Here is a 56,986-nt window from a genome sequence, read left to right as displayed (position 1 = left end):
GGAAGGCACCCGGCCTAAAGCGCGTCGCGATCTTTCAGATTCGCTCCGTGCGCTTTGGGTTTTTCATTTTACGCATGTCTTTGTCCCGAAACCGGTTCCCACTTTCGGGAGACATGCTTTAATTTAAGCCGGGTGCCGTTCACTTCACATGACAAGCCCCTTGGTCAGCTCGAGCGCCTGGCGCTCGAACAGCCGCCGATAGATGCCGCCATTCAGCCGGATCAGCTCGTCATGCGAGCCTTCCTCGATGATGCGGCCGCGGTCGAAGACCAGCAGCCGGTCGAGCGCACGCACGGTAGAAAGCCGGTGCGCGATGACCAATGTCGTGCGCCCGACCATCAACCGCTCCATCGCCTTCTGGATGAGCACCTCCGATTCGGAATCGAGGCTCGAGGTCGCCTCGTCGAGGATCAGGATGCGCGCATCGGCTAGGAAGGCGCGCGCGATCGCCACGCGCTGGCGCTCGCCGCCCGACAGCTTCACGCCGCGCTCGCCGACCAGGGTTCCGTAGCCCTTGGGCAGATTGACGATGAAGTCGTGCGCGCTGGCGAGCTTCGCCGCATGCTCGATCTCGGCCTGGTTGGCGCCAGGCCTGGCATAGGCGATGTTCTCGGCCAGCGACCGGTGGAACAGGATCGGCTCCTGCTGCACGATGGCGATCTGGCTGCGCAGCGATGCCTGCTCAACCTGCGCAATGTCCTGGCCGTCGATCAGGATCCGGCCCGCATTCACGTCATAGAGGCGCTGGATCAGCTTGACGAAGGTCGTCTTGCCAGATCCCGAATGCCCGACCAGTCCGATGCGCTCGCCCGCCGCTATCTCGACCGAGAAGTCGCGATAGAGCGGCAGCCGATGATTGCCGTAGTGGAACGTCACCCTGTCGAAGGCGATACGGCCATCGGTGATCCTGATCGGCCTGGCGCCTCGCCGATCCTCGATGCCGAGCGGTTCGGACTGGAAGTCGACCAGTTCCTCCATGTCGTTGATCGAGCGCTGCAGGTTGCGGATATGCGTGCCGATATCGCGCAGATAGCCCTGCAGGACGAAGAACGACGTCAGCACGAAGGCGATGTCGCCGGCACTTGCCTCGCCCCACGTCCAAAGCATGAGCGCCAGGCCGATCACCGCGGCCCGCATCAAGAGCAGCATCGCCCCTTGCGTGGTGCCGTTGAGCGTGCCGCGCATCCAAGTGCGGCCGGTGCGCAGGCGCCATTTGGCCACGACCGTGGCAAGGCGTGCCTCCTCGCGGGTCTCGGCGCCGAAACCCTTGACCACCGCGTTGCAGCTCACTGCGTCGGCCAGCGCGCCGCCGAGGCGCGTGTCCCAGCTGTTGGCAAGACGTGCCGCCGGCGCGACATAGCCTAGCGACAGCATCGCGGTGACGGCAATGAAAAGCACCGAGCCGATGGCGACCACCAATCCCATCATCGGCCAGAACCAGCCGAGCAGCAGCGTCGATCCGACCAGCATGACAACCGACGGAAGCAGCGCGATCAGGATCGTGTCGTTGAGCAGGTCGAGCGCCCACATGCCGCGCGTGATCTTGCGCACGGTCGAGCCGGCGAAGCTGTTGGCATGCCAATCGGTCGAAAAGCGCTGCACGCGGTGGAAGGCGTCGGCGGCGATGTCCGACATCATCTTCAACGTCAGTTCGACGATCCCTAGGAAGGCGGCGTTGCGCAGCACGACGCTGGCCAGCGCCAGCGCGATCAGGATGGAGAACGCCGTCATTGCGGCTTGCCAGGCGACCTCATCGGCGCCGGCGCTGCTGGCGACCGCGTCGACCAGCCGCCCCGAGTAGAGCGGTGTCAGCACGTCGGCGAGCGTCGACAGCAGGAATGCGCCCATGATGAGCGACAGCCGCCACGGCTGCCGGCGCCAGTGGCCGAACGTAAAGCCGAGCACGCTGCGAAAGGCGCTGGCGCGCAGATCGATCTTGAAACGAGCCATGATATCATCCGGGCGCGAACGTGCCCGGTCCCGGCAAGGTCAAATTGGAAAAACCCGCGTAGCGCCACGGCGCCAAGAGAATGCGGAGGTTCAGTATGGCTGGCCGCTCCCCTTCAGGCGGCGACCTGCAGCGGCAAAAGCCTCGCCTACGTCCTGCCTTGCTCCGAAAGGCCTTCGGAGTGGCGCAGACCTAGGCTTCGCGGCCTCGCATAACGATGTCAAATCCTGCCATACGGTCCTCCCGATAGGGAATCGCGGAGAGGCTCTTATAGAGGTGGCCCACTACCTCGCCAAGGCAGGCTGTCCCCAAAACAACATCTGGTCCAAGCACTGGTACTATTTGCAACAACGGCGGGTTGTGGCGATCCTGCACATTCAGGCTGCGGGATTGCGCTCCAGTCGCATATAGCGCCCGTCGGTCTCGAACCCGAACTTCTGATAGAGGCTGTGGGCGTCGTTGGTCGAGAGGCTCCAGTGAGACACGGTCTTCAGGTCTGGATGGTCGATGAGCGCCTGCACGAGCCGCCTGCCGATGCCTCGTCCGCGATGCTCCGGCCAGATGATGACGTCGGCGAGGTAGGCAAAGACCGTATAGTCGGTGATCGCGCGGGCGAAGCCGACCTGCTTTCTATCGATATAGGCGCCGACGCAAAGCGAGTTGGCGAAGGCCCGATGATGCGCCTCATCGCTGCGCGGGCTCCCCCAATAGCTCGCCATCAAACGGTCGGAAGTCGCCCGGAAATCGATCCGCGACTGGTCGAAACTGATTTCAACGTCAGGCATGGCTAAGCTGATGGCTGGGGTCCGCTAGCCGCGATCCCGAAACCGGTTGGTGATCGGGTAGCGGCGGTCGCGGCCGAAATTCTTCCTGGTGATCTTCACGCCGGGTGCCGCCTGCCGGCGCTTGTACTCGGCGATGTAGAGCAGATGCTCGACACGGTTGACCGTTGCACGGTCATGGCCGCGCGCGACGATATCGTCGACGCTCATCTCGTTCTCGACCAGGCATTCGAGGATGTCGTCCAACACCGGATAGGGCGGCAGCGAATCCTGGTCGGTCTGGTTCTCGCGCAGTTCGGCCGACGGCGCCTTGTCGATGATGTTCTTCGGGATCACCTCGCCCGACGGGCCGAGCGCGCCGGGCGGCACATGGCTGTTGCGCCATCGCGAGAGCGTATAGACTTGCATCTTGTAGAGGTCCTTGATCGGATTGAAGCCGCCGTTCATGTCGCCATAGAGCGTGGCGTAGCCGACCGACATCTCGCTCTTGTTGCCTGTCGTGACCACCATCGAGCCGAATTTGTTGGAGATCGCCATCAGGATCGTGCCGCGCGCCCGGCTCTGCAGGTTCTCCTCGGTGATGCCTTCTTGGGTGCCTTCGAAAAGCTGGGTGAGCGCATGCCTGAAACCTTCGACCGGCTCGAAGATCGGCACGATATCGTAGCGGCAGCCGAGCGCCCGGGCGCAGTCCTCGGCATCCTTCAGCGAGTCTTTCGACGTATACCGATAGGGCATCATGACCGTGCGCAGCCGCTCCTCGCCGAGCGCGTCGACGGCCAATGCGGCGCAGATGGCGGAGTCGATGCCGCCGGAGAGGCCGAGCACCACGTTCTTGAAGCCGTTCTTGTTGACGTAGTCGCGCAGGCCGAGCATGCAGGCGCGGTAGTCGGCCTCTTCCCGCTCGGGGATTTTCGACATCGGCCCTTCCGAGCAGACCCAGTGATCGGAATTATTTGCATTTTGCGCGCCTGCGGCGACTCGGCTTCTCTTCCAGGTGGTGACGGCGACCGCGTCCTCGAACTGGCTCATCTGGAATGCGAGCGTCTTGTCGGCGCCGATGGCAAACGAGGCGCCGTCGAAGATCAGCTCATCCTGGCCGCCGAGCTGGTTGGCATAGATCATCGGCAAACCGGTTTCGATGACCTGGCGAATGACGACCTGGTGACGGACGTCGATTTTGGCGCGATAGTAGGGCGAGCCGTTCGGCACCAATAGGATCTCTGCGCCGCTTTCGGCCAGCGTCTCGCAGACGGCGATGTCGCCCCAGATGTCCTCGCAGATCGGAATGCCCAGCCGCACGCCGCGGAAATTGACCGGCCCCTGCAGTTCCGGCCCGGCCTGGAAGACGCGCTTCTCGTCGAACTCGCCATAGTTCGGCAAGTCGAGCTTGTAACGCTCGGCGATGATCTTGCCGCCATCGGCGAAGACGATCGAATTATGCGTGCCGCTCTTGCGCTTGAGCGGTGTGCCGATGATGACGCCCGGACCGCCATCGGCCGTGTCCTTGGCAATATCTTGCGCTGCCTTTTCGCAGGCTTTCAGGAAGGCCGGCTTGAGCACCAGGTCTTCCGGCGGATAGCCGGCAAGGAAGAGCTCGGTATAGAGCACGAGGTCGGCGCCTTGACGGGCCGCATCGGCCCTCGCCTCGCGCGCCTTGGCGAGATTGCCGGCGACATCACCGACCGTCGGATTGAGCTGGGCGACGGCGATGCGCAGGATGTCTGGAGCGGTCTGGGTCATGAAGTGGATTTAGCGTGGCGGAAATCGCCCCGCAATGGCGAACGCTTGTGCCAATAGGATCGATCGCAGATCGTATCCCGATCGATCGCAGATCGCATCCCGATCGATCGGGATCGTATCACCGCCGATCGCGCTCACCGGCCGCTCAGGCCTAGTCGTTCATATATTCGCTTAGGGCTTCGACCGATCGGTTCTCGCCGATCGACATCGCCAGTATGCGCGAGATGTGCCGACGCGGCAGCCCCGTCTCCGCCGACCATTGGTTGATCTGGGCCTGGATCTTGTCGAGATCCCGCTTCGAGGTCGGGCTTTCGGCGATGTCGAGGCCGGCGTCGCGCAACGCGGCCGCCATGTCGGCCGAGACGACAAACGTGTCCCACTCCAGCCAGCGCAGGAAATACTGGCCGGTATTGCCGCCCAGCCGGCTGCCATGCTTGGCGAGGTAGGCGGTCAGCCCGACCTGATCGTCGGCAGGCCACTTGGCGACGAATTTGCCGAAGCTGCCGTGCTCCTTCGACACCCGATCGACGAAGCCGGCATTGTCGCGCACGGATTTGATCTTCTGCGGATTGCGCACGATGCGCTTGTCGGAGGCGAGCTCGTGCCAGAAATCGTCCGGCTGGAACAGGAGCCGCTTCGGCTCGAAGCCGAGGAACGCCTCCTCGAAGCCCGGCCATTTCTGCTCGATGACGCGCCAGACGAAGCCGGCGGCAAAGATCCGCTCGGCCATGGTGGACAGGATGCGGTCGTCGGGGATTTCCGCCACGGCCTGATTGTCGGGCATCGGTCCAAGCAGCGACGCCAGAGCCTCTTCACCGCCCTTGCGCTTTGCCGCCCGGGCACGAATCTTCTGGAAATCGGCCATCCCTGTCCCCGCCTGTTCCGGCCAATCTATCACTTCCCGTCCGGACCGGTAGCCTCTACCTCTATGAGCAATTCCAGGAAAAGTGCGTCGCGGTTTTCCGTCCGGAATTGTGTGGAAACAAATATGCGGACCTGACGGATGGAGGGATCATGAACAAGACGATCGACGATCTGGCGAATCGCTGGCTGAAGCGGAAACCCGACGGTCTCACGGCCTTGGAGAGCCGCGTTCTGCAAAGCGCGCTCGACCGCACCACGGTTACGCGGGACACCAACAAGGCCGTTGCCTTCCACCAGACCTATGGCGATCGCATCGCCGACTCCATCGCCCGGATCGGCGGCTCATGGTCCTTCATCCTAGGCTTCATCGCCTTTCTGGTCCTGTGGACCTCCGGCAATGTCTGGCTTCTCACGCGCGACGCCTTCGACCCGTATCCCTTTATCTTCCTGAACCTCGTGCTCTCCATGGTCGCCGCCCTGCAGGCCCCAGTGATCATGATGTCGCAGAACCGCCAGACCGAGCGCGACCGCATCGACGCCGCGCACGACTACGAGGTCAACCTGAAGGCGGAGATCGAGATCATGGCCCTGCATGAGAAGCTCGATGAGCTGCGCCACAGCGAGATCATCGGCATGCGCGACGAGATCCTGCGCATGGCCGAGCAGATCAGACGGATCGACGAGAAGCTGTCGGCACGGTCGGCAGACTGATGACCGAGGCCATCCACCGTCTCATCGAGCAATACGGGCTGGTCGCGGTCTTCCTGGGCTGCGTCGCCGAGGGCGAAAGCGCCGCCATCCTTGGCGGCTTCTTCGCGCATCAGCAGATATTCGTGCTCTGGCAGGCTTTCGTGGCAGCCTTTCTCGGCGCCTTCGCCGGCGACACGTTCTTCTTCACCCTCGGCCGCAGTTTTGCCGATCACCCCTATGTCGTCAGGCTGCGCAAGCGGCCCGGTTTCCGGCGCGCCTACCGGCTGCTGAACACCCATCCCAACATCTTCGTGCTGACCAACCGCTACGTCTACGGGATGCGCCTTGTCGGCGGCATCGCCGCCGGGCTGTCGACCGTTTCGGTGTCGCGCTTTGTCATCCTGAACGCCATCTCGTCGGCGGTCTGGGCGGCCCTGTTCGGCACCGTCGGCTACGTCTTCGGATTGGGCGCGGAGCGCATGGTCGGCCAGGCGTTCGCCCGTCACGAGCGCCTGCTGATTGCGCTGGCCGTTGGTCTCGGGGTGGCGATCCTTGCCTTGCTGGTCGCCCACCACTTTGCCCGAAGGGAACGCGTCAAGGACGCGAGCAATAATCAGGCAAATCGCTGATCAGAGGGCAGCGCCTATGATCAGATCGGCACCCCTGCGATGCGCTCGATGACAGCGATGACCCATACACCGGCGGCAATCAGGATCGAAATCAGCACGGCGAGCGAGCCGCAGTCCTTGGCGAGCTGTATGTCGATATGGAACTCGCGGGAGATGGCGTCGCACGCCGCCTCGAGGCCGGTGTTGATCACCTCGACCACGATCAGGAGCAGAACCGCGCCGATCAGCAAGGCATAGCCGCGCCAGGATACCGAGATGAACCAGCCGGCCGGCAGGGCGAGCGCCAGGAGCATCAGCTCCTGCTGAAATGCTGTTTCGCTGGCCGCCAGCCTGCGGAAGGCCCGCACTGAATTGATAAAAGCGTCGATCAGCCGCTGCATGCCCAGCCCCGTTTCGAATCACAGTCAGGGGGGATATCGCAACGTCCAGATCAAGGGAATAAGACAGCCGCCGCAAAAATCATTCGTCCGCGACCTTTATCGATGGCGTCGACTTCTCGAACTGCGGCAATCCGTCGTCGATCGCGTAGTAATCTCCCTTGTCGCCGACAAATATATGGCTCTCGGCCGACAGACCGCTCGGCCTGTCGAACGAACCTGCCATGATCGAGATGGTATCCAGTTCGTTGTGCTTCCAGAACAGCACCGAGCCGCAACTGCGGCAGAAGCCACGTTTCGCAACGTCGGAGGCACCATACCAGGTGAGCGCATCGGCTCCGTCTATGTCGATATCGGCATCCTTCGAGGACGTCGCGGCAACGAAATGGCCGGTCTGCTTGCGGCATTGCGAGCAATGGCAATAGACCACACCGCGCAAAGGACCCCTCGTCCTGAAGCGCACAGCTCCGCACAGGCACGATCCACTGTGATTTCCATCCATCCCAGCCTCCTCTGACATCCCTTGTCTCGATCGTTGCCGGACAGAATTCCAGCTTTCCGGTCGCCGGGCGCAGGCAAATGCGACACCGAAAAGCCGCGTTTCAAAAGCCATGTCCGCTCCGGATTGCAGCCTGTGGTAGCAGAGAGGATGAGGAAATGCAGGCCATTAAGGAAACTTTAGCGCAACTGCATCTATGATTCCTGCAAGCGAAGGTCGTGTTGGGGACACGCCCTCGCATCATGATTCCGATTCAATCCCCGCGTGGGCGACTCCCGGTGGTGGCAGGTCTCCGGTCGCACTGAAGGGTAGTGAACAGACTATGCAGCCGGCAGCCGTCCCGACCGACAGGAATAGCGACATCGCCAGCGCCGTTGTGGCGACCATGCGCCAGCTTGGCGTGCTCGGGCTGCCGCGCAACTACGAGATCTTCTACGAGGCGCTGAGCGGCAGCAATCACGAGCTCAGCCTTGCCGTCGTCTCGCTGAGCAACCGGCCGACGCAGGAGGACCTCGACCACATCGGGCGCACTTTCTTCCCGCAGAACCACGGTCCTGCCATCGTCGAGCACGCCCGCGAGATGGTCGCCAAGGAGCTCGAGGACATCGCCGCGCTGTTGCGCAGCGAGCGCACGCATATCGAGAAATACGGCCGCATCCTTGACGAGACGTCGAGCGGCTTGAGCAATCGCAGCCTGCTTTCCCAGGACCTGCTCCAGAAGATTGCCGGCGCCATGTCGGTCGCTACCAGCTCGACACTGGATCACAACCGCCAGGTTGCCGGCACGCTCAGCGAAAAGACGGCCGAGCTCGAGAGCGTCAAGTCGAAGCTCGAGGAATACAAGCGGCTCGCCGATACCGATCCGCTGACGCAGATCTGGAATCGCCGCGCCTTCGACAAGGAAATCACCCGCATCTACAACAGCAACCGCGGTATCCTGTTCAATGCGCTGATCCTTGCTGACATCGATCGCTTCAAGGACATCAACGACCGTTACGGCCACCCGGTCGGCGATAGGATCATCCAGATCGTCGCCGAGATCTTTCAAACCAGCATCCGCGCCGACATGTTCGTGGCCCGTACCGGCGGCGAGGAGTTCGCGCTCATCGTCGAAGGCGCCAGCGAGGACGCCACTTACCAGGTCGCCGAGCGCATCCGCGTGCTGATCGAACAGACCCCGTTCACCAGCAGCCAAACCGGCATGAACTACGGCACGGTGACCGTGTCCATGGGCATCTGCATGGCCTCCGAGGCCGACAGCCCCGAAGACCTCTACACCAAGGCCGACCGCGCGCTCTACCGCTCCAAAGTCAGCGGCCGCAACCGCGTGACCAGGCATTCCACCATGGCCGGCCGTGCCGGCAAGGGTTGGCTGCTCTACAAGAAAGACTGATCTCCCTGCCCCTTTCCAAATGAATTTTTGTGGCCTATATTTTCTACAGAAATGAAAGAAGGGTGCGCTAAATGCAACGTCCGGTCGCTGCCGCGCCGGCGGCGGAGAATGCCGTCATCACCAAGGCCACGCTGCGCGCGGCCGACCTGCTCGACATCACAGCGAGAACGCTGGCGCTGGTCATCGGCGTCTCGGAAGCGACCGTCTCGCGCATGCGCAAGCAGGAATTCCTGCTCGAGCGCGGCACCAAGCCGTTCGAGCTTGCGGTGCTGTTCGTCCGGCTGTTCCGGTCGCTCGACGCCATCGTCGGCGGCGACGAGACCGTCGCCCGGGCATGGCTGAAGAACCCGAACACGGCGCTCGACGGCATGCCGCTCGAAAAGATCCTGACCATTGCCGGACTTGTCGATGTCATCGCCTACCTGGACTCCCGACGCGCTCTCGTCTGAGGCCGTCAGGCTCGAAGGCAAGTATTGGCGGATGGTCGAGGCGCAACACCGCGTCTCGACGCTGAAGCTTGTCGACACGCTCGACGAGCAGGGCCTGCTGGAGGACCTCATCGAGGAGACCAAGCCGCGGATCCCGCTCGAATGCCGACATCTTCATTATCTGCTGGCGACGCCCTTCCGCTATGGTTCTATCTATCCGTACGGCTCGCGCTTTCGCCGCGCGGGCAAGACGAAAGGCGTCTACTACGCCGCCGAGACGGTGCTGACGGCGGTGACGGAAATGGCCTTCTACCGCCTGCTGTTCTTCGCTGAATCGCCGCAGACGCAATGGCCGAACGACGCGGCCGAATATACCGCCTTTGCCGCGGCGATCAAATGCGAGAAGGCTGTCGACCTCACCCGGCCACCGCTCGACCGCGAAGAGAAGGCGTGGACGCATCCGACCGACTATGCCGCATGCCAGGCCATTGCAGACGTCGCGCGCGAGGCCGAGATGCAGGCGATCCGTTACCGCTCGGCACGCGACCTGAAAGGCGCCAACATCGCGCTTCTGACGTGCAGGGGTTTTGCCAAGGCCAAGCCGCTGGAGCCTCACACCTGGCGCATCCGCATCGGCTCGCTCGGCGTCCAGGCGATCTGCGAATTCCCGGACAAGCGGCTCGAGTTCTCGCGCACCGCTTTTGCCGATCCAAGGCTGGCGAACATGCGCTGGGAGCGCGCACGTTAAGCTAAAATGTTCACCGCACGCGCCGCCACCAGCGCGATCGTCAGCAATGAGATCATCGCCTCGGCCATCATCAAGAGCTTGGCGCGCTGGCTGAGCGGCAAGGTGTCGGTCGGCGAGAATGCCGTCGCGTTGGTGAAGGCGAGGAACACGTAGTCGACGAAGCCGGGCAGCCAGTCTCGGGTTTCGCGATCGGGCAGCGTCATCTGCGGGAACAGGAAATCGGCATGCGCGCGCTTGACCAGGCCGCAGGTCGGCGGGCCGCCGCGATCGGTGCTCCAGAACCATAGCGCGAAGACGATGACGTTGGTGACCCAGATGTTCAGCGCATCGACGAGCAGCGTCGTGCCGGCGCCGGCATGGCCCTCGAGCAGCTTCTGGACCAGAAAGACCAGCGAGCCGCAATTCATGATGCTGATGACGCCGGTCATCACCAAGGCGGTGCGGCGAATGAAGACGCGAAACCGGCCGATCGCGTACCAATGTTCGTGGTCGACGGCGTTCTGCGTCGCCATTTGCGTCCAGGCCGTCGCGATCGACAAAGGCACGAGAAGTGCGGCCTCGATCACGGGAGCCAGCCAGCGCGGACCGAACGACAGATCGTTGATGACCAGAAGCTGCAGGCAGATGACGACGAGCACCGCCGCGCGAGCCGACCAGAAATCGATCGCGCGATGATGAATGATGGCGTGCTGGTGACGCATGGCGGAACCTGTATCGTGCGCGCCGCCTCTCGGCCGCGGCGGCGACACCTCCACCTCAATCTTGGTCTTGCGATGGTCGCGTAACTATAAATTTTCGTAAGGTTTGCCGGACGATGCCCGGTAGGTCCGGCCTGTGGTGAAAGAGCGCCGGATTTGCTCCGGCGCTCGCTTCAATCGCAGCAGACAGCTCAGGCGCTGGCAGCCTGCTTGTGCTGAACGGTATGGCTTTTCTTGAGCAGGTCCGAGACCAGGAAGGCGAGCTCAATCGCCTGGTCGGCGTTGAGGCGCGGATCGCAATGGGTGTGGTAGCGGTCCTGCAGGTCTTCAGCCGTGATGGCGCGAGCGCCGCCGGTGCATTCGGTGACGTTCTTGCCGGTCATCTCGACATGGATGCCACCCGGATGCGTGCCCTCGGCGTGGTGAACCTCGAAGAAGGTCTGCACTTCCTTGAGAATGCGGTCGAAGGGCCGCGTCTTGTAGCCGGCCGCCTCGATCGTGTTGCCGTGCATCGGGTCGGACGACCACACGACGTTTCGCCCCTCCTTCTTCACGGCCCGCACCAGTTTCGGCAGATGCTCGGCCACCTTGTCGGAGCCGAAGCGCGCGATCAACGTCAGCCGGCCAGGCTCATTCTCGGGGTTGAGCAGGTCGATGAGTTCCAGCAAGCCGTCCGGCGTCAGCGACGGACCGCATTTCAGGCCGAGCGGGTTCTTGATGCCGCGGCAATATTCGACATGCGCATGGTCGGGCTGGCGGGTGCGGTCACCGATCCAGATCATGTGGCCAGAGGTCGCGTACCAATCGCCGGAGGTCGAGTCGACGCGGGTCAACGCCTCCTCGTAGCCGAGCAGAAGCGCCTCGTGGCTGGTATAGAAATCGGTCTCGCGCAGCGCGAAATTGGTTTCCGACGTGATGCCGACCGCGCGCATGAAATCCATCGTCTCGGTGATGCGATTGGCCAGCGACTCGTATTTCTCGCCCTGCGGGCTGTCGGCGACGAAGCCCAGCATCCAGCGATGCACGTTCTCCAGGCTGGCATAGCCGCCCTGCGCGAAGGCGCGCAGCAGATTGAGCGTCGCCGCCGACTGGCGGTACGCCATCTCCTGTCGCGCCGGATCCGGGATGCGCGAGGAAGCGTCGAATTCTATGCCATTGATGATGTCGCCACGATAGCTCGGCAGCGTCACGCCGGCCTTGGTCTCGTTGTCGGAAGAGCGCGGCTTGGCGAACTGGCCGGCGACGCGGCCGACCTTCACCACCGGCTGTGCGCCGGCGAAGGTGAGCACCACCGACATCTGCAGGAAGACGCGGAAGAAGTCGCGGATGTTGTCGGCGCCGTGCTCGGCAAAGCTTTCGGCGCAGTCGCCGCCCTGGAGCAGGAAGGCTTCGCCGGCGGCGACCGCCGCCAGTTGCTTCGTCAGCTTGCGCGCCTCACCGGCAAAGACCAGCGGCGGATAGGTGGAGAGCCGCGCTTCCGTGACCTGCAGCGCCCCAAGGTCCGGATAGGCCGGAACCTGCTTGATCGGCTTTGCTCTCCATGAGTTCGGCGACCATTTCGTCATCGATGCACCCAAACGCCCTTCCAGAGCAACTCCCGGAATGTGAACGGTTTCCGTCCGGAATTGCTTCAAAAAACAGATGAGCAGGCACCCTCGCCCGCATCTTCAGCCCCGATATGGGGTGGCGGCTCCTTACACGAAGCCGATTTCCTATTCTAGCCGGGAATTTCAGTGGTGGCGAATGGCTTCAGCTGCCCAGGATGCCAATGGTGAAGTCGTTAGGCGGCTTTGTCGACCAGCCGCGCCAATTGAGTCATGACAACAGCAGAGCCGGCCAAGCGCTTTTCGGCGTTCGGCCAGTCGCGGATGAAGACGACACTGTGGTCGGCCCTGATCTTGGCCAGCGAGCCCTGCTCCCCGATGAACTTGACCAGCCCGACCGGATTGGGGAATTCGCGCTTGCGGAAATGGATGACGACGCCCTTGGGGCCGGCGTCGAGCTTCTCGACATTGGCCCTGCGGCAGAGCGCCTTGATGAAGACGATCTTCAGAAGATGCGTCACCTCTTCCGGCAGCGGCCCGAACCGGTCGATCAGCTCGGCGCCGAAGCCGTCGATCTCCTCGGTGGTTTCGAGATCGCCGAGGCGGCGATAGAGCGCCATCCTGAGTTGCAGGTCCGGCACGTAGCTTTCCGGGACCATCACGGCGGTGCCGACCGCGATCTGCGGCGACCAGCCGCCATCCTGCACTTCGCCCGAATCCTTCACCTCGGCCACCGCCTCTTCCAGCATCTGCTGGTAAAGCTCGAAACCGACCTCCTTGATGTGGCCGGACTGCTCTTCGCCAAGCAGATTGCCGGCGCCTCGGATGTCGAGATCGTGGCTGGCGAGCTGGAAGCCGGCGCCGAGCGTGTCGAGCGACTGCAACACCTTCAGCCGCCGCTCGGCGGTGTCGGTGAGCTTGCGGTTGGCCGGCAGCGTGAACAGCGCATAGGCGCGCACCTTGGAGCGGCCGACGCGGCCGCGCAGCTGGTAGAGTTGCGCCAGGCCGAACATGTCGGCGCGGTGGATGATCAGCGTGTTGGCGGTCGGGATGTCGAGCCCGGACTCCACGATGGTCGTCGACAGAAGCACGTCGTACTGGCCGTCGTAGAAAGCGTTCATGATGTCGTCAAGTTCGCCGGCCGGCATCTGGCCATGCGCGACCGCAATCTTCAGCTCCGGAACGGATTCCTGCAGGAAATCATGGATTTCGGCCAGATCGCTGATACGCGGCACGACATAGAAGGAATGGCCGCCGCGATAGCGTTCGCGCAGCAGCGTCTCGCGGATGACCAGCTGATCGAAGGGCGAGATGAAGGTGCGCACCGCCATGCGGTCGACCGGCGGCGTGGCGATCAGCGACAATTCGCGCACCCCGGTCAGCGCCAGCTGCAGCGTGCGCGGGATCGGCGTCGCCGACAGCGTCAGCACATGCACGTCGTTCTTCAGGTCCTTCAGACGCTCCTTGTGCTTGACGCCGAAATGCTGCTCCTCGTCGATGATCAACAGGCCGAGATTCTTGAACGAAATCGAAGACCCGAGCAGCGCATGGGTGCCGACGACGACGTCGACCGTGCCGTCGGCGACACCCTTCTTGGTTTCGGCCAGTTCCTTGGAACCGACCAGGCGCGAGGCCTGCGCGATGCGGATCGGCAGGCCGGAGAAGCGCTGCGAGAAGGTCTTGAAATGCTGGCGCGACAGGAGCGTCGTCGGCACGACGACCGCGACCTGGAACCCTTCCATGGCCGCGATGAAGGCGGCGCGCAGCGCCACTTCCGTCTTGCCAAAGCCGACATCGCCGCAGACCAGCCGGTCCATCGGCTTGCCGGCGCCGAGATCGTCCATAACGGAATCGATCGCCGTCTGTTGGTCGTCGGTTTCCTCATAAGGGAAACGCGCGGCGAACTCGCCATAGAGACCTTCGGCCGGGATCATGGCGGGCGCCGCGCGCATCTGTCGCTCGGCGGCGATGCGGATCAACTGCCCGGCCATGTCGAGGAGGCGTTTCTTCAGCCGCGCCTTGCGCGCCTGCCAGGCGCCGCCGCCGAGTTTGTCGAGTGGCGCCTCAGCCGAATCCGAACCGTAGCGCGACAGAAGCTCGATGTTTTCCACCGGCAGGAACAGCCGGTCGTCGCCGGCATAGTGGATTTCGAGGCAATCATGCGGCGCGCCCACCGCTTCGATGGTGCGCAGGCCGATAAATCGCCCGATACCGTGATCGGTATGGACGACGATGTCGCCCGACGACAGCGACGAAGCCTCGGCGATGAAGTCGGAGGCCTTCTTCTTGCGCTTCGAACGACGGATCAGCCTGTCGCCGAGGATATCCTGCTCTGCGACGACGACCATCTCGTCGGTCTCGAAGCCGGATTCGAGCGGCAGCACGGCGAGCCCCGCCTGGCCCGGCTCCAGCTTTTCAACCTCGGCAAGCGTGGCGACGGGCTTGAGGTTGCCGAGATGGTGTTCGGCGAGGATCTGGCCAAGACGGTCGAGCGAGCCTTCGGTCCAGCCGGCGACGATAACCCGGCGTCGTGCGGCGCGCTCGTCGGCAATATGCTTTACGACCACGTCGAAGACGTTGGTATTGGGATCGGCGCGCTCCTCGGCGAAGCTGCGGCCATGCCGCGAGCCGGCATGAAAGACCTTCTTGGCTCCGACATCCGGCGCATCGAACACGGTGAAGTCGATGTCTTCGCGCGGGCCGAGCGAAGCTTTGAGGTTTTCCGGCGAGAGATAAAGCAGATCCGGCGCCACCGGCTTGTAGGGCACCGCGTCCTTAAGCGCGGCGTCGGCCTGCTTTCGGCGTGCCTCATAGTGGTCGAGGATCAGCGTGTGGCGCTCGGCCAATGCCTCATGTGCCAGATGGTCGAAGACCACCGGCGCATCCGGCAGGTAGTCGAACACCGTTTCCAGCCGTTCGTAGAAGAAGGGTAGCCAGTGCTCCATGCCGGCAAAGCGGCGCCCTTCGCTGACTGCGGCATAGAGCGCATCATCGCGCGACGGCGCGCCGAAGGCCTCGATATAGGAGCGGCGGAAGCGGCTGATCGTCTCCGGCGTCAGCGCCACCTCGCTCATCGCCTGCAGCGCCATCGACTTGCGCTGCCCGGTTGTGCGCTGGGTCGCGACGTCGAAGACGCGGATCGATTCCAGCGTGTCGCCGAAAAAGTCGAGCCTCAGTGCCTCGCTCCAGCCGGGCGCGAACAGATCGAGGATGCCGCCGCGCACTGCGAATTCGCCGACGTCGCGCACGGTCGGCACGCGCTCGAAACCGGAATTCTCCAGCCGCGCGATCAGCACGTTCATGTCGATCTGGTTGCCGGGCTTGGCATGGAAGGTCTGCGCTTCGATCAGCCCAGCCGGCGGAATGCGTTGCAGCAGCGCGTTGGCCGTTGTGAGGATCACGGCGCGATGCGGCTTCCTGGCGAGCGCAATGATGGCGGAAAGCGCATCGAGCCGCCGCGCTGCGGCATCCGCGCCGGGCGAAACACGGTCGTAAGGCAGGCAGTCCCAAGCCGGCAGTTCGAGCACCGGCAGGCCGGGCGCCGCAAAGGCCAGCGCCTCGATGATCGCCGGCAACCGCTGGCCGTCGCGCGCGACGAATAGCACCGGCTTGTTGGGCGCGATCTCGTGCGCGGTCCGCACCAGTGCGAAAGCTTCGTAGCCGTCGGCGACGCCGTCGACGATGAACTGGCCGGCGCGGCCCTTGGGCAGGCCGATGGAAGGAATGAGGCTCATCGATATGCGTTTTTCAAAATGTCATGGTCCGGCGCGACGCCAGGATCTTTTGCAGCACCGCGCAATCGATATCGGGCGGAACCGGGCGTTCGCCGGTGACCATCGGCAGGAATTCGGTATCGGGGATTTCGAGGAGCATTTCATATTGGTCGATTTCGTCGCCGGTCAAGGCGCCGATCTCGGCATCGGCGAAGGAACCGAGGATGAGGTCCATCTCGCGCATGCCGCGATGCCAGGAGCGGAACAGGAGCTTACGGCGGCGGGCATCCAACCCCTCGCTTGATCGCTGTGTTCCGGTCATGGCGCCGCTTCCCTGTTCGAAGCGGCGCATATAGCGTGGATAGAGGACGGTGTCAGCCTTGCAAGGCAAAGTAAGACACCCGACAATCAACCTGAAATGATTGCATTCCTTCGCGCCCCCCTCTGTCCTGCCGGACATCTCCCCCGCTTCGGGGGAGATCAGCCGGCACCTCCGCTTTCGCCAATCTTCAACGTTGCAGAATGGGCGCAGCGCCGAAGCTGCCAATCTCCCCCCTTGTGGGGGAGACGTCCGGCAGGACAGAGGGGGGCGCGAAGGAACGCGGCCTATCCAGATTCTCAACGGGCGCAGCTCTGATGCGCCCTTCCATCCTCGATCCCTTGTTTGTCCCGATAACCTCGCTTGCCGGCATTGGCCCGAAAGTCGGGACCATGATCGAGCGGGTCGTGCCGGCCGACCTCGGCGACCGTCCCGCACGCGCCGCCGACCTATTGTTCGTCTTACCCAACACGGTGATCGACCGCCGCAACCGGCCCGGCATCGCGCTTTCGGCCGAAGGCCAGATCGTCACGCTCGAAGTGCGGGTCGACCGCCATCAGCCGCCGCCCCCGCGCAACAAGTCAGTGCCCTACCGGGTCTACGCCCACGACGACACCGGCGAGATCGCGCTGACCTTCTTCCATGCCCATGCCGCGTATCTGCAGAAGATGCTGCCGGAAGGCGAACGTGTCGCGATCTCCGGCCGCATGGAGTGGTTCAACGGCCGCCCGACCATGGTCCATCCCGACCATATCGCGCCGATCGACGAGGCCGAGGGGCTGCCGCTGGTCGAGCCCGTCTATCCGCTCACCGCCGGGCTGTCGTCAAAAGTGCTGCGCCGCGCCATCGGACAGGCGCTCGGCCGCCTGCCGGAATTGCCGGAATGGCAGGACGACGCCTTCATGCGCCGGCACACTTTTCCCGCCTTCGGCGATGCGCTCACCCGCATCCACAATCCGAAGGATCCAATCGACGTCGCCGTCGAGGGATCGGCCTGGCGGCGCCTGGCTTACGACGAATTTCTGGCCGGACAGGTGTCGCTGGCGCTGGTGCGGGCCAGAATCCGCCGCCTGTCGGGGCGGCCGCTGGTCGGCGACGGCCGCATCGTCGAGAAGCTGCGCACGGCCCTGCCCTACAAGCTCACCCCTAGCCAGGAATTCGCGCTCGGCGAGATCAATGCCGACCTCGCCGATCCCGAACGCATGCTGCGCCTGCTGCAGGGCGATGTCGGCTCCGGCAAGACGGTGGTCGCGCTGCTTGCCATGGGACGCGCGGTCGAGGCAGGCGGTCAGGCGGCACTGATGGCGCCGACTGAGATCCTGGCGCGCCAGCATCTGGCGACGATCGCGCCGCTTGCGGAAAAAGCCGGGCTGCGCGTCGCTATCCTCACCGGGCGCGAGAAGGGCCGCGAACGCACGGAGGCGCTGGAAGGCCTCGCCAGCGGCGCCATCGACATCGTCGTCGGCACCCACGCGCTGTTCCAGGAAACGGTGACCTTCCACGACCTCGTCCTTGCCGTCGTCGACGAGCAGCACCGCTTTGGCGTCCACCAAAGGCTGGCGATCACCGCCAAAGGCGATGCGCCCGACATGCTGGTGATGACGGCGACCCCCATCCCACGCACGCTGGTGCTGACTGCCTTCGGCGACATGGACGTCTCGAAGCTGACCGAAAAGCCGGCCGGCCGGCAGCCGATCCGCACCGTGACGCTGCCGATGGAGCGGCTGGACGAACTGGTCGGGCGCATGGTTGACGCCGTCGCCGAAGGCCAGAAGATCTACTGGATCTGCCCGCTGGTCGAGGAATCCGAAGAGATCAAGCTGATGTCGGCGGAAGATCGTTTTGCTTCGCTGAAGCCCCTGTTCGGCCACCGGATCGGGCTTGTGCACGGCCGCATGAAGGGCGCGGAGAAGGACGAGGCGATGCGCGCCTTCAAACAGGGCGAGACGCGCATCCTGATCGCCACCACCGTGATCGAGGTCGGCGTCGACGTGCCGGACGCGACGATCATGGTCATAGAGCATGCCGAGCGCTTCGGCCTTGCCCAGTTGCACCAGCTGCGCGGCCGGGTCGGACGCGGCGACAAGCCGTCATCCTGTGTGCTGCTCTACAAGGACCCGCTCGGCGAAACGGCGAAGCGCCGGCTTTCAGTGATGCGCGAGACCGAGGACGGCTTCCGCATCGCAGAGGAGGATCTGAAACTGCGCGGCGAAGGCGAGCTGCTGGGTACGCGCCAGTCCGGCACGCCCGGCTTCCAGGTGGCGCGCATCGAGTTCCACGCCGACCTGCTCGAGGCCGCGCGTGACGACGCAAGGCTGATCCTGTCGCGCGATTCGGAACTGCAGTCCGAACGCGGCGAAGCGCTTCGCCTCTTGCTCTACCTGTTTGGGCGCGACGAGGCGGTGCGCTTGCTGCGCGCCGGCTGAGGTCCGGCGCCGAGAGGCGGGTTGGCAAGCGGGCCCTCGATCCGTTCGCCGTTCAGCGTCACCAGCTTGGTCTTGACCTCCGGCGCCACCATGCCGGCCGAAACGATGAGCTTGGCGCCGTCCTCGATGGTCATGTCGAGCGGCACGATCTCGGATTTATGCACATACATCAGGAAGCCGGTGGTCGGGTTCGGCGTGCACGGCATGAACACCGCGATCAGCGGATCGCCTTCCTGGTCGAGCTTCTGGTTGATCTCGGTTTCCTTCTCGCTGGCGACGAAGACCAGCGACCAGACGCCTTTGCGCGGATATTCGACCAGCCCGACCTGGCGGAACATGTCGCCCTTGTTCGACAGCACGGTCTCGAAAATCTGCTTCAGCGAGCCGTAGATGCCGCGCACCAGCGGCATGCGGCCGAGCAGCCGCTCGCCGAAATTGACGATGGCGCGGCCGACGATGTTGGCCGTCAGGAAGCCGATCAGCGTGATCAGCACCAGAGCCACGATCAACCCGAAGCCTGGAACCGGGAACGGCAGGTAGGTGTCGGGATTGTAACGAACGGGGATGTAAGGCTTCACCCAGGAATCGACCCAGCCGATCAGCGACCAGGCGATATAAGCGGTGATCGCCAGCGGCGCGCAGACGATGAAACCGGTTAGGAAATAGTTCCTGAGCCGGGTCATGCCAGAGGTCTTCAGGGCGTCGGACATGAGTTCACCGCGGCGCAGGTTGCAACGCCAGATTAGTGAACCGCGATCCCGTTTGGAACTGCGAAGTTTTTAAAGATGCCCGCTAAGCCGCCGCATCCATCGGCACGATCTTCTCAAGTTCCGCCGCGATCTTTCTCGCCTCGGTCTCGAGTTCGTAGGCCTTCTGGAAGTTCATCCAGAACTCCGGGGTAGTGTTGAAGAACCTGGCAAGGCGAAGGGCAGTATCGGGAGTGAGGCCAACCTCTTCCTTGACGATACGCTCGATACGAGTACGCGGAAGATTGAGCTTTCGCGCCAATGCGCCGGCGCTCATGCCAAGAGGAACAAGATACTCTTCGCGTAGGAATTCCCCGGGGTGGATAGGGCGTGCGAACTTGACCATAGCTCAGTATCCTCAAAGGGTTAGGGCGAGTGCCCCTTCCCCACGACATGTATCATGCTATGATACAAAGCCAATTGCAAGATCGCGGCTCTCCACGTTCCAGACGGAAGCTGCTTCCGTTCGCGACTAGCCGAGACATTCCTCCCTTCGTCATCCACGGGCGAAGCAAGGAGCGAAGCGACGCGGCGTAGACCCGAGGATCCATTCCGTGACGCCGGCCGAAGAATGCTACCCGTCAGAATAGTCCCCTGATCATGCACCCGTTATGCTCCATGCATGACGGGCTATGTCTATATGACAGCAAGCAAGAAGCGCGGCACCATATACACTGGTGTCACAAACGATCTCGCCCGTCGGATGCCGGAGCACAGATCCGGCGAAGGCTCGCGCTTTACCGGGCGCTACGGCGTGCAACGCCTGGTCTGGTACGAAGAATATTTCGACGTCCGTGATGCCATCCAGCGCGAGAAGTCGCTGAAACGCTGGCCGCGCCAATGGAAAATCGAACTGATCGAGAAAGCCAATCCCGAATGGTTCGAGCTTTTCCGCGGCACCGGGTGGTAGCGCATAATTCTGTGATGCTTTGATCGCTCAAACGTCACGGAATGGATCCTCGGGTCTGCGCAGGAGCTTCGCTCCTGCTCCGCCCGTGGATGACGAAAGAAGGGCCACAGCGCCGAGAGCCTACTCCACCGTCACCGATTTCGCCAGATTGCGCGGCTGGTCGACGTCGGTGCCCATGAACACGGCGGTGAAATAGGCGAGCATCTGGATCGGCAGCGCGTAGATGATCGGCGATATGATCTCCGGCACGTCGGGCAGGATGATCGTCTCCATCGTCTTGACGTTCGCCTGCGCGGCGCCCTTGGCGTCGGTGATAAGGATGATCTTGCCGCCGCGCGCCGCCACTTCCTGCATGTTGGACACCGTCTTTTCGAAGATGCGGTCATGCGGCGCGATCACGATCACCGGCATGTTCTCGTCGATCAGCGCGATCGGCCCATGCTTCAGCTCGCCGCCGGCATAGCCTTCGGCGTGGATGTAGGAGATTTCCTTGAGCTTCAGCGCCCCTTCCATGGCTAAAGGAAAATTGGTGTCGCGGCCGAGATAGAGCACGTCCTTGTAGCGCGAGAGCTCGCGCGAGATGCGTTCGATCTGCTCGTCGAGCTTCAGCACTTGGGTGGCGAAGCGCGGCGCCTCGGAGAGCTCGCGCACCAGCTGCCTCTCCTCATCGCGCGAGATCGTGCCGCGCGCCACGCCGGCGCGCACGGCAAGAGCAGCGAGAACCGACAGCTGGCAAGTAAAAGCCTTGGTCGAGGCGACGCCGATCTCCGGCCCGGCCAGCGTCGGCAGCACGACATCGGATTCGCGCGCCATGGTCGATTCGCGCACATTGACGACGGCGCCGATCTTCATGCCGGCCTGGCGGCAGTAGCGTAGCGAGGCCAGCGTATCGGCGGTTTCGCCCGACTGCGAGATGAAGAAGGCTGCGTCGTTCGCCGACAGCGGCATCTCGCGGTAGCGGAATTCGGAGGCGACATCGATGTCGATCGGCAGCCGCGCATAGCGCTCGAACCAGTATTTGCTGATCAGCCCGGCGAGATAGGCGGTGCCGCAGGCCGAGAGCGCCAGCCGTCCGATCTTGGCGAAGTCGAAAGGCAGGTCGAGCGGCTTCGACACGCCGGAGACGAAATCCACATAATGCGCCAGCGTGTGCGAGATCACCTCCGGCTGCTCATGGATTTCCTTTTCCATGAAATGGCGGCGGTTGCCCTTGTCGATCATGAAGCTGGTCGACAGCGACTGCTGCCGCTTGCGGTCGACCTTGTTGCCGTCGATGTCGTAGATGGTGACGCTGTTGCGGCGCACTTCCGCCCAGTCGCCGTCTTCCAGATAGGTAACCGCGTTGGTGAAGGGCGCCAGCGCGATGGCGTCGGAGCCGAGGAACATTTCGCCGTCGCCATGGCCGACGGCCAAAGGCGGACCGTTGCGGGCGCCGACGATCAGATCCTCGTCGCCCTTGAACATGATGGCCAGCGCAAAGGCGCCGGAGAGCCGCTTCAGCGCCCGATGCGCCGCCTGGACCGGCTTCAGCCCCTTGGCGAGCTCCCGCGCCACCAGATGGGCGACGACCTCGGTGTCGGTCTGCGAGGAGAAGGTATAGCCGTCACGGACAAGCTCGTCGCGCAGCTCGGCAAAATTCTCGATGATGCCGTTGTGGACGATGGCAACGCCCTCGGAAAAATGCGGATGCGCGTTGGTCTCGTTCGGCACGCCATGCGTCGCCCAGCGGGTATGGCCGATGCCGATCGTGCCGTCGAGCGGCTCTTCCTTCAGCCGGCGTTCCAGGTTGATCAGTTTGCCTTCGGCGCGGCGGCGGCCGAGCGCGCCCTTCTCGATGGTGGCGACGCCGGCCGAGTCATAACCGCGATATTCCAGCCGCTTCAGCGCATCGACGATGAGCGGCGCGACCTGCGAATGGCCGACAATTCCAACGATACCGCACATGCCTACCCCCGATTCCCTGCAGAAACCCAGCGCTATCTAGGGATTGCCGGATTGCCGCGAAAGTCACTTTGCGTTTCGTTCCGTGTCAGCTGGAACGGTTTTGCACCGATGCACCATGACAGGGCGCGCTTGCAATCCGGTTACCGCAATTGCTTGGTTTTTCGCAGCGCAGGTCCCCGATTGTTCATTGTTGGCGGCGGTGGCGCCGGCAGGGAAAACGTCCTTTGACGATCACTCCGCTACTCTTTTCTTCGCCGCAGCCGCCGAAGCGAAGCGTTCGCGCAATTCCCTGCCTTTGCCAGGCAGCGTCTTCTGCCGGGCGCGGCCGAAGGCGAGCGCATCGTCGGGCACGCTTTCGGTGATCACGCTGCCGGAGGCGATGTAGCCACCCTTGCCGATCGTGAGCGGCGCCACCAGCGAGGAGTTCGAACCGACAAAGGCGCCCTCGCCGATGTCGGTGAAGAATTTCGAATAGCCGTCATAATTGCACGTGATGGTGCCGGCGCCGATATTGGCCCCTGCGCCGACACGCGCGTCGCCGATATAGGTCAGGTGATTGACCTTGGCGCCTTCCTCGATCGTCGCCTGCTTGATCTCACAGAAATTGCCCACCTTCGCCTTCTGCTTGAGATCGGCGCCCGGCCGCAGCCGCGCGAACGGTCCGACGTCGCAATTCGAAGCGATCGTCGCCCCTTCGATATGGCTGAAGGCGTGAATCCTGGCGCCCGAGGCGATCTTGACGCCAGGACCGAACCAGACATTCGGCTCGACGATCGTATCGGCGCCGATTTCGGTGTCGTGCGAGAAATAGACTGTCTCCGGCGCAATCAGCGTCACGCCGGAAAGCATCGCCTCGCGCCGCCGGCGCCCCTGCCAAATGCCTTCCGCCTCGGCGAGCTCGGCCCGGTTGTTGATGCCGAGCGCGCTCTCGAAGCTGGCCTCCGTGGCAACGACATCGAGGCCTTCCGCACCCGCGATCTCGACGATGTCGGTGAGATAGAACTCGCCCTTGGCATTGCTGTTGCCGACCTTGTCGAGCAATCGAAGCGCGTGCTTGCCGGCCACCGCCATCATCCCGGCATTGCAGAAGCCGATCTTCTTCTCCGCCTCGGAGCAGTCTTTTTCTTCGCGGATGGCGGCCAGCCGACCCCCCTTTTCGACCAGCCGGCCGTAGCCGGTCGGATTGGGCGGACGGAAGCCGATCACCGCGACGGCAGCTCCTTCCGCAAGCTTCTGCCGCGCGGCGGCCAATACTCCAGCGTCGATCAGCGGCGTGTCGCCGAACATGACGAGAATGTCGTCATAATCCTTTGATATCGCTTCGCGAGCGGCAAGCACGGCATGCGCCGTGCCGAGTCGCCTCTCCTGCACGAAAGTCTCGGCTCTCGGCGCGAATTTCTGTGCCGCCTTGCGCATCTCCTCGGCGCCATGGCCGATCACCAGCGCCAAGGCCGTTGCTCCAGCCGCTTCCGCTGCTTTCACCACATGCGCCACCATCGGCAAGCCGGCGATGGCGTGCAGCACCTTGGGCATCGCGCTTTTCATGCGCGTGCCTTCGCCGGCGGCGAGGATGATGGACAGGCAGGATCTCTGGCTCATGAAGGGCAACCGTATGAAAGAGCTCAATCAATGCATGCTAACAGCGGCGTGATGCTGCACCAATGCGGTTAAATTCCGGTGAGATGGGCTCGGCAACCGACTTTTAATCAGGAGGTCTACCAGGAGAAATTCGGCAAGCGCCGCTACAACAGGCCGTGTTTCTTGAACTCCGCCTGTTCATCGCCTGAGATCCAACCAAACACGCTGAGGCGGCCGTCACACGAGGTAGTCGACCTCGAAATCGATGGTCACGGGACTTTTGTCCTTGCGCTCATACTCGCCCGACCATTGCACCTTGGCCACGCAATGGTCGTGGTCGATCGGCGTTACCGATACCTCCCTGCAGATCATCTTCTTGCTGCCCATCGCGCGATAGGCCTCAAAACCCTTCTTCATAATGTCTTTCAACTGCTGGCCGTTCTCGCCGACCATGACCCCTGCGGGCGTCACCGAGACAAAGCCGGACGAATACATCTCTCCAAAATCGTCTATGTCGAAATTGCCGGCGATGGCGTCATTGTAGACCTTCTCATAGGCCTTGAAGAACTTTTGCACGTCCGCTTTGGCTGCCATTTTCACCTAGCTGCATTTGCCTTCAGTCATTGCACTTGCGCACAAGCCGGTAACGCAGGCTTTCCGGCGTCGTTCCGGATTGACGACAGAGGCGTTACCCCAGCCGTCCCAGTACCGGAAAATTCTCCAGCAGCCAGTAAGACGCGCTCTGCATCCCGCCCGTCAGGAAGAACACGCCGGCGACGACCAGCAGCGCGCCGATCGCCTTCTCGACGCGGCCGAGATGGACGCGGAATTTGCCGAGGAAGCGCATGAAGGCGCCGGAAAACAGCGCCGCGACCAGGAAGGGGATCCCGAGGCCGAGCGAATAGGCGGCGAGCAGCAGCGCGCCCTCGCCCACCGTCTCGCGGCCGCCGGCCAACGTCAGGATCGGCCCGAGCACCGGGCCGATGCAAGGCGTCCAGCCGAAAGCGAAGGCCAGTCCCATGATATAGGCGGCGACCATGCTGGCGGGCTTGCCCTGTGACTGGAAGCGCGCCTCGCGCGACAAAAGCGGGATGCGCAGGATGCCGAGAAAGTTCAGGCCCATGACGATGATCAGCGCGCCCGCCACCATCGCCAGCGGTTCCTGCCAGACGCGCAGCAGCCTGCCGATGGTCGAGGCGCCTGCGCCGAGCGCGACGAAGACGGTCGAGAAGCCGAGCACGAAGGCCAAAGAGGCATAAAGCAGCGCGCCACGCGTGCCGTCCCTTGCCGTCATGCCTTGATTGCCGCGGAAATCATCGACGGACACGCCCGCCATGTAGCAGAGATAGGGCGGCACCAGCGGCAGCACGCAAGGCGACAGGAATGAGATCGCCCCTGCCCCGACCGCGCTGACATAGCCGATGTCCAATGCCATTTCATGAAGCCCGATTGTGCTGGCGCCGATATAGCGATGCCGGAGCCCTCGTGCCAATCACCATTGTGTGGCACGTGGTCGCCCGGCCGAGGAAGAAACGACCGCCCCTGTGCGTTGAATGAACGGGCGCGCGATTGCCGCGCTTGTTCTCAGGGAGGTTCATCATGAAATCGATTGCGCTTGGATTCGCGGCTCTGTTGCTTGGCACGGCCGCATCCCAAGCCGCCGAGGCGTGGAAGGAGGCCGAAGTCGGCGGCAAGAAGATCTATACCGATGTCATGGGCATGACGCTTTACACCTATGACAAGGACGAGAAGGGCAAGTCCAACTGCTACGACAAATGCGCCGCCAACTGGCCGCCGTTGAAAGCCGAGGCCGGCGCCAAGGCGGATGATGAATGGACGATCGTCGATCGCACCGACGGCACCAAGATGTGGGCCTATGACGGCAAGCCGGTCTATACCTTCGTCAAGGACAAGAAGGCTGGCGACATGACCGGCGAAGGCGTCGCCGGCGCCTGGCACGTCGTCGCGGCCGATTGATTTCTTTTGGGCGGGCTGGCTGCCGGATCTTTGGCCGGCAGTCAGCCATCCCATCTCCTCCCCAAAAATGTGATCTTCGCCATACACTCTTAGAGTGTATCGCTTGCGCCGGGACCGCAAATTGGGCCCTTCCCCTTGACCGATTGCAAAAGCACGGCCATGTGAGCGACGAAAAGAGTGGGATTTCGTCGTGCGCCGCGGAGTTCTTCCGCCGCCTCACAGCTGATAAGAGACCTCATGGACGTCGTCGTCGTCGAATCGCCGGCCAAGGCGAAGACAATCAACAAATATCTGGGCAAGAACTATAAGGTCCTGGCCTCGTTCGGCCATGTCCGCGATCTGCCGGCCAAGGACGGCTCGGTGCGCCCCGACGAGGACTTTGCCATGTCCTGGTCGGTCGACACCGCCTCCGGCAAGCGCCTCGCCGACATCGCCAAGGCGGTCAAGGATGCCGACGGGCTGATCCTCGCCACCGACCCGGATCGCGAGGGCGAAGCGATCTCCTGGCATGTGCTGGAAGTATTGAGGCAGAAGCGTGCGCTGAAGGACAAACCGGTCAGCCGCGTCGTCTTCAACGCCATCACCAAGGCTTCCGTGCTGGAAGCCATGGCCAATCCGCGCCAGATCGATGCGCCGCTAGTCGATGCCTATCTCGCCCGCCGCGCGCTTGACTATCTCGTCGGCTTCACGCTGTCGCCGGTGCTGTGGCGCAAGCTGCCCGGCGCCCGTTCCGCCGGCCGCGTCCAGTCGGTGGCGCTGCGCCTCGTCAGCGACCGCGAATCCGAGATCGAGCGCTTCATCCGCGAGGAATACTGGCAGATCGCCGCCATCCTCAACACGCCGCGCAACGACAGCTTCGAGGCAAGGCTGACCGCCTATGCCGGCAAGAAGCTGCAAAAACTCGACATCGCCAACAAGGCGCAGGCCGACGACATCAAGGCGATGCTGGAAGGCGCGGCCTTCAAGGCGCTGTCGGTCGAAGCCAAGCCAACCAAGCGCAATCCCGGACCGCCCTTCACTACCTCGACGCTGCAGCAGGCCGCCTCCTCGCGGCTCGGCTTCTCGGCCAACCGCACCATGCAGGTCGCGCAGAAACTTTATGAAGGCATGGATGTCGGCGGCGAGACCGCCGGCCTCATCACCTACATGCGAACCGACGGCGTGCAGATGGCGCCGGAGGCGATCGAGGCCGCGCGCGATACTATCGCCGGCGAATTCGGCGCAAAATACCTGCCGGAGAAGCCGCGCTATTACTCGGTGAAGGCCAAAAACGCCCAGGAAGCGCATGAGGCGATCCGCCCGACCGACTTCAATCGCACCCCGGCATCGGTCCGGCAATATCTCGATGCCGACCAGGCGCGGCTCTATGAGCTGATCTGGAAGCGCGCCATCGCCAGCCAGATGCAGCCGGCCGAGATCGAGCGCACCACGGTCGAGATCGAAGCCGTCAACGGCGCCCGCACCGCCGAACTCCGCGCGGTCGGCTCGGTCGTGCGCTTCGACGGCTTCATCGCCGCCTATACCGACCAGAAGGACGAGGATGCGGAGGACGAGGAAAGCCGCCGCCTGCCCGAGATCCGAGCCAGTGAGCAGCTTGCCCGCGAGGCGATCAATGCCACCCAGCACACGACCGAGCCGCCGCCGCGCTACTCCGAGGCGACGCTGATCAAGAAGCTGGAGGAACTCGGCATCGGCCGGCCCTCGACCTATACGGCGATCCTGAAGACACTGGAGGACCGCGACTACGTCGCCATCGACCGGCGCAAGCTGGTGCCGCAGGCCAAGGGACGGCTGCTCTCGGCCTTCCTCGAAAGCTTCTTCGAGCGCTATGTCGAATATGACTTCACGGCTTCGCTCGAGGAAAAGCTCGACGAGATCTCCGACGGCAAGCTCGCCTGGAAAGACGTGCTGCGCGACTTCTGGAAGGATTTTTCCGGCGCCGTCGACGACATCAACGAACTGCGCGTCGCCGACGTGCTCGATGCGCTGAACGACGAGCTGGCCCCGCTGGTGTTCCCGGCGCGGGAAGACGGCTCGAACCCGCGCATCTGCCCGAAATGCGGCACCGGCAACCTGTCGCTGAAGCTCGGCAAGTTCGGCGCCTTCGTCGGCTGCTCGAACTATCCGGAATGCTCCTACACTCGCCAGCTTGGCGACGCCGCCAATCCCAATGGCGAGAACGGCAATGGCGAGGACGGCGTCAGGCTGCTCGGCAAGGATCCGTACACGGCCGAGGAGATCACGCTGCGCAGCGGCCGCTTCGGCCCCTATATCCAGCGCGGCGAAGGCAAGGACGCCAAGCGTTCCAGCCTGCCCAAGGGCTGGACGGCCGAGTCGATCGACCATGAGAAGGCGATCGCGCTGCTGTCGCTGCCGCGCGACGTCGGCAAGCATCCGGAAACCGGCAAGATGATCTCGGCCGGCCTCGGACGCTACGGGCCCTTCGTGCTGCACGACGGCACCTATGCGAATCTCGAAAGCATCGAGGACGTGTTCTCGATCGGCTTGAACCGCGCCGTCTCGGTGATCGCCGAGAAGCAGCAAAAGGGCAAGGGCGGCCGCAACGGCGCCACGCCCGCGGCGCTGAAGGAGCTTGGCGACCACCCCGACGGCGGCGGCAAGATCGTCGTGCGCGACGGCAAGTACGGCCCCTATGTCAACTACGGCAAGGTCAATGCGACGCTGCCCAAGGGCAAGGACCCGCAGTCGGTGACGATGGAAGAGGCGCTCGCTTTGATCGCCGAGAAGGAAGCCAAGGGCGGAGGCGGCAAGAAGCCGTTCCGCCGGGCGGCGAAGAAAGGATAGCAGGACGTGGCGCGCAGGATCTCCGGAAGAAGCCACGGCGATCCGCGCAGCGCCGACACCCGGGCCAAGGTCAAGGACGACTACCGGCCCTCGCGGGACGAAATCCTGCGCTACATCGCCGAAAATCCCGATCGCTCCGGAAAGCGCGAGATTGCCAAGGCCTTCGCGCTGCGCGGCGAGGACCGCATCTGGCTCAAGGATCTGCTGCGCGACCTTCAGGACGAAGGCCTGCTGACCAAGGAGCGCAAGCGCCTCACCCGCGCGGGCGCCTTGCCGCATGTCGCCGTGCTCGACATTGTCGGTCGCGACGCCGATGGCGTGCTGCTGGCCAATCCGAGCGAATACACCGGACCCGGCTCGCCGCCCGTCATCGCCATCCGCATTTCGCGCGGCGCCAGTGGCCCCGTCCCCGGCATCGGCGACCGCGTGCTCGCCAAGACCTTCCCGACCGACGATCCCGCCGGCCCTGCCTACACCGGGCGGGTAATGAAGATCTTCGAGAAGCGCAGCGAGGCGGTGCTTGGCATCTTCCGCGTGCTGAAGGATGGTTCTTTCCGCATCGAGCCGGTGGAACGGCGCCAGCCGGAACTCATCGTCGACAAGGAATTCCAGAACGGCGCCAAGAACGGCGATCTGGTTGAGGTCGAGCCGGCCCGCGCGTCGCGCTATGGCCTGCCCCGCGCCAAGGTGTTGGCGGTTCTTGGCTCGCTGACCAGCGAGAAGGCGGTCTCGATGATCGCCATCCACGCCCACGACATTCCGCACGTCTTTCCGGCCGATGTGATCGCCGAGGCCGAGGCGGCGAAGCCGGCGACGCTTGCCGGCCGCGAGGATTGGCGCGATTTGCCGCTGGTCACCATCGACCCGGCCGACGCCAAGGACCATGACGACGCGGTCTTCGCCACGCCCGACACGGACGAAAAAAACCCCGGCGGCGTCATAGCCACCGTGGCGATCGCCGATGTCGCCGCCTATATCCGCTATGGCACGCCGCTCGACCGCGAGGCGCTGAAACGCGGCAATTCGGTCTATTTCCCGGACCGGGTCGTGCCGATGCTGCCCGAGCGCATCTCCAACGATCTCTGCTCGCTGCGCGAAGGCGAGGACCGTCCGGCCATCGCCGTGCGCATGACCTTTTCCGCGGAAGGCCGCAAGCTCAGGCACTCCTTCCACCGTGTCATGATGAAGTCGGCGGCGAAGCTCGCCTACCCGCAGGCGCAGGCGGCGATCGACGGCGTGCCGGACGACAAGACAGGACCGATCCTCGATAGCGTTCTGAAGCCCCTGTGGGATGCCTATGCAGTGCTGAAGCGCGGCCGCAATGCCCGCCAGCCGCTGGAGCTTGACCTGCCGGAACGCAAGATCCTGCTCAAGCCCGACGGCACCGTCCACCGTGTTGTCGTGCCGGAGCGCCTCGACGCCCACAAGCTCATCGAGGAGTTCATGATCCAGGCCAACGTCGCGGCCGCCGAGACGCTGGAAGGCAAGAAGGAGCCTCTCGTCTTTCGCATTCATGACGCGCCTTCTCTGGCCAAGCAGGAATCGCTGCGCGAGTTCCTGCAAACGCTTGGCCTGTCGCTGGCGCGCGGCGCGCAGATGCGGCCAGGGCAGTTCAACGGCATTCTGGAGCGCGTGCGCGGCGCCGACAACGAGGCGCTGGTCAACGAGGTGGTGCTGCGCTCGCAGAGCCAGGCCGAATATTCGCCGAAGAATATCGGCCATTTCGGCCTTAATCTCAGGCGCTACGCGCATTTCACCTCGCCTATCCGGCGCTATGCGGATCTCATCGTGCATCGCGGACTGATCGCCGCGCTCGGCCTCGGTCCCGGCGGCCTGACCCAGCAGGAGGCCGACCGGCTGGAGGAAGTCGCAGCACTCATCTCGGCCACGGAACGCCGCGCAATGGCCGCCGAACGCGACACGGTCGACCGGCTGATCGCGGCTTACCTCGCCGAGCGCATCAACGACACCTTCGACGCGCGTATCTCCGGCGTCACCAAGGCGGGACTCTTTGTCCAATTGCCGCAATATGGCGCGGATGGTTTCATCCCGGTGTCAAGTTTGGACGGCGACTACTATATCTACGACGAAACCGCTCGATCGCTGTTCGGGGAACGCACCGGCAAGGGCTATCAGCTTGCCGACCGCGTCGAGGTGCGGCTGCTCGAGGTCGCGCCGATGGCCGGCGCGATGCGTTTCGAGATGCTGAGCGACCCTAAGCCGTTGCCAGGCTCGCGACGGTCGTTCCACAAGGCCAAGGGCCGCGCCCGCGCATCGCAGTCGCGTTCCGGGCCTCGCGGCAGGAGAAGATGATGCCAAAAGGATTTGGTATGGAACAACAGGTTTTCGGCGGCGAGCATCACTCCGGCCGCGCCGCGCGTCCGCTGTGGACGGCGATCAAGCGCGGCATGCTCGGCCGCTGCCCGCATTGCGGTAAAGGCAAGCTGTTCCACGCCTTCACCAAGCCCGTCGACAAATGCGGCGTCTGCGGCGAGGAGCTTCATCACCATCGCGCCGACGACCTGCCCGCCTATCTGGTGATCGTCATCGTCGGCCACATCGTGGTTGGCGCCTTCATGACTGTGGAGGCGACCTCGACGCTGACGCTGTGGCAGCACGCGCTGATCTGGGTGCCGCTGACCTTTATCCTGGCCGTCGCGCTGCTGCAGCCGGTCAAGGGCGCCGTCATCGGCCTGCAATGGGCGCTCTATATGCACGGCTTCGGTGGCGAGAAGGACGAGTTTGAACCGCATTCCTAGGCCTGGAGCGGCTCAGCCAACGCCGTCCGCTCCAAACATCTGTTTTTACGCAATTCCGGACGGAAAACCGCTGCGCACTTTTACTGGAATTGCGATCTTGCCTGTCTCAATTCCGGACGGAAAAACGCTGCGCACTTTTCCTGGAATTGCTCCAGCAGCGACGTTTCGTCCGGGGTTGGTGCAAAGACACGAACCCGCAAGCCACTTTCGCATTCGAGAAGTTTCCGCTAGGTCGAGCCCATGGAAGGAATGACCAAGGCGGATGTCGATAAACTCGATAAAGGCTTGGCCGTGCACGGCGGCCGGCCGCTTCGTCCGCGCGATGCCGCAACCTTGATCCTGCTGGACCGGAGCTGCAGCGACGTTCTGGTGCTGATGGGCCGGCGCCATGCCGGCCACGCTTTCATGCCCGGAAAATTCGTCTTCCCCGGCGGCCGTACCGACCCCGCAGACAGCCGCATTCCGGTGGCTGCACCGCTGCACCGCGAGGAAGAAACCAGGCTTGCCAGCGGCCCCGGCCGCGCGAGCACCGCGCGGGCGCGCGCCATCGCCTTGTCGGCAATCCGCGAGACCTACGAGGAAGCCGGCCTGCTGATCGGCCGCAAGGGCCCGTTCGCGACCGCCAAGCGCGACTGGCAGGGTTTCGTCGAACACGGCGTGATACCGTCGCTGGACGCCTTGCGCTTCATCGCCCGCGCCATCACTCCGCCCAACCGCGTGCGTCGCTTCGACACCCGCTTCTTCAGCGCCTGGCGCGAGGACGTCGCCGTGGAATTGCCGGATGGCGGTCCGACCGACGAGTTGGAAGAGCTCGTCTGGCTGCCGCTCGCCGAGGCGCGCAAGGTCGACATTCCCGACATTACCCGCATGATCCTGGAAGAACTGGAAAAGCGGCTCGCCCACGATCCCTTGCTGCGTCCGGGCGGCGCCGTGCCGTTCTTCCGGCTGATCCGAAACCGCTTCGTCCGCGAAGTCCTTTAGAAACAGAGCATCGATATCCCATGACGGTCGATACCCAGCAAAAGGGCGACGAACGCGTACACTGGCTGCCGATGATCGCGGCGATCTCCTCGATCAGCGTGGTCGGCATCGCTATCGGCCTCGGCATGCCGCTGCTCAGCGTCATCCTCGAAACGCGCGGCCACTCGGCCTCGATGATCGGCCTCAACACGGCGGTCGCCGGCCTCGCCTCGATCGCCGGCGCGCCGCTCGCCACGCCGCTCGCCATGCGGCTTGGCGTCGCCTGGACAATGCTTTTGATGATTGCCGCCGGCGCGCTTGCCTTCGTCGGTTTCCATTTCGCGCCCGCCTTCTGGATGTGGTTCCCGCTGCGCGTCGCGTTGCACATCTCGCTGACGGTGCTGTTCATCCTGTCGGAATTCTGGATCAGCACCTCGGCGCCGCCGCATCGTCGCGGCCTGGTACTCGGCATCTACGCCACGGTGCTGTCGCTGGGTTTCGCTGCCGGCCCCTGGCTATTTGCCCATCTCGGCTCGAGCGGCTTCCTGCCGTTCGGCGTCACCATAGCGCTGGTGACGCTCGCGGCCATTCCGGTGCTTGCGGCCCGCAACGAGAGCCCGGCGATCGTCGCCGATAGCGAAACCAGCCATTTCCTGCGCTACATCTGGATGGTCCCGACCGCGACCTTTGCCGTGCTGGTGTTCGGCGCCGTCGAGACGGGCGGCTTCTCGTTGTTCCCGGTCTATGGCAACCGCATCGGCTATTCGGAGGCCGACGCCGCGCTGCTGCTCACCATGATCGGCCTCGGCAACGTGCTGCTGCAGATCCCGATCGGCGTGATCAGCGACCGCGTCTCCGACCGCCGCTACCTGCTTCTGGCTTGCGCCACGGTCGGGCTCATCGGCACCGTCTTCATGCCCTTCTTTGCGCAGAATTGGCACCTGATGGCAGCGCTGCTGTTCGTCTGGGGCGGCGTGGTCGCCGCCATGTACACGATCGGGCTTGCCCATCTCGGCTCGCAGCTTTCCGGCCATGAGCTCGCCTCCGCCAACGCCGCCTTCGTGCTCTGCTATGGCGTCGGCATGGTGATCGGCCCACAGGCGATCGGCATCGGCATGGACGCCTTCGGCCCCTCGGGCTTCGGCTGGTCGCTCGCGTTGTTCTTTGCCGCTTATATGCTCCTGGTCTTGGTCCGGTTGGTGCGAAAGATTCTCTAGCGAGAAATATCGCCGGGCATAGGGCGATGCTGACATCACCGTGTCAGCAGGGCCCCTGCTATACCTTGCTCCAACGCAGGTATAGCGAGGAGAGATCGGATGATCGACAGCGGCTTTGAAACCAAATCCCTCAGGATGGAACTGCTTCTGCTCGTCACCTTCCAGGCGCCGGCTGCCGATGTCGAGCGCATCATGGAGGCCGTGGTGGCGATCGCGCCGCTGCGCATGGGCGAATATGACGGCAATGCCTATCAGTCGGCGCAAGGCATAGAGCGCTACCGGCCGCTGGAAGGCGCCGCCGCAGGCGCCGAGATCGAATTGCGCCGGCGGCCGGGCACGGTCGAGGTATCCTTCGAACTGCCCGACGACCAGGCGCTTGCCGCGCGCGTCGTCGAGGCCATATTCCAGGCTCACTCCTATCAGGAGCCGGTCATCCGCATTCAGCCGCTGCTGACCAGCCGTTCCAAGGGCCTCGACGACCGCGCCAATCCGAACCGCTGGTGGAACACGACCGGCGACTGGAAGACGGCGCCGCGCCCGGAAACGATCGCCGCCGAGTGACGTCGGAGCCGAATTCGCCGCCGGAGGAAGTTGCCTATGAAAGACGAGGCATACCGCGAGCCGGCGCGCGATCCTCAGGACCTGGCGCGGTTGTTGGTTTCTCGCGAGCAGGCGGGAGACGCTGAAGGAATGGCAACCCTCTACGAGCCCTATGCCATCCTCGATATCGGCGGCGGACAGCTGGCCTGCGGCAGGGATGCCATCCGCGCGTTCTACGCTGAGTTGGTGGCAGCCGGGCAAAGGTTTGAGCTTGGCGATCAGCGCCCGGCTATCGTCAACGGAGATCTGGCGCTCACGTCCACGCGCCTTCGCAATGGCACGGTGACTGTGGAAATTGCCCACCGGCAAGGTGACGGGACATGGCTGTGGGCGATCGATCAGCCGTCGATTCTCCCATGAGCCAAGGCTCGTCACTCGAGACGAAAGCACCGCCCGGGCCCCTTGGGCTTGACTTTCCGGGCGCGTTCTTTATGTGTCGCGCCAAGTTTCCCGCGTCCGGGTGTTTTCCCCGTGTTCCAGCGGCCAAAACTCCACGAACATTAACGGACGAACATCATGGCCAAAGCCGCAAACATCAAGATCAAGCTTCTGTCGACCGCCGACACCGGTTTCTTCTACGTGACCAGCAAGAACAGCCGCACCAAGACGGACAAGCTGTCGTTCCGCAAGTACGACCCGGTCGCCAAGAAGCACGTCGAATTCAAGGAAACCAAGATCAAGTAATCTGGTTATCCTGAAATGCCGAAACGCCGCCCATGGGGCGGCGTTTTTTGTTTTCATATCTTGAAAAAGGGGGCCGGTCGGCGGTTGGCAGCGGTACGAGGAGGCCACTATGTGCCAGCGCCGGCCGGCCGACCCCACGGACCCAGGAGATGCGGCGGACCTGAGCATCATGGGGTATTTTTCGGATCGAGCCGGGCAGTCTACCCTCGTGCCGGCTTCGTCTTCGGTCTATGCGAAGCAGATTTGCGCAAGAACGTATGAAAATCAACCATTTCTTAACCACGGCTCGCGAATCGCTTGGGTTAAGGTAAATTCCTAACCTTGCCGGATGACCGGATATTAGCTGTCTCTACAATGCATATCGCTCAAAAGTATGTGGCGGTTTTGAGAAAACGGCATGCATAAATCAAAAGGCCTAAGACGCGTCGCCTGAATCCGTTTCAGCGCAACGCGCTTCAAAGCATGTCTCCCCAAATGGGAACCGGTTTCGGGACAAAGGCATGCTGACAGGATAGAGCGACGCGCTTTAGGCGGCCTTGGCGACAACCCGGTTGCGGCCGCCGCTCTTGGCCTCGTAGAGCGCAAGGTCGGCACGCTTCATCAGCGCCGCGACGGTATCGGCTCCTTTCAGCACCGATGACACGCCCACGCTGACCGTCACTTCAATCGTCTTCCCTTCGGTTCCGATTGCAAATGGCACCTGTGCGATCTCGGCGCGGATGCGTTCGGCCACCTTCTCGGCAATCAGCCCCTCGGTGTCCGGCATGACCACGACGAACTCCTCGCCGCCGAACCGGCAGGCGAGATCGATGCCGCGCACGTTCTTGCGCAGCCGCCTGGCGAATTCGCGCAGCACGTCGTCCCCACCGTCATGGCCATGGGCGTCGTTGATGGATTTGAAGCGGTCGAGATCGGTGATCATCACCGACAGCGGCCGCCGCCGCGCCACGGCGCGGTCGAACAGCGTCTGCAGGTGACTGTCGAGGTAGCGGCGGTTGTGCAGACCGGTCAGTCCGTCGGTCACCGCCATCTCGATCGTCTGGGTGACGCTGGCGCGCAGCTGGTCGTTGTAGCGCTTACGCCGCACCTGCGTGCGCAGGCGCGCCGTTAGCTCGTGCTGGTCGATCGGCCGCGTCAGATAGTCGTTGATGCCGAGCTCGAGGCCGCGGATGATCCGGCCCTCCTCGCCTTCATCGGCCAAAAGGATGATCGGCAGGAAGCGGGTGCGGTCGAGCGAGCGCAGTTGCGAGCAGAGCCTCAGCGCATCGAAGTCGGCGAAGGCCGTCGAGATCAGCACACACTCATAGGACGTTTCGGCGGCCTGGAAGAAGCCGGCATTCGGATCGGTCGCGACATCGAGCTCGGCGCTACCGCGCAACATCTTCCGGATGCGCTCGATCGACGACTTGCGCTCGTCGACCAGAAGCACTTTGGGCTTGGTGTCTTCCGTCGCGAAGTTGCGGCTGAGCAATTCCTCGATGCCGATGTTGCGCGTGGTCGAGGCGCGCAGGCGCAGCTCGTCGGTCAGCGACTTCAGCCGGACCAGGCTCTTTACCCGCGTCATCAGCTGCAGATCGTTGACCGGCTTGGTGAGGAAATCGTCGGCGCCGGCCTCGAGACCGCGCACTCGGTCAGATACCTGGTCGAGCGCGGTGATCATGACGACCGGAATATGCGAGGTCGCCGGGTCGCTCTTCAGCCGCTTGCAGACTTCGAACCCGTCCATGCCCGGCATCATCACGTCGAGCAGCACCACATCGACCTTGCCGTTTTCACAAGTCTCGATGGCGTCCGGGCCGTTGCCGGCCGTCAGCACCTCGAAATATTCGGCCAGCAGCCGAACCTCCAGCAGCCGCACATTGGCGGGGATGTCATCGACGACGAGGATCCGCGCGGTCATCTCAAAGGCTCCGGCTCGGCATCAGGCATCGCCCAGATAGGATTTGATCGTCTCGATGAAGCGCGGCACCGAGATCGGCTTGGAAATATAGGCCTCGCAGCCGCCCTGGCGGATGCGCTCCTCGTCGCCCTTCATCGCGAAGGCGGTGACCGCGATCACCGGAATCGAATGCAATTCGTCGTCTTCCTTCAGCCATTTGGTCACTTCCAGGCCCGAAACCTCGGGCAGCTGGATGTCCATCAGGATCAGGTCCGGCCGGTGCTGGCGCGCCAGGTCCAGCGCTTCCAGGCCATTTCGCGTGCGGACCGTCTCGTAACCGCTGGCTTCGATGAGGTCCCGAAAGAGCTTCATGTTGAGCTCATTGTCCTCGACGATCATGACCTTCTTAGCCATTAATTTCCCGTCCCGACCGCCTTCGAAGCCGAAGACCGTCGTCATGCGTCCCTTCCGGATCGCACCCAACCCTTTTTCACTCTACGCCAATATCATTGACGAAACGGAAACCGGACGTTGGAAAAGCGCCGGGATTCCATCTGCGGGTGCAGGGGCTGAAGCGGCTGAGACTTGCCGCAAGCGACGCTTGCCATTACTGCGGAGGAAAGACTCACATCCACACCAGCAAAGGTAATGATGGCGAACGCAGCGTCAATGCGCGAGGAAGCGGAAACCGTTGCCGTCAGGGCGCTAGGCTTCGTCGCCGCCGATCCGGAGCTTCTGCCCCGCTTCCTGGCAATCACCGGCATCGAGGCGCATTCGATCAGAAGGGCGGCTGAAGAGCCTGGCTTCCTCGCCGGCGTGCTGCAGTTCATCCTCGCCCACGAGCCGACGCTTTTGCGCTTCGCCGAGGAGACCGGCACGCCGCCGGCCGCTGTCGGCAAGGCGTTGCGGGCGCTGCCGCTCGGCAATGACGATCACGAGCGCTCGACATGAGCGACGATCCCGAAACCGCGCGCCAGATCGAGGAGTTGGCCGCCGACGACCGGCCGCTGCTGGTGCTGGACGTGGACGATGTCGTGCTCGAATTCGTCCGGCCCTTCCCGCATTTTCTGAAAACGCGCGGTTTCCAGCTGACGCTTGCCTCCTTCCGCCTGACCGGAAACATCGCCGAGACGGCATCCGGCCGGCTGATCGAGCAGGCCGAGGTCACGGCCATTCTCGGTGATTTCTTCGACGCGCAGTCCGACTGGCAACGCATCACCGACGGCGCCGCGGAGGCGCTGGCGACGCTCGGCCAGCGTGCCGAGATCGTGCTCTTGACCGCCATGCCGCACAGACATCGCGCCGTGCGCCGGACGCATCTCGACGAGCTCGGCCTCAACCACCCGCTGCTGACCACGGAAATGGCGAAAGGACCGGCCATCGCCAAGCTGCGCGGCGCCAGGGGCAGGCCCGTCGCCTTTGTCGACGATCAGCCCTCCAACCTGCTGTCGGCGCGCAACTCGGTCGCCGACGCGCACCTCTTCCACCTGATGGCCGACAATTCGCTGCGCGCCTTCCTGCCGCCGACGCCGGACGACATCATCTCGGTCGAGAATTGGCGGGAGGCGGCCCCTAAGATCGCGGCCGCATTGGGGCTCTAATTCAGGCGCTCAGGGCTGCAGCTTCGCTCCAGCCCCGCCATTGTCACCGGCGTCCGAATCGTCGCCTCCGGTGGAATCATCCGTTCCGTTCGCGCCGTCATCGCCTGAGTTGTCATCCTGACCCGCGCTGTCGTCCTGGGCGGCATCCGGGCCTTTCAGCATGGCGCCGTTAACTTTGACCGAGCCGTCGGCTGTCGTGTCGATGACCCACTCCAGGCGACCATCCGGCAGTGTCTTGCCAAAACCCTTGACGGCAAGCGCAAACGGGAAGGCCTGCGCCATCTGCTCATCGCTCTTGGCAGCTTCCTTCAAGGCATCGACGATCTTGTCGTAGCCGGCCACATCGACGGTCACGCTCCCATCGGGTTTCTTGCTATCCGGGAAAAACACCTCGCCTTCCATGGCGACTTCGATATCGCCATTCTTCACCGTCGAGTGCCCGAATACGACCTTTGGCTTCTTGGCCTTGAAATCGTCGACCAAAGCCTTGCCGAATTCATCCGGAAGCGGCGGATTCTTATTGAGATCAAAGGCTTCGATCGTCTTCCTCGCCATTGTATCGAGATCGATATTGGCGCCGCCGAAATGGAGGTCGATATCCGTCGGCAGCAACGCAACGGCCCAGGCGGGCAACATCTGTTGCGGGATCGTCAGGCCGGACGCCTTGATCGCGTAGTCGATCTTGCCGTTCTGAGAGATGCCGTCCATGCCCCCGGTCACATTCAGTTGCGTGGCGCCGAACTTGCCGACTGGGCTCTCCGCCTCGAAATTCTTGAAGCCGTAGTTGCCGTCGATCCTTTCCCAGACGGGCAGCGCGGCCTCAAGAAGCGCTTTGAGCTCGGCCTGGTTGGCCTTGAGCTTGGCTTCGTCCTCATTGGCCACGGCGAAGGCAAGGAGATCGAGCAGCGGCTTTATCCGCACGCCCTTGCCGTTTGCGTCCACCGACAGTTCCGGCGTTCTCAGCGTGATCGGAAAATTCGTTCCGCTGTCGGGGTCGTCGATCTTGATCGTCTCGACGAAACTCGAGACTTTCTGCGTTGCCGTGAAGTCGACGCCGCCATTAGCCGATTTGGTCGCGGCAACGGTCGCGGTGCCGGCGCCGGCGGTGACGTCCACCTGCTGCTTGGCTTCCCGCGATGTCATCGTCATGCCCGCCATCGAGCTGGTGCCGCTGGTGAAGGCGGCGAGGTTCGGATCGTAGACGGCGGTGCCCTTGCCGCCCTTGATCGAGAGTTCCATGCTTTGCGGACCTTCCGGCCCGTTGAACTCGAAAGACATGCTCTGGGAGAAATCCGAGGCGACGTCCCAGGAACCGTCGCTGCGCGGCGTCACCATCAAGGCGTAGGGGGCGAGATCGAATTTCAGCGGCTTCTGGTCCGGCAGGGCATCGACCAGCGCCTTGATGTCGAGCGCGATTTTGTAGGCGTCGCCTTCAACCGAGACCTTGAGCACGCCCTTGTCGAACGCCTGCTTGCCGAAATAGCGCGCCAGACTATCGGAGAGCTGCTTCGCGCCCTGGCTGTCGACCGCCTGGGCGACGGCAGGCGCGGTGAACGCAAGAGCTGCAACAAGTGGCAAAATACGCTTCACGTCGGTTCTCCGTCGGTCTCGGAAGGCAAATCGTTTCGTGCTTCCGGTAGGAAGGAAGCGTTACCGCTGCAACACGATGACTGTAAGCCAAAACCTCAAGTCACTAAAGCACCAGCCGCATCAGCGGCCTGCCGGGCTTGCGCTCCACAAGCCTCTCGAACCCGGCCTTCTCGAACACCCGCGATGAGCCGACGAACAGTCCGATCGAGCGCGAATCGCGCGACAGATCGATCGGGCAGGCTTCCAGCAACCTGGCGCCGTTGTCGCGGGCAAAGGCGATGCCTCCGTCGACGAGGCGATGGGTGATGCCCCTGCCCCGCGCCTTGACGCGGATGAAGAAGCAGGAGATCGCCCAGACATTCGGGTCGCCGGCATCGGCCGGATCGACCGGCGCCGAGCCCCTGCCCTGATTGTTCCACTCGGGCACGTCGGCGCGCGGACCGACCTGCATCCAGCCGACGGCCTTGCCCTCATCGAAAGCCAGAAGCCCCGGCGGCGGACCGGCTTCGATGCGCGCCTTGATGTGGTCCTTGTTGCGCTCGCGGTCGCTGGCGCGGCGCTCCGCCGGCGTCAGCCGGAAATGCGTGCACCAGCAGCCGTAACAGGCGCCTTGCTTGCCGAAGAGATCCTCGAAATCGGTCCAACGCTCTGGCGTAAGCGGCGCTATGGTCGTGCTCATGCGTTCTCCCCAGGCCAGCCTTGTTGCCGGCCTTGCGCTGTCGTACCATTGCGTTTGTTCTCTTTATGTTCGCAGCAATGGCGGCTCCTGTCAATAATCCCGAACACGGTTTCTGCCGCGACTGCCTGGCGCTGCAGCGCAGCGAGACACGGCGCTGCGAGCGCTGCGGCAGTCCGCGTCTTGTCCGCCATCCCGAACTCTACCGGCTGCACATCGCCCATATCGACTGCGATGCCTTCTACGCGGCGATCGAAAAGCGCGACAATCCGGCGCTGAAGGACAAGCCGGTGATCGTCGGCGGCGGCAGGCGCGGCGTCGTATCCACCGCCTGCTACATCGCACGCATCCAGGGCGTCCGCTCGGCGATGCCGATGTTCAAGGCGCTCGAGGCCTGCCCCGAGGCCGTGGTCATCCCGCCCAATATGGAAAAATACGTCCAGGTCGGCCGCGAGGTGCGCGCGCTGATGCAAGAGCTGACGCCGCTGGTCGAGCCGCTTTCGATCGACGAGGCGTTTCTCGACCTCGCCGGCACCGAGCGACTGCACCGCATGCCGCCGGCACTTGTGCTGGCGCGCTTCGCGCAGACGGTGGAAAAAGAACTCGGCATCACCGTTTCGGCCGGCCTTTCCTATTGCAAATTTCTGGCCAAGATCGCGTCGGACTTCCGCAAGCCGCGCGGCTTCTCGGTCATTGGCGAAGCGGAGGCGCCGAGCTTCCTCGCCGGGCAGCCGGTGACGCTGATCTGGGGCGTCGGCAAGGCGTTGGCTGCTACGCTGGAACGCGACGGCATTCGCACCATCTCCCAGCTGCAGCGCATGGAACGCGGCGAGCTGATGCGCCGCTATGGCGTCATGGGCGACCGGCTCTACCGACTTTCGCGCGGCGAGGACGACCGCCGCGTCGACCCCGATGGCGATGCCAAGAGTGTCTCGGCCGAAACCACCTTCGACACCGATATCGCCTCATTGGCCGAACTGGTGCCGGTGTTGCGCGGCCTGTCGGAAAAAGTCTCGGCGCGGCTGAAGAAATCCGGCATTGCCGGGCGCACCGTGGTGCTGAAGCTGAAGACGCAGGATTTCAAGCTTCGCACCCGCAACCGCCAGCTTGGCGATCCGACACGGCTGGCCGACCGCATCTTCCAGACCGGGCTCGACCTGCTGCGCCGCGAGGCCGACGGCACGAAGTTCCGCCTGCTCGGCATCGGCGTCAGCGATCTCTCCGATGATCAAAAGGCCGATCCGCCCGACCTGGTCGACGTCCAGTCCCGCAAACGCGCGCTGGCCGAAACCGCCGTCGACGAGCTGCGCGACAAGTTCGGCAGGAAGGCCGTCGAGACCGGCTACACGTTTGGCAAGGGCCGTGCCGCCAATCCACCCGAGCCGCTCGAGGATTGAGACTGGCCCGGCATTCATGCAGGTATGATCAGCTGCGCTGCAAGTCGATCCGGCTCGTCACCATGGTCTTGCCGGTTTTTGGATCGGTGTCGGTCACCGTCAGCCGCATGCTGTCGCCGCCTGTCTTTTCGACAGTCAATTGCGCCTTGCGATCGCCGTTGACCTCCTTTGCCCAGTGAATGCCGAGATTGAGCGCGTTTCCCGAACGGCGCCCGTTCAACCGCGCCGGCCCCGTGCGCGAGCCGATATAGACGCCGGTGTAGCCCACGCCTTTGGCTTTGAGATCGGCGCTGATCTCCCGCGTCATCAGGATGAGGCCCCGGCATCTGCCGTCCAGCGACAGCGATGTCGAGGTCGCGCCAGACTTGAAGGTGCAGGAGATGTTCACCGTCGGCGCGTTGGCGCTCACCTTGAGGGTGCCATTGCCGGCGAAGCTGCCCTGGAACGAGCGCAGGAAATCGGCATCGTCGGCGCGGGCGTCAGCCACTGTCGCCGTCAGGCAGCCGGCGAGCACAAACAGCATCATCGATTTCATTGGCAATCTCCCCCTCGGCATCGGACGTGCCAAAGCCTACGAACACAACGATTCGAACGCCTGCGACGGCTGCAGGTTCCGCCTTCAACGTGACTGTTTTTTAACGCCGCTTTTTAACGCCGCCGGGGCTGGCCCACTCGAATGCAGCGACTAGCGATTGCGGTCGAAGGTCCGACTTGCGAAATAGCGCGCATGACACCCGCTCCCTCGATCACCAAGGCCGCGCTCTGGATGGCGTTGTCGATCGCCTCCTTTCTGGCGATGTCGGTCGCCGGCCGCACCGCGACGGCCGCGCTCAATGTCTTCCAGGTGCTGGAGCTGCGCTCGGTGATCGGCTTTTTCATCCTGCTGCCGCTGGTGATGACGGGGGGCGGCTTCAAGGCGATGCGCACAGAGCGCCCGCTCGCCCACGTCGCCCGCAACGTCGTCCACTATGCCGGCCAGGCCGCCTGGCTCTATGCGCTGACGTTGATTCCGCTGGCGGTGCTGATCTCGATCGAGTTCACGACCCCGATCTGGACCGCGATCCTGGCGGTGAGCTTTCTCGGCGAAAGGCTGTCGCGGCCAAGGCTGACGGCGATCGTGCTGGGGTTGATCGGGGTGGTGATCATCGTGCGCCCTGGCGCCGGCTCCATCGATCCCGGTCATCTCGTCGTGCTGGGGGCCGCGATGTGCTTCGGCGTCTCGGTGGTCATGGTCAAGTCGTTGACGCGGACCGACAGCGTCGTGCGCATCATCTTCTGGATGCTGATCATCCAGTCCGCGGTCGGCCTCGTCCCGGCGCTCTACGTCTGGCGTAACCCGGCGTTCGAACTCTGGCCGTCGATATTCTTGGTCGCCTTTACCGGCATGTCTTCGCATTACTGCATGGCGCGCGCGCTCAGCCATGCCGATGCGACCGTCATTTCGCCGATGGACTTCCTGCGCGTGCCGCTGTCGGCGCTGATCGGCTGGCTGCTTTACAACGAGCAGATCGATATCTTCACCGCCGGCGGCGCGGCGTTGATCCTGGCCGGCAACCTGCTCAACCTGCAGCGTAAAGCCCCGCAGCCTGCCGAAGTCGCCACCTCCTAGGCAGACGCGCGCCGATAGGTTTCGTTGTCATTCTCGGTCTGTGGGGCGGCGTCGCTTTCGGGGATCCCGGACCATGGCTGCTTTGGGTGGGCCGGCCAACCGGCCCTTGGCCCGGCGTTCCCGGGCATCGGTGCAGCCGCTCTCGTCCCCTCCTTGCCATCAGCAAAGGTGATTTTCGTCTCGGCTTTCATTAAAAAAAAGGTAATGCCGCTTAATTTGATAGCGTCGCTGCCTCGCCACCGGTAGTCTCTTCATTCTGAACGGGGCGTGAGCAAGTTTTCCGGAGGGCCTCGATGAATACTATTAAGCATGCATTTCATCTTGTAAACGTTCTCGGTAATATAGTTCCCCACGCTGGCAGGCGGTTTTTGCTGGATAGGCTCGGATTGGGCAAGTTTTTGCAGCGGGCGTCCAAGGGGAGCATCGATCAGGTCAAACTGCCAAACGGGTACGACCTCTTCTTCAACCCCATGCTGCACTGGAACGCAACCAACCCAAAAAATCACGAGCCAGAAGTCACCGCTCTGCTCCATCGCTATCTGGAACCAGGGGCGGTTTTCTACGATATTGGCGCCAATATCGGATTGCATTCGCTGATCGCGTCGAAGATTGTGGGCCCAACGGGCCGAGTGCTTGCGTTTGAGCCCGGTGAGATCAACCTTAGGTATTTCCGCCGGACTCTCGAAAACGGTGCCCCCAACGTATCGCTGCACGAATTCGCGATTGGTGCTGCCGACGAAGCGAGGGTGTTCGACCTCAGGGGTGGCGCAATGTCGGGGAAGCTAGTCGGATCCGGAGAGAAAGCCGTCGATCCTGTGAGCGTGCAAGTCAGGTGCATCGATAGCCTCGTAGCTGAAGGCTACCCACGCCCCGACGTGATAAAGATAGATATCGAGGGAGGCGAGGCAGACGCCCTGCAAGGAGCCGCGAAAACGTTGCAAACACATCCGGTCGTGATCTGCGAGATGCATGATTTCGCGCCCGAGGAAGTGAGACGGGCCATGAGGGTGCTGATAGAAGCCGGTTATCGCTTGACCCGGCTCCCGGATAGATCGCCATCGGATCATGCGCGCAGTCATCATATTGTGGCGGTGCGGGGTGACAGCGCTTGAATTCGGCCAAAGCAAGCTTGGTGGTGTCCCGACTAACCGTCCTGGGCGACCGGGTTTTCAACTGGGGACATTCCCACCGTGCGTCCATTCGCAATTTTGGACTCGTAGTGGCGATATCGATTTTTGCTGGCGGGCTGCTGTTGGCCATCCAAAGCATGCCTGGCCTGATCGAACGGCTTAACGCAACTCCATTTGTCTTCCTTGTCCTGGTCGCGGTGCCGGCTACAGCGGCGCTGAATGCGCTCGAGCTCCAGATCATGGCAGCAATGGCAAAGAAGAACATGGCCTGGGCAAACGCATTCGAAATTGGCGTCTTTTCAAGTGCCGCCAATATGCTGTTTTTACCGGCGGGCCTACTATCGCGCGCTGCGGCGCTACGAGCACACGGAGTCGGACTGCAACTTGGAGGCAGCCTGATTCTCGTTTTCATGGCGTTGTGGTTTGGGGCAGCGTTTGGCTATTCGGGCCTATTCCTTCTTGCGCTCGGCCATATCAAAATCGGCGCAGGCTTTGTCGCTGTCGGATCGCTGTGCGCTGGAGTCAGCATCGTCTTCCTGGTCCGTCTCCGACCCGGCTGGAGACTGGTTGTTTCGGCATTGGCGGTAAAGCTTGCTGGCTTGGTCCTCGAGGCCTTTCGGCTCTCCCTCGCGGCAAAGGCGCTCGGGATCGGCCTCGGCTTCAACCAGGCTTCGACCTTTTCGATAGCCTCCATAATCGGAACACTAACCTCTCTCGTTCCGGCAGGCTTGGGGATCACGGAGGCGATAACCGCATTGCTCTCGCCGCTTGCCAATATCGATTCCGTCGCAGGTTTCGTGATTGCTGGAACCAACCGAATTGCCGTGGTGCTGGGTTTGCTTTTGCTGGCGGTCTTTCTTGTGGGAACAAGGCGATTGAGGTCCCTATCCGATTAGTATCGGCTGTATACATAGAAATCGGCAAAGGATGTGTTGTCGGGATCGCGCGGATCAAGCGGATAAGCGTTCGGAGTCACCCAACAAAGTTTCCACTCCGGTAGATTGACCTCGATCCAGTTCGTAAACCTACGATGCTTGACGTGCGGTTCCGGGGTCGATTCGGTTGAATTGCTTGAATACAGAATGACAAACCGCTCCGAAGCAGAGAACAAGTTCCGCATATACGTGTCAAACACCCTGTCTTCCACGAGGTGATATACTACGTCCAACGACAGCGCGAGATCGTGGTGACCCGGGTCGCTGTCGACAATCTTGAATTGTTTGGTCGGATCATTCGCGAACCGCTCCCGGCACCGTGCGACCGCCGAAGGTGCATTGTCGAGCCCTAAGTACTTTGGATATTCTGCCAGGGCCAGTTGCATCCCGTCGCCGCAGCCGAACTCTACCACCGACTGAATTTGGTGATTTGCTACAAAGCGGTTGAGAAAATCGGCCTTAAACCGCGCGAGACGGTTAGCTGAACCAGCACCCGACGTGCCGCCAGCCCTGTAGCGCCTTTCCCAATAGTCGGCAGAATTTCGAAATTTCAGCGCGGCCAAAGCAAAATATACCTGCCGAACGAGTGGTCCCGCAAGCCAACTGTTCTTTGCCCATTTCTTCAACGACATAATTTCGCTCGACGCCCTTCTACTCGAATGCCCGCAACTTGCGAATCATCAATGGATTCATCTTTCGGTTGATAAAATTCGTTGATAGATCTCGTGGAATCGCTCGGCGGTCTTGGCCATCGTACCCTCCGACAAGACCCATTCCTTGGCGCTGGCGGCAAGGCCTGTTGCAAAGCTCCTATTTGTAACCATTCTTTCCACCGCGTCCGCGATTTCTCCCGGAGATCGCTCGGCGACCAGAAGCCCTGTCTCCTCATGGCGAATGATGTCGACAAGACCACCGCTTCGCGACGCAATCACAGGCAGATCATGGAGCATTGCTTCGAGCGGCACGACGCCCTGCGCTTCCATTGTGCCATCTGCCGCACGGCGAGAGGGAACGATCAGAACATCGCTTCTGCGCATCCAATGGCTAACGTTCGCCGGCTGCAGCCAACCCGTGAACAATATGCGATCGCGCACCTCAAGAGACGCGGCCTTTGCCTCGAGCGTTTGCCGTTCCGGCCCATCGCCCACGACAACGAGTCTTGCGCCTGGCAGACGGCTTTGCAGCGATGCGAGAGCGGCGACTGCGTCCTCTGCTCCCTTGCAGTCAATTAGCCTTCCGACGAAAAGCAAGAGCGGGTTTGCTCCGTCGGCGAATCCACTTTTCGAGGACGGGATCGTTGCCTCACGAGTTCGAGGAGACGCTCCGATCGGAACGATCTCGACGCGATCGGGGTTTGCGCCCAACATGCGTAGGGCAGCCGCCGTGGCGGCAGAATTAGCTGTCAGGAATGATGCATGCCGCGCGACGAGCTGTTTCGCCCACATCGGCAGGCGTCCTTGCAAGCCGAGAACGTCACTGCCATGCGCACTGACGACGAGGGCTGTTCGACCGAGGCAGGAAGGCAATGCCGTGATTCCTTGCGGGACCACCCAATGCGCATGGATCAGATGATGGCGACGCGACCTGGCTAGCTGATAAGTCGCAGCAGCTTGCGCGACCGCGATGAGTGGCAGCTTTATCGCCTTTGATGGCTTCGACTTGATGTTTTCGAGCGCTCCTGCGCCATAGAAGACGTTTTCCATCTTTTCAGGCCAGGCGTAGCGAAAGCGGTGAACGGTGACCCCGTTGCCCAGATCCTCCACCGTCTTGCTGCCGGGCGCATGAGGAGCCAACACGTCCAGTTCTATTCCCCGGGCAGCGAGCGCGAAAACCAGGTCGGCCATGAAGGGGGTGACATTATCGCCATGAAAACGAGGAAAAGTTGACGTGGAGATTAGGACGCGCAAACCAGCAGACCCCTCACCTAGAATCCGGTGAAGATCGCCGTTGGCGGCTCGCGCGCGGGAACCGGCAGGTTCCGTCCGCGGCGTAATGTGGCAGCTCCGCCCCGATAGCTATGAATACCCTCCGTGAGTTCGACAACATCGCCCGGCAGGACCAGCCTCCGGTCGACTTCAACCGGTGCTTCGGTCGTCACCGAATAGGGCCCAGGAATGTGGACCGCGAATGTGGCTTCAAGCCCGCCTGTAGCGGGCAACTGCTTTCCCGCGATCCAAATTGGACCCCAATGCCGGACATAATTCTCCTTCAAAGCCGCTATGTCGGCTGGGAGCAATCCTTCGTCCTCGTTCGCCAATTCAGCGTCTGGTTCCAGCGCGGCAGAAAGCGCCGGGCCCGAGACAATGACGAAAACCGGTCTTTCTTTTTCGGTCGCATGCAGAAGCACGGGCTCTCCTCGATCGCGATATTCTTCAATTCCCCAAGTGCTCATCAAAAATCCCGCATGGGGATAGGATGCAACCATGCCCGTTTGAGCAATATAGGGTACCGGATCCGGGAAGATTTGATGCACGGCGGAGATCAGTGATTGCTGAGCCGATTGGCCTCGCTGAAATTCTGGAATCGCATGCCCCACGGCCAACGCGACGAATATCAGGGGGATTGCCCCTAAAATTTTTGATAGGGAACCAAGCTTGTCCGCGGCCAACGCCCCGACCACCGCCACGGGTGCCATCATGAACACATAGAAGTAGGGAAAGCTGTTTCTATAGAAGATAACGCACAACAACGGCAAGGCGAAACTAAGTATAGTCAATGCGCGGAGCCTCTCCGCGCCGCTATTGGTGATTGCCCGAGCCACCGCCAGGCCGATTCCGGCGCAGATCACCGACCATTGCAGCGCGTCTACCGCCAGCGAGTACGCCAGAAATCGCGCCCCGTAGAAGAGATTGCTATCAACCAGTTGCTTGTTGTAGACGGAGGTCAGCGTGTTTCCAGCCTGAGATACAACCTGGGCCAGGCTTGCCGTGTGCCAAAGAAACAAGCTGGCGAATGCCGCGACGGCTATCGCGAGCGCGATGACCATATTCCGGAGCAATACCTTGTCGTGGATGCGCACCAGCTGCAGGGTCGCGACCATTGTTATGGTCGGGACATAAAAGACCGATTTTATCGAGATCAGGCCCGCAAACGTTACCGCCAGCGCAGAAAGGATGAGCAGCCTGAGAGGGAGGCGGTCGCGCGTCAGGCCGAATAGTGCCCCCATCAGAAGCGCCGTGATGATCGGGTCGGCACGGAAGCTCGTCGCGCTCCGCATCACGAAACTCAGCGTGGCGTAAAGCACCGTCGCCCATAAAGCCCCGCGAATGGAAACGAGGTTCTCCGCCGTCTTGAAGAGGAACCAGAGCGTGGCCAGATGAAGAAGCCACATCAGGCAGCGCGCAATGACAATTGCACCTATCTCGTCGGTGGGCAGCAACGTCAGCCATGAAAACAAATGGACGTGAAACGTCTGCAGGGCAAGACTAAGCGAAGCACGCTTGTATTCGAAAACCAGCGACAGGAAATGGAATTCGTCCCAGTTAATTTCCCGAAATAGCGCCGTAGCCAATTCCAGTGCTGCGATTGTCCCGAACAGGATAAGAATTGTCCATCGACCAACCCTGACGGGAGCTTCAAGCCTCGTATCGAAAAGTCCGACCAAACTCGTCATCACTCGACCCGGTCCATCCGCTCTTCGATTTTCCGGAGCTTGAAAAGCGTCATCTCGAGCATTTGCCGGTTGCGCCCGATGAGGTCGGCGACAATTGCGAAAAGCAAAGTGATAAAACCGACAATGATCAATACACCGCCAAGCACCAGCGATTGAATGTGGCCTCTATTGTCTCCCACCAGAGACAACCACAGAAAACGAAATATTGGTAACGATCCTATGAAAAAAATTACGCCGCCGATGAGCAAAAAGGCGTTTAGCGGATTATAAAGCGCATATGAGCGTACGATTGTGATGCCGGTGTTGAAAATAAAATGAGGTATGCTTTTGAATAAGCGCGATCGCCGCATGGGCGCGTTGGTTCGAATGGGAACCGACGCCACCGCCAATCGCCTCTTGCCGGCCAGGATCAGCATTTCCGTTGTATAGGAAAAGCGCGACACAATATTGATCTGCATCGCGGCGTCGCGACTTATCGCGCGAAATCCACTAACTGCGTCGGGAACGTCGATCCCCGCCAAATGACGAACGACACGAGTCCCGATGCGTTGCAGGATCTGCTTGCCTGACGAGAAATGGTGATTTGTGCGCACTTGGCGGTCGCCAATGACGATGTCGGCTTCGCCACGCACAATAGGCCCGATAAGCAGCTCTATGTTCGACGCGTCATATTGGTTGTCGGCGTCGGTATTGACAATGATATCGGCTCCCGCGCGAAGGCCGGCGTCTATCCCCGTCTGAAACGCAGCCGCCAAGCCGCGATTACGGCGATGGCTGACCACGTGATTTACATTGAGGCTTCTCGCAACGTCGGCAGTCCCGTCGGTGCTGCCATCATCGATCACAAGAATTTCGACGCTGTCTATCCCCTCGATCTTGCACGGTATCGCCGTAACAGTGGCCGCAAGACTCGCTGCCTCATTGTAGCAGGGAATCTGGATAACCAGTTTCAATGCCAAGATCGTCTCCCCACGCCCTATACCATCCATAAGCCAAGTGCTTTATTTTACAATGCGGCCGGGTTTCCCTCTGGGTAACAGAACACACACCCTATGAGGTCACCGTTTATTGCCGTGTGTTTTTTGAGCCGAATTGGCAGCTTGGTTTGCCGCTCACTCACGATAATTGCCGACACCAGCGGCCCGCAATCGTCGGCGCGCTGCCCATCGGGATCAGTCTGGACTATCGCGAAATCTGCCTTGCCCACCATCGCCCCACTCCTGCCCAATCGTCAGCCTTACCGACGACTTAGGCACGCCCCAACATTTTCGAAGCCTACCTGCAACCTTAGCAAGAACAAGTTAGTCAATGATATACAGAAGCATTCACCGTTGAGCGAATGACGTGGTTTGGCGAGTACTTGGTGGGAGCAGGGTGATGCGGCCTGGATTGGCGGCGAAGCCTCGCGCTAAAGCAATTCCAGGAAAAATGTGCAACGGTTTTCCGTCCGGAATTGCGCGAAAACAAATAGTTAGAGCATCTACACCAGTTCCACTTCGACCACACCCGGCACCGCGCGCATCGCCGACGCGACTTGCGGCGAGATGCGGTAGCGGTTGGGCAGTTCGATCTCCACTTCGCCCTGGCCTGCGTCCTTGATCAGCACGAAGCTCACCTGCCCCTCGCCCTTCACGGCAAGCTGGTTGGCAAGGATATTGATCGGCTGAGTGTCCCTCACGAAGATGCGCAGCGCCTTCTGGATGCGGCTTGCCTCGTCCTCCAGCGACTGCACCGTCTGGATGCGCAGATTGATGCCCTCCGGCCGATCTTCCGCCGAAACCGTGATCACCACGGAACGACCCGGCTCGAGCATGTCGCGATATTGCGCCAGGCCCTCGGAGAACAGCACCGCCTCGTACTGGCCCGTCGTGTCGGAGAACTGCACGACGCCCATCTTGTTGCCAGTGCGGGTCTTGCGCTCCTGCTTGGTGGTGACAGTGCCGGCAAGCCGCCCGGCCGCGGCGCCGCGTTTGACCGCAGCCGAGAATTCCGCCCAGTTCTGGACCCGCATTTTTTGCAGCGCGGCCTTGTATTCGTCGAGCGGATGCGCCGAGAGATAGAAGCCGACCACCTGGAACTCGCGATGCAGCTTGTCGGCGGCAAGCCAGGGATCGGCCGCCGGCAGGTTGAGAGCCTGCGACTGGCTCCCAAGCGAGGCGCCGAAAATGTCGGCCTGGCCGGAGATCGCGTTCTGCTGCGCCAGCGAGGCCAGCCCCATCATCCGCTCGACGCCGGCCATCATCACGGCGCGGTCATGCCCGAAGCAATCCAGCGCGCCGGCCATGATCAGGCTTTCGAAGACGCGCTTGCCGACGATCTTCGGATCGACCCGCTCGCAGAAGTCGGCAAGGCTCTTGAACGGTTTTTCGCCGCGCTTCTCGACGATGTGCTCGACCGCCGCGTCGCCAACGCCCTTGAGCGCTGCAAGGGAGTAAAAAATCTTGTTCTCGCCGACTTCGAAGGGGCGGAAACCGGTCATCACCGACGGTGCCACCACCTCGATGCCGAGACGCAGCGCGTCCTGGCGGAAATCGGCCAGCTTGTCGGTATTGCTCATATCGAGCGTCATCGACGCCGCCAGGAACTCGACCGGGTAGTGCGCCTTGAGATAGGCGGTCTGGTAGGAAACGACGGCGTATGCGGCGGCGTGCGACTTGTTGAAGCCGTAGTCGGCAAACTTGGCCAACAGATCGAAGATGAAGTCGGCTTGCGGCTTGCCGACGCCGCGCTCCACCGCGCCAGAGACGAAGCGCTCGCGCTGCTTGTCCATCTCGGCGCGGATCTTCTTGCCCATAGCGCGGCGCAAGAGGTCCGCTTCGCCAAGCGAATAGCCGGAAAGCTCCTGCGCGATCTGCATCACCTGTTCCTGGTAGACGATGACGCCTTGCGTCTCCTTCACCAGATGGTCGATCTTGGGATGGATCGAGGCCATCTCCTCCTCGCCATGCTTTCTGGCGTTGTAGGTCGGGATGTTCTCCATCGGGCCGGGGCGGTAGAGGGCGACCAGCGCGATGATGTCCTCGATGCAGTCCGGCCGCATGCCGATCAGCGCCTTGCGCATGCCGGCACTTTCAACCTGGAACACGCCGACCACCTCGCCGCGCGACAGCATGGCGTAGGTGTCCTTGTCGTCGAGCGGTATCGTCGCAAGATCGATGTCGACGCCGCGCCGGCGGATGAGCTTCACCGCGGTTTCCAGCACGGTCAGAGTCTTCAGGCCGAGGAAGTCGAATTTTACCAGCCCCGCCTGTTCGACATACTTCATGTTGAACTGGGTGACCGGCATGTCGGAGCGCGGATCGCGGTACATCGGGACCAACTCAGACAGCGGGCGGTCGCCGATGACGATGCCCGCGGCATGCGTCGAGGCATGGCGATAGAGGCCTTCGAGCTTCTGCGCCGTGTCGAGCAGCGTCTGGACGATCGGCTCCTTCTCCGCCTCCTCGGCAAAGCGCGGCTCGTTGGCGATGGCATCGGCCAGCTTGACGGGATTGGCCGGGTTCTGCGGCACCATCTTGGAGAGCTTGTCGACCTGGCCGTAAGGCATCTGCAGCACGCGGCCGACGTCGCGAAGCACGGCGCGCGCCTGCAGCGTTCCGAAGGTGATGATCTGCCCCACCTGGTCGCGGCCGTATTTCTGCTGGACGTAGCGGATGACCTCCTCGCGCCGGTCCTGGCAGAAGTCTATGTCGAAGTCCGGCATCGAGACGCGGTCGGGATTGAGGAAGCGCTCGAACAGCAGCGAGAAGCGCAACGGGTCGATATCGGTGATGGTGGTCGAATAGGCAACCAGCGAGCCGGCGCCCGAACCGCGGCCCGGCCCGACCGGAATGCCTTGCGACTTGGCCCATTTGATGAAGTCGGCGACGATCAGGAAGTAGCCCGGGAACTTCATCTTCTCGATGATGCCGAGCTCGAATTCGAGCCGCTCACGATATTGCTCGATTGTATAGCCTGGCGTCGGTCCATGCGCGGCAAGCCGAGCCTCCAGCCCTTCGCGCGCCTGGCGCGCAAGTTCCGCCGCCTCCGCTTTCTCGGCCGCGTCCTTGTCGGCGATGTCGGCTCCGGTGAAGCGCGGCAGGATCGGGCTGCGGTTCTTCGGATAGTAGGAGCAGCGCATCGCGATCTCGACCGTGTTGTCGATCGCTTCAGGCAGGTCCGAGAACAGCCGCGCCATCTCGGCCTGGCTGCGCAGGAAATTGTCCGGCGCGAGCCGCCGGCGATTGTCGGCGGCCACCACCGAGCCTTCGGCAATCGCTATCAGCGCGTCATGCGCCTCATAGTCCTCACGCTTGGAGAAGAAGGCCTCGTTGGTTGCAACCAGCGGCAGGTCATGGGTGTAGGCCAGGTCGACCGTCGACTTCTCGACCATGCGGTCATAGCCCTGGACGCGCTCCAGTTCGACATAAAGCCGGTCGCCGAACAGGTGCTTGAGAAAGATCAGCCGCTGCTCGGCGAGATCGCGGCGGTCCGCCTTGAGCGCGCTGCCGATCGGGCCGCGCGGGCCACCTGTCAGGCAGATCAGGCCATCGCAAAGGCCTTCTTCCAGCATCGTGCTGGTCATGTGCACCGGCTCGCCGGGTGGCGTCTCTAGATAGACCCGGCTGATCAGCCGGACCAGATTGGCATAGCCCGCCCCGCTGGCGGCAATCAGCACGACCGGCGCCATCTCGGGGCCGTGGCGGCGGCGGTCGCGCTGGCCATCGCTCGCTTCACCGGAAAAGGTGAGATCGATCTGGCAGCCGATGATCGGCTGAATACCGTCCTTGACCGCCTTCTGAGCGAATTCGAGCGCGCCGAACAGATTGTTGGTGTCGGTCACCGCGATCGCCGGCGCTTCGTCCTTGACCGCGTGGCCAACGATGGCGCCGAGCTGCAGGGCGCCCTCGAGCAGCGAATAGGCCGAATGCACCCGCAGATGGATGAAGGTCCGCGCCGGAGCTTCCGGCCGCGCGGCCTTCACGGCTGCTTCACGCTGCAGCGGGTCGCGTGGGAGTTCATCCGCCATGGGGCTCTTGTCGCTCGAAAGGACTCAACATTCGGGTGAGATGTATTGTCCGGTAACGCTTGATGCGAGTCCAGCGATCACCTATGCACAGTAAGGTGTGTTCAGATTCAGCTGAGGTCGTGTCGAAAATGGTGGCTTCCGAGAACCGGAGCGGAGCGTACTTGAAGTACGTGAGCACCGGAAGCGCAGGAAGCCGCCATTTGCAGGCCGGCCTCAGCTGAATATCACCACACCTTATTCGTCAGGCGAATTCCATGATCACCGCGTCGACCGCCAGACTGTCGCCGGTTTTGGCGTTGAGCTTCGCCACGGTGAGGTCGCGCTCGGCGCGCAGCACGTTTTCCATCTTCATCGCCTCGACCACCGCCAGCGTCTCGCCGGCCTTGACCTCCTGGCCCTCGGCGACGGCGATCGAGACGATGAGGCCGGGCATCGGGCAGAGCAGCATTCTCGAGGTATCCGGCGGCAGCTTCTCCGGCATCAGCCTTTCAAGCTCAGCCGTGCGCGGCAGCATGGCTTGAGCCCTCACCGACATGCCTTTCCAGGCGATGCGAAGACCGTTCGGCATCGGCCGGACCTGCGCCGCTATTCCTTTGCCATCGACCGTGCCCTGCCAGATCGCGTCGCCTGGCCGCCAGTCGGAGGCGACCGTCAGTGGCTTGCCGCCATTGATCGACAGGTCGACCTCCATCGGGATCGAAACCATTCCGTCGACAATGCTCACGCCGAGATAGTCCGTGTCGATTTTCACCACCCAGTCGCGCTTGAGATGACCCGAATGCGGCGCCAGCCGTCCGCTGAGGCGGTCGAGTCTGTCCCGGCGCAGCAGCTCGATCGCAGTGGCGATCGCGGCGAACACCGCCCTCTCCCCGCTGTCCGGCTCGACCGGCGCGAAGCCATCCGGATATTCCTCGGCGATGAAGCCGGTCGACAACCGACCCTCGCGCCAGCGCGGATGCCGCATCAGCGCCGAAAGGAACGGGATGTTGTGCTCGATGCCGTCGACGACGAAGCTGTCCAACGCTTCGGACATGGCGTCGATGGCGTCGAGTCTCGTCGGCGCCCAAGTGCAGAGCTTTGCCACCATGGGATCATAGAACATCGATATCTCGGAGCCCTCGGCGACACCGGTGTCATTGCGGATCACTATGTCGCCGAACGTCCCCTCTTGCGGCGGCCGGTAACGCGTCAGCCGGCCGATCGACGGCAGGAAATTGCGGAAAGGGTCCTCGGCATAGAGGCGGCTTTCCACCGCCCAGCCGTTGAGCTTCATGTCGCCTTGCTTGATGCCGAGCTTCTCGCCGGCGGCAATGCGGATCATCTGCTCGACAAGATCGATGCCGGTGACGAGCTCGGTCACCGGATGCTCGACCTGCAATCTTGTATTCATTTCAAGGAAATAGAAGTTCTTGTCCCTGTCAACGATGAACTCGACCGTGCCCGCGCTCTGGTAGTCGACGGCCTTCGCCAGCGCCACGGCTTGCTCGCCCATGGCTTTTCGGGTCTTGGCATCGAGGAACGGCGACGGCGCCTCCTCCACCACCTTCTGGTTGCGGCGCTGGATCGAGCATTCGCGCTCGCCGAGATAGAGCGCATTGCCATGCGCGTCGGCCAGCACCTGGATCTCGATATGGCGCGGATCGACGACGAACTTCTCGATGAAGACCCGGTCGTCGCCGAAGGAGCTTTTCGCTTCCGAACGGGCGCGTTCGAAGCCATCGCGGACTTCCGCCTTGCTCCAGGCGATGCGCATGCCCTTGCCGCCGCCGCCGGCCGAAGCCTTGATCATGACCGGATAGCCGATCTCGCCGGCAATCTTCTCGGCATGGTCGGCATTTTCGATGACGCCCAGCCAGCCGGGCACGGTCGAGACCTTGGCCTGGCTGGCGAATTTCTTCGATTCGATCTTGTCGCCCATCGCGCGGATCGCCTTGGGCTTCGGCCCGATGAAGACGATGCCCTCCTTCTCCAGCGCTTCACAGAAGGAGGCGCGCTCGGACAGGAAGCCGTACCCGGGATGCACCGCTTCGGCGCCGGTCTCCTTGCAGGCGGCGATGATCTTCTCAGGCTGCAGATAGCTCTGCGCGGCTGGCGACGGGCCGATATGCACGGCCTCGTCGGCCATTTCGACATGCACGGCATCACGATCGGCATCCGAATAGACCGCCACCGTGGCAATCCCCATCTTGCGCGCCGTCTTGATCACGCGACAGGCGATCTCGCCGCGATTGGCGATCAGGATCTTCTTGAACATTCGGACGTCGTTCCTCCGGCGAAGCCGCCCAGTTCTATGGACAATTCCGGCGCGTCTCAAGTGTCTGAAGCCCCTGCCCTCAGCGCCCGATGCCGATTGCAGAAACCGCGCCGAAAAACGTCGCAAGAGACGTTGGCCGTCACCCCCGAACCCGGTAAGGTGACCATGGGCTTACACAAACGGCGGGCAGTCGGCGATCTCGTATCGCCTGGCAAACTAGCGGCTTGCCGCAACTTGAAACTTGAAGATTGCCTTGGGAGGAATGCCTCATGAAAACGCGCGCCGCAGTTGCCGTTGGTGCCGGAAAGCCGCTGGA

The 56,986-nt window shown here is 62.6% G+C and carries 49 protein-coding genes; 22 read left to right on the top strand and 27 right to left on the bottom strand.

Annotated elements, in window-relative coordinates:
• Positions 1–144: 144 nt before the first annotated feature.
• The 4 genes from RFM40_RS15630 to RFM40_RS15615 all read right to left on the bottom strand — a co-directional run bounded on the left by RFM40_RS15630 (position 145) and on the right by RFM40_RS15615 (position 5,335).
• Entirely contained in the window at positions 145–1,950 is a 1,806-nt protein-coding gene (locus tag RFM40_RS15630; RefSeq protein WP_320277779.1) for an ABC transporter ATP-binding protein, read from the bottom strand.
• A gap of 375 nt (positions 1,951–2,325) precedes the next feature.
• A complete protein-coding gene (locus RFM40_RS15625; RefSeq protein ID WP_320277778.1) occupies positions 2,326–2,733 on the bottom strand; it encodes a GNAT family N-acetyltransferase in 408 nt (135 codons plus the stop codon).
• A 24-nt stretch (positions 2,734–2,757) separates the two neighbouring features.
• Complete coding sequence (locus RFM40_RS15620) at positions 2,758–4,470, bottom strand: NAD+ synthase (RefSeq protein WP_320227300.1); 1,713 nt, start codon at positions 4,468–4,470, stop codon at positions 2,758–2,760.
• Between the two features lie 151 nt (positions 4,471–4,621).
• Positions 4,622–5,335 (bottom strand): DNA-3-methyladenine glycosylase I, encoded by a 714-nt coding sequence (locus tag RFM40_RS15615; protein ID WP_320227301.1) that lies wholly within the window; start codon positions 5,333–5,335, stop codon positions 4,622–4,624.
• A 149-nt stretch (positions 5,336–5,484) separates the two neighbouring features.
• On the opposite strand from RFM40_RS15615, the gene RFM40_RS15610 reads away from it, so the two are divergent.
• Both RFM40_RS15610 and RFM40_RS15605 read left to right on the top strand, forming a co-directional pair.
• Positions 5,485–6,045, top strand: coding sequence for a DUF1003 domain-containing protein (locus tag RFM40_RS15610; protein ID WP_320277777.1), 561 nt, complete (start codon positions 5,485–5,487; stop codon positions 6,043–6,045).
• Positions 6,045–6,653: a DedA family protein gene (locus RFM40_RS15605; RefSeq protein WP_320277776.1), complete on the top strand. Its 609-nt coding sequence runs from the start codon at positions 6,045–6,047 to the stop codon at positions 6,651–6,653. The genes RFM40_RS15610 and RFM40_RS15605 overlap by 1 nt, the downstream gene beginning before the upstream one ends.
• Positions 6,654–6,673: 20 nt before the next feature.
• Here RFM40_RS15605 and RFM40_RS15600 read toward each other — a convergent pair whose 3' ends face one another.
• Entirely contained in the window at positions 6,674–7,033 is a 360-nt protein-coding gene (locus RFM40_RS15600) for a diacylglycerol kinase (protein WP_320227304.1), read from the bottom strand.
• Between the two features lie 79 nt (positions 7,034–7,112).
• Positions 7,113–7,532, bottom strand: a complete 420-nt coding sequence (locus RFM40_RS15595) for a GFA family protein (protein WP_320275191.1) — start codon at positions 7,530–7,532, stop codon at positions 7,113–7,115.
• 319 nt (positions 7,533–7,851) lie between these two features.
• Between RFM40_RS15595 and RFM40_RS15590 the strand changes: the two genes are divergently transcribed.
• The 3 genes from RFM40_RS15590 to RFM40_RS15580 all read left to right on the top strand — a co-directional run bounded on the left by RFM40_RS15590 (position 7,852) and on the right by RFM40_RS15580 (position 10,098).
• Positions 7,852–8,922 carry a GGDEF domain-containing protein gene (locus tag RFM40_RS15590; RefSeq protein ID WP_320277775.1) on the top strand — a complete coding sequence of 357 codons (1,071 nt, stop codon included), beginning with the start codon at positions 7,852–7,854 and terminating at the stop codon, positions 8,920–8,922.
• Between the two features lie 71 nt (positions 8,923–8,993).
• Complete coding sequence (locus tag RFM40_RS15585) at positions 8,994–9,371, top strand: antitoxin Xre/MbcA/ParS toxin-binding domain-containing protein (protein WP_320227307.1); 378 nt, start codon at positions 8,994–8,996, stop codon at positions 9,369–9,371.
• The gene (locus RFM40_RS15580; protein ID WP_320227308.1) at positions 9,331–10,098 is read left to right on the top strand and encodes an RES family NAD+ phosphorylase; all 768 of its coding nucleotides are present in this window, start codon (positions 9,331–9,333) and stop codon (positions 10,096–10,098) included. Before RFM40_RS15585 ends, RFM40_RS15580 begins: the two co-directional genes overlap by 41 nt.
• On the opposite strand, the gene RFM40_RS15575 is transcribed toward RFM40_RS15580, so the two are convergent.
• The 4 genes from RFM40_RS15575 to RFM40_RS15560 form a co-directional block, all read right to left on the bottom strand.
• Positions 10,095–10,799 carry a hypothetical protein gene (locus tag RFM40_RS15575; RefSeq protein WP_320227309.1) on the bottom strand — a complete coding sequence of 235 codons (705 nt, stop codon included), beginning with the start codon at positions 10,797–10,799 and terminating at the stop codon, positions 10,095–10,097. The genes RFM40_RS15580 and RFM40_RS15575 overlap by 4 nt on opposite strands.
• A gap of 188 nt (positions 10,800–10,987) precedes the next feature.
• On the bottom strand, positions 10,988–12,361 hold the full coding sequence (locus RFM40_RS15570) for a class II 3-deoxy-7-phosphoheptulonate synthase (protein WP_320227310.1): 1,374 nt from the start codon (positions 12,359–12,361) through the stop codon (positions 10,988–10,990).
• Between the two features lie 215 nt (positions 12,362–12,576).
• Positions 12,577–16,074, bottom strand: coding sequence for a transcription-repair coupling factor (gene mfd / locus RFM40_RS15565; protein WP_320277774.1), 3,498 nt, complete (start codon positions 16,072–16,074; stop codon positions 12,577–12,579).
• Positions 16,075–16,087: 13 nt separating this feature from the next.
• A complete protein-coding gene (locus RFM40_RS15560; RefSeq protein ID WP_320227347.1) occupies positions 16,088–16,375 on the bottom strand; it encodes an FAD assembly factor SdhE in 288 nt (95 codons plus the stop codon).
• Between the two features lie 314 nt (positions 16,376–16,689).
• Here RFM40_RS15560 and recG point away from each other — a divergent pair, with 314 nt between their 5' ends.
• Positions 16,690–18,798, top strand: coding sequence for an ATP-dependent DNA helicase RecG (gene recG / locus RFM40_RS15555; protein WP_320277773.1), 2,109 nt, complete (start codon positions 16,690–16,692; stop codon positions 18,796–18,798).
• Here recG and RFM40_RS15550 read toward each other — a convergent pair.
• Together RFM40_RS15550 and RFM40_RS15545 are read right to left on the bottom strand one after the other, a co-directional pair.
• Entirely contained in the window at positions 18,750–19,508 is a 759-nt protein-coding gene (locus RFM40_RS15550; RefSeq protein WP_320227313.1) for a DUF502 domain-containing protein, read from the bottom strand. The two genes, recG and RFM40_RS15550, sit on opposite strands and share 49 nt — an antisense overlap.
• A gap of 82 nt (positions 19,509–19,590) precedes the next feature.
• A complete protein-coding gene (locus RFM40_RS15545) occupies positions 19,591–19,890 on the bottom strand; it encodes a HigA family addiction module antitoxin (protein ID WP_320227314.1) in 300 nt (99 codons plus the stop codon).
• Positions 19,891–20,166: 276 nt separating this feature from the next.
• Here RFM40_RS15545 and RFM40_RS15540 point away from each other — a divergent pair, with 276 nt between their 5' ends.
• The gene (locus RFM40_RS15540; RefSeq protein ID WP_320227315.1) at positions 20,167–20,454 is read left to right on the top strand and encodes a GIY-YIG nuclease family protein; all 288 of its coding nucleotides are present in this window, start codon (positions 20,167–20,169) and stop codon (positions 20,452–20,454) included.
• Positions 20,455–20,574: 120 nt separating this feature from the next.
• On the opposite strand, the gene glmS is transcribed toward RFM40_RS15540, so the two are convergent.
• From glmS to RFM40_RS15520, 4 genes are all read right to left on the bottom strand, one after another.
• Entirely contained in the window at positions 20,575–22,398 is a 1,824-nt protein-coding gene (gene glmS, locus RFM40_RS15535; protein ID WP_320277772.1) for a glutamine--fructose-6-phosphate transaminase (isomerizing), read from the bottom strand.
• Between the two features lie 231 nt (positions 22,399–22,629).
• On the bottom strand, positions 22,630–23,997 hold the full coding sequence (glmU, locus tag RFM40_RS15530; protein ID WP_320277771.1) for a bifunctional UDP-N-acetylglucosamine diphosphorylase/glucosamine-1-phosphate N-acetyltransferase GlmU: 1,368 nt from the start codon (positions 23,995–23,997) through the stop codon (positions 22,630–22,632).
• A 216-nt stretch (positions 23,998–24,213) separates the two neighbouring features.
• Complete coding sequence (locus RFM40_RS15525) at positions 24,214–24,570, bottom strand: DUF6841 family protein (RefSeq protein WP_320227318.1); 357 nt, start codon at positions 24,568–24,570, stop codon at positions 24,214–24,216.
• Positions 24,571–24,664: 94 nt separating this feature from the next.
• The gene (locus RFM40_RS15520) at positions 24,665–25,411 is read right to left on the bottom strand and encodes a cytochrome c biogenesis CcdA family protein (protein WP_320277770.1); all 747 of its coding nucleotides are present in this window, start codon (positions 25,409–25,411) and stop codon (positions 24,665–24,667) included.
• Positions 25,412–25,575: 164 nt separating this feature from the next.
• Between RFM40_RS15520 and RFM40_RS15515 the strand changes: the two genes are divergently transcribed.
• The 9 genes from RFM40_RS15515 to rpmG all read left to right on the top strand — a co-directional run bounded on the left by RFM40_RS15515 (position 25,576) and on the right by rpmG (position 34,978).
• The gene (locus tag RFM40_RS15515) at positions 25,576–25,953 is read left to right on the top strand and encodes a COG4315 family predicted lipoprotein (RefSeq protein WP_320227320.1); all 378 of its coding nucleotides are present in this window, start codon (positions 25,576–25,578) and stop codon (positions 25,951–25,953) included.
• Positions 25,954–26,190: 237 nt separating this feature from the next.
• A complete protein-coding gene (gene topA / locus RFM40_RS15510; protein WP_320277769.1) occupies positions 26,191–28,758 on the top strand; it encodes a type I DNA topoisomerase in 2,568 nt (855 codons plus the stop codon).
• 6 nt (positions 28,759–28,764) lie between these two features.
• Positions 28,765–31,071 carry a ribonuclease R gene (rnr, locus tag RFM40_RS15505; protein ID WP_320227322.1) on the top strand — a complete coding sequence of 769 codons (2,307 nt, stop codon included), beginning with the start codon at positions 28,765–28,767 and terminating at the stop codon, positions 31,069–31,071.
• Positions 31,071–31,517: a DUF983 domain-containing protein gene (locus RFM40_RS15500; RefSeq protein ID WP_320277768.1), complete on the top strand. Its 447-nt coding sequence runs from the start codon at positions 31,071–31,073 to the stop codon at positions 31,515–31,517. The genes rnr and RFM40_RS15500 overlap by 1 nt, the downstream gene beginning before the upstream one ends.
• 240 nt (positions 31,518–31,757) lie before the next feature.
• Positions 31,758–32,498: an NUDIX hydrolase gene (locus tag RFM40_RS15495; protein WP_320227324.1), complete on the top strand. Its 741-nt coding sequence runs from the start codon at positions 31,758–31,760 to the stop codon at positions 32,496–32,498.
• A 20-nt stretch (positions 32,499–32,518) separates the two neighbouring features.
• Positions 32,519–33,694, top strand: coding sequence for an MFS transporter (locus tag RFM40_RS15490; RefSeq protein ID WP_320227325.1), 1,176 nt, complete (start codon positions 32,519–32,521; stop codon positions 33,692–33,694).
• Between the two features lie 99 nt (positions 33,695–33,793).
• Entirely contained in the window at positions 33,794–34,255 is a 462-nt protein-coding gene (locus tag RFM40_RS15485; RefSeq protein ID WP_292338472.1) for a YqfO family protein, read from the top strand.
• A gap of 36 nt (positions 34,256–34,291) precedes the next feature.
• Positions 34,292–34,654 carry a YybH family protein gene (locus tag RFM40_RS15480; protein ID WP_320277767.1) on the top strand — a complete coding sequence of 121 codons (363 nt, stop codon included), beginning with the start codon at positions 34,292–34,294 and terminating at the stop codon, positions 34,652–34,654.
• A 156-nt stretch (positions 34,655–34,810) separates the two neighbouring features.
• Positions 34,811–34,978 (top strand): 50S ribosomal protein L33, encoded by a 168-nt coding sequence (gene rpmG, locus RFM40_RS15475; protein WP_006201775.1) that lies wholly within the window; start codon positions 34,811–34,813, stop codon positions 34,976–34,978.
• Positions 34,979–35,504: 526 nt separating this feature from the next.
• Here rpmG and RFM40_RS15470 read toward each other — a convergent pair.
• Entirely contained in the window at positions 35,505–36,878 is a 1,374-nt protein-coding gene (locus tag RFM40_RS15470; RefSeq protein ID WP_320227328.1) for a PleD family two-component system response regulator, read from the bottom strand.
• A 21-nt stretch (positions 36,879–36,899) separates the two neighbouring features.
• On the bottom strand, positions 36,900–37,256 hold the full coding sequence (locus tag RFM40_RS15465) for a response regulator (RefSeq protein ID WP_277816130.1): 357 nt from the start codon (positions 37,254–37,256) through the stop codon (positions 36,900–36,902).
• A 252-nt stretch (positions 37,257–37,508) separates the two neighbouring features.
• On the opposite strand from RFM40_RS15465, the gene RFM40_RS15460 reads away from it, so the two are divergent.
• Together RFM40_RS15460 and RFM40_RS15455 are read left to right on the top strand one after the other, a co-directional pair.
• The gene (locus RFM40_RS15460; RefSeq protein ID WP_320227329.1) at positions 37,509–37,808 is read left to right on the top strand and encodes a DUF3572 domain-containing protein; all 300 of its coding nucleotides are present in this window, start codon (positions 37,509–37,511) and stop codon (positions 37,806–37,808) included.
• Positions 37,805–38,458 (top strand): hypothetical protein, encoded by a 654-nt coding sequence (locus RFM40_RS15455; protein ID WP_320277766.1) that lies wholly within the window; start codon positions 37,805–37,807, stop codon positions 38,456–38,458. Before RFM40_RS15460 ends, RFM40_RS15455 begins: the two co-directional genes overlap by 4 nt.
• Before the next feature lie 9 nt (positions 38,459–38,467).
• Here RFM40_RS15455 and RFM40_RS15450 read toward each other — a convergent pair whose 3' ends face one another.
• Both RFM40_RS15450 and RFM40_RS15445 read right to left on the bottom strand, forming a co-directional pair.
• Positions 38,468–40,048 (bottom strand): DUF2125 domain-containing protein, encoded by a 1,581-nt coding sequence (locus RFM40_RS15450; protein WP_320277765.1) that lies wholly within the window; start codon positions 40,046–40,048, stop codon positions 38,468–38,470.
• Between the two features lie 103 nt (positions 40,049–40,151).
• Positions 40,152–40,727: a GNAT family N-acetyltransferase gene (locus RFM40_RS15445; RefSeq protein WP_320227332.1), complete on the bottom strand. Its 576-nt coding sequence runs from the start codon at positions 40,725–40,727 to the stop codon at positions 40,152–40,154.
• A 65-nt stretch (positions 40,728–40,792) separates the two neighbouring features.
• Here RFM40_RS15445 and RFM40_RS15440 point away from each other — a divergent pair, with 65 nt between their 5' ends.
• Entirely contained in the window at positions 40,793–42,121 is a 1,329-nt protein-coding gene (locus RFM40_RS15440; RefSeq protein ID WP_320277764.1) for a DNA polymerase IV, read from the top strand.
• 28 nt (positions 42,122–42,149) lie between these two features.
• On the opposite strand, the gene RFM40_RS15435 is transcribed toward RFM40_RS15440, so the two are convergent.
• A complete protein-coding gene (locus tag RFM40_RS15435) occupies positions 42,150–42,656 on the bottom strand; it encodes a hypothetical protein (RefSeq protein WP_320227334.1) in 507 nt (168 codons plus the stop codon).
• A 192-nt stretch (positions 42,657–42,848) separates the two neighbouring features.
• Here RFM40_RS15435 and RFM40_RS15430 point away from each other — a divergent pair, with 192 nt between their 5' ends.
• The 3 genes from RFM40_RS15430 (at position 42,849) to RFM40_RS15420 (ending at position 45,756) form a co-directional block, all read left to right on the top strand.
• On the top strand, positions 42,849–43,730 hold the full coding sequence (locus RFM40_RS15430) for a DMT family transporter (protein WP_320227335.1): 882 nt from the start codon (positions 42,849–42,851) through the stop codon (positions 43,728–43,730).
• Positions 43,731–44,023: 293 nt separating this feature from the next.
• Complete coding sequence (locus tag RFM40_RS15425) at positions 44,024–44,842, top strand: FkbM family methyltransferase (protein ID WP_320227336.1); 819 nt, start codon at positions 44,024–44,026, stop codon at positions 44,840–44,842.
• Positions 44,839–45,756 carry a hypothetical protein gene (locus RFM40_RS15420; protein ID WP_320275212.1) on the top strand — a complete coding sequence of 306 codons (918 nt, stop codon included), beginning with the start codon at positions 44,839–44,841 and terminating at the stop codon, positions 45,754–45,756. The genes RFM40_RS15425 and RFM40_RS15420 overlap by 4 nt, the downstream gene beginning before the upstream one ends.
• Here RFM40_RS15420 and RFM40_RS15415 read toward each other — a convergent pair.
• From RFM40_RS15415 to RFM40_RS15390, 6 genes are all read right to left on the bottom strand, one after another.
• Positions 45,753–46,427 (bottom strand): class I SAM-dependent methyltransferase, encoded by a 675-nt coding sequence (locus tag RFM40_RS15415; protein WP_320277763.1) that lies wholly within the window; start codon positions 46,425–46,427, stop codon positions 45,753–45,755. The genes RFM40_RS15420 and RFM40_RS15415 overlap by 4 nt on opposite strands.
• 57 nt (positions 46,428–46,484) lie before the next feature.
• On the bottom strand, positions 46,485–47,639 hold the full coding sequence (locus RFM40_RS15410; RefSeq protein WP_320277762.1) for a glycosyltransferase: 1,155 nt from the start codon (positions 47,637–47,639) through the stop codon (positions 46,485–46,487).
• A gap of 80 nt (positions 47,640–47,719) precedes the next feature.
• A complete protein-coding gene (locus RFM40_RS15405) occupies positions 47,720–49,408 on the bottom strand; it encodes a hypothetical protein (protein ID WP_320277761.1) in 1,689 nt (562 codons plus the stop codon).
• Positions 49,408–50,367, bottom strand: coding sequence for a glycosyltransferase family 2 protein (locus tag RFM40_RS15400; RefSeq protein WP_320227341.1), 960 nt, complete (start codon positions 50,365–50,367; stop codon positions 49,408–49,410). The genes RFM40_RS15405 and RFM40_RS15400 overlap by 1 nt, the downstream gene beginning before the upstream one ends.
• Before the next feature lie 521 nt (positions 50,368–50,888).
• Positions 50,889–54,416 carry a DNA polymerase III subunit alpha gene (gene dnaE, locus RFM40_RS15395; protein ID WP_320227342.1) on the bottom strand — a complete coding sequence of 1,176 codons (3,528 nt, stop codon included), beginning with the start codon at positions 54,414–54,416 and terminating at the stop codon, positions 50,889–50,891.
• Positions 54,417–54,657: 241 nt separating this feature from the next.
• Entirely contained in the window at positions 54,658–56,670 is a 2,013-nt protein-coding gene (locus RFM40_RS15390; RefSeq protein ID WP_320277760.1) for an acetyl/propionyl/methylcrotonyl-CoA carboxylase subunit alpha, read from the bottom strand.
• Between the last annotated feature and the right edge of the window lie 316 nt (positions 56,671–56,986).

This window comes from Mesorhizobium captivum (assembly GCF_033977165.1).
Taxonomy (GTDB): domain Bacteria; phylum Pseudomonadota; class Alphaproteobacteria; order Rhizobiales; family Rhizobiaceae; genus Mesorhizobium; species Mesorhizobium captivum.
The sequence above is the reverse complement of the archived record's forward strand: the minus strand, read 5'-3'. Positions and strand labels throughout refer to the sequence as shown.

Coding starts and splice junctions, on each gene's coding strand:
- RFM40_RS15630 (WP_320277779.1), bottom strand. CDS start 1,950: ATGGCTCGTTTCAAGATCGATCTGCGCGCCAGCGCCTTTCGCAGCGTG.
- RFM40_RS15625 (WP_320277778.1), bottom strand. CDS start 2,733: ATGCCTGACGTTGAAATCAGTTTCGACCAGTCGCGGATCGATTTCCGG.
- RFM40_RS15620 (WP_320227300.1), bottom strand. CDS start 4,470: ATGACCCAGACCGCTCCAGACATCCTGCGCATCGCCGTCGCCCAGCTC.
- RFM40_RS15615 (WP_320227301.1), bottom strand. CDS start 5,335: ATGGCCGATTTCCAGAAGATTCGTGCCCGGGCGGCAAAGCGCAAGGGC.
- RFM40_RS15610 (WP_320277777.1), top strand. CDS start 5,485: ATGAACAAGACGATCGACGATCTGGCGAATCGCTGGCTGAAGCGGAAA.
- RFM40_RS15605 (WP_320277776.1), top strand. CDS start 6,045: ATGACCGAGGCCATCCACCGTCTCATCGAGCAATACGGGCTGGTCGCG.
- RFM40_RS15600 (WP_320227304.1), bottom strand. CDS start 7,033: ATGCAGCGGCTGATCGACGCTTTTATCAATTCAGTGCGGGCCTTCCGC.
- RFM40_RS15595 (WP_320275191.1), bottom strand. CDS start 7,532: ATGGATGGAAATCACAGTGGATCGTGCCTGTGCGGAGCTGTGCGCTTC.
- RFM40_RS15590 (WP_320277775.1), top strand. CDS start 7,852: ATGCAGCCGGCAGCCGTCCCGACCGACAGGAATAGCGACATCGCCAGC.
- RFM40_RS15585 (WP_320227307.1), top strand. CDS start 8,994: ATGCAACGTCCGGTCGCTGCCGCGCCGGCGGCGGAGAATGCCGTCATC.
- RFM40_RS15580 (WP_320227308.1), top strand. CDS start 9,331: ATGTCATCGCCTACCTGGACTCCCGACGCGCTCTCGTCTGAGGCCGTC.
- RFM40_RS15575 (WP_320227309.1), bottom strand. CDS start 10,799: ATGCGTCACCAGCACGCCATCATTCATCATCGCGCGATCGATTTCTGG.
- RFM40_RS15570 (WP_320227310.1), bottom strand. CDS start 12,361: ATGACGAAATGGTCGCCGAACTCATGGAGAGCAAAGCCGATCAAGCAG.
- mfd (WP_320277774.1), bottom strand. CDS start 16,074: ATGAGCCTCATTCCTTCCATCGGCCTGCCCAAGGGCCGCGCCGGCCAG.
- RFM40_RS15560 (WP_320227347.1), bottom strand. CDS start 16,375: ATGACCGGAACACAGCGATCAAGCGAGGGGTTGGATGCCCGCCGCCGT.
- recG (WP_320277773.1), top strand. CDS start 16,690: ATGCGCCCTTCCATCCTCGATCCCTTGTTTGTCCCGATAACCTCGCTT.
- RFM40_RS15550 (WP_320227313.1), bottom strand. CDS start 19,508: ATGTCCGACGCCCTGAAGACCTCTGGCATGACCCGGCTCAGGAACTAT.
- RFM40_RS15545 (WP_320227314.1), bottom strand. CDS start 19,890: ATGGTCAAGTTCGCACGCCCTATCCACCCCGGGGAATTCCTACGCGAA.
- RFM40_RS15540 (WP_320227315.1), top strand. CDS start 20,167: ATGACGGGCTATGTCTATATGACAGCAAGCAAGAAGCGCGGCACCATA.
- glmS (WP_320277772.1), bottom strand. CDS start 22,398: ATGTGCGGTATCGTTGGAATTGTCGGCCATTCGCAGGTCGCGCCGCTC.
- glmU (WP_320277771.1), bottom strand. CDS start 23,997: ATGAGCCAGAGATCCTGCCTGTCCATCATCCTCGCCGCCGGCGAAGGC.
- RFM40_RS15525 (WP_320227318.1), bottom strand. CDS start 24,570: ATGGCAGCCAAAGCGGACGTGCAAAAGTTCTTCAAGGCCTATGAGAAG.
- RFM40_RS15520 (WP_320277770.1), bottom strand. CDS start 25,411: ATGGCATTGGACATCGGCTATGTCAGCGCGGTCGGGGCAGGGGCGATC.
- RFM40_RS15515 (WP_320227320.1), top strand. CDS start 25,576: ATGAAATCGATTGCGCTTGGATTCGCGGCTCTGTTGCTTGGCACGGCC.
- topA (WP_320277769.1), top strand. CDS start 26,191: ATGGACGTCGTCGTCGTCGAATCGCCGGCCAAGGCGAAGACAATCAAC.
- RFM40_RS15500 (WP_320277768.1), top strand. CDS start 31,071: ATGCCAAAAGGATTTGGTATGGAACAACAGGTTTTCGGCGGCGAGCAT.
- RFM40_RS15495 (WP_320227324.1), top strand. CDS start 31,758: ATGGAAGGAATGACCAAGGCGGATGTCGATAAACTCGATAAAGGCTTG.
- RFM40_RS15490 (WP_320227325.1), top strand. CDS start 32,519: ATGACGGTCGATACCCAGCAAAAGGGCGACGAACGCGTACACTGGCTG.
- RFM40_RS15485 (WP_292338472.1), top strand. CDS start 33,794: ATGATCGACAGCGGCTTTGAAACCAAATCCCTCAGGATGGAACTGCTT.
- RFM40_RS15480 (WP_320277767.1), top strand. CDS start 34,292: ATGAAAGACGAGGCATACCGCGAGCCGGCGCGCGATCCTCAGGACCTG.
- rpmG (WP_006201775.1), top strand. CDS start 34,811: ATGGCCAAAGCCGCAAACATCAAGATCAAGCTTCTGTCGACCGCCGAC.
- RFM40_RS15470 (WP_320227328.1), bottom strand. CDS start 36,878: ATGACCGCGCGGATCCTCGTCGTCGATGACATCCCCGCCAATGTGCGG.
- RFM40_RS15465 (WP_277816130.1), bottom strand. CDS start 37,256: ATGATCGTCGAGGACAATGAGCTCAACATGAAGCTCTTTCGGGACCTC.
- RFM40_RS15460 (WP_320227329.1), top strand. CDS start 37,509: ATGGCGAACGCAGCGTCAATGCGCGAGGAAGCGGAAACCGTTGCCGTC.
- RFM40_RS15455 (WP_320277766.1), top strand. CDS start 37,805: ATGAGCGACGATCCCGAAACCGCGCGCCAGATCGAGGAGTTGGCCGCC.
- RFM40_RS15445 (WP_320227332.1), bottom strand. CDS start 40,727: ATGAGCACGACCATAGCGCCGCTTACGCCAGAGCGTTGGACCGATTTC.
- RFM40_RS15440 (WP_320277764.1), top strand. CDS start 40,793: ATGTTCGCAGCAATGGCGGCTCCTGTCAATAATCCCGAACACGGTTTC.
- RFM40_RS15435 (WP_320227334.1), bottom strand. CDS start 42,656: ATGAAATCGATGATGCTGTTTGTGCTCGCCGGCTGCCTGACGGCGACA.
- RFM40_RS15430 (WP_320227335.1), top strand. CDS start 42,849: ATGACACCCGCTCCCTCGATCACCAAGGCCGCGCTCTGGATGGCGTTG.
- RFM40_RS15425 (WP_320227336.1), top strand. CDS start 44,024: ATGAATACTATTAAGCATGCATTTCATCTTGTAAACGTTCTCGGTAAT.
- RFM40_RS15415 (WP_320277763.1), bottom strand. CDS start 46,427: ATGTCGTTGAAGAAATGGGCAAAGAACAGTTGGCTTGCGGGACCACTC.
- RFM40_RS15410 (WP_320277762.1), bottom strand. CDS start 47,639: ATGGCCGACCTGGTTTTCGCGCTCGCTGCCCGGGGAATAGAACTGGAC.
- RFM40_RS15405 (WP_320277761.1), bottom strand. CDS start 49,408: ATGACGAGTTTGGTCGGACTTTTCGATACGAGGCTTGAAGCTCCCGTC.
- dnaE (WP_320227342.1), bottom strand. CDS start 54,416: ATGGCGGATGAACTCCCACGCGACCCGCTGCAGCGTGAAGCAGCCGTG.
- RFM40_RS15390 (WP_320277760.1), bottom strand. CDS start 56,670: ATGTTCAAGAAGATCCTGATCGCCAATCGCGGCGAGATCGCCTGTCGC.